Consider the following 57,671-nt stretch of genomic DNA (forward strand, 5'->3'; position numbering starts at 1 on the left):
GCGTGAAGGTGTTGACCGGCTCTTCGCCGTAGGCCGCAGGCGTGCCGTCCAGCTCCGGGGTGACGTTGATCGTCAGCTGGTTCGGCGTGCTCGATGCGCCGTCGCCGTCCGAGATGCGCAGGGCCAGCGTGCGGCTGGCGTTGGGGCTCGAGTCGGTGTTGGCGTAGCCCAGGTGCTGCACCAGCGCTTCGACGGCGTCCGGCGTGGCCGCCGTGCTGGTGAAGTCGATGCGCAGGGCGCTGCCGTTGGTACCACCGGTGAGCGTGCCGATGGCGTTGCCCGCGTAGCTCACCACGTTGCCCGCGACGCTGATCGGCCCTTCGCTGACGACGCCCAGTTGGTCTTCGCTGGCTCCGCCACTGGTGAAGTTCAGGTCGAGCCGGCCGCCGGCAAAGTTCGCCGAGTCGGTGTCGCTGAGGCTCACCGCGCCGTCGATGATCCGCAGGCCGGCGTTGACGGCGTTCTCGTTGAAGGTGACGGTGCCGCTGAAGTCGGAGAGGTCCGGCCGGGCTTGGCGCGGCAGTTCCGCGGTGTCGCCAAAGACCCGCTGGAAGATGCCGCTGCCGCTGCCGTCCGAATGATTGTCAGCCTGCCAGGCGACCACGAAGTTGCCGTTGCCCAGATCAGCAATGGCCGGGGCCGAGTCGCCCCGATAGACCCCGGCCGTGCCGCCGTTCACGCGCCGGTCGCCGTCCACCGGCTGGCCGCTGGCGTCGAATTCGCGCAGGTAGACGTCGCCCCAGTAGTCACCCGTGTCGTTGTAGAAGGCGACCACGAAGCCGCCCGTGGCGAGGCCGCTGACCTTGGCCTGGTATTGGGCGCCGTTGGTGTTTTCGTTCACCTGGAGCGCATCGCCCACCGCCGCGCCGTTCAGGTCGTAGCGCTGGGCGAAGGTGGCGTAGCTGGAGCCGTCGAGCCCGTTGTGGTCTTCCCAGACGACGACGAAGCCGCCATCGGCGAGGGTTGCCACGTCGGGGTTGTACTGCGTGCCGGTGGTGGTGGTGTTGACCTGGAAGGTGTCGCCAAAGCCGCCCGCTGCGCTGTAGGTGCGCCCGAAGACGCCCCAGCCGCTGCCGTCGTTGCCGTTGCTGTCGCGCCACACGATGACGAGATCGCCGTTGGCGTGGGCGGCGATGCGCGGCAGGTCCTGGCCCCCCGGCTGTGCGTCACTGGTGCCCGGCGTGACGCTGACCCGTTGCTGCGGGGTGCCTTGCACGTTGCCGGCGTTGTCGTAGCGGGTCAGGTAGATGTCGTGGCCGTTGCCGCCGGCCACGTAGCTATCGGACGACCAGGCCACCGCGAAACCGTCGGTGTAGCTGGCCACGACGCCGTGGAACTGGGTGCTTTCGGTGGTGGTGTTCACCACGATCGGGCTGCCCGCCGTCGAGCCGTCGGCGTTGTAGCGCTGGGCGAACACGCCCCAGCCCCAGCCGCTGCCTTCGTGGCTGCTGTCGTCCTGCCAGGTGATCACGTAGCCGCCGTTCGAGAGGCCCGCGACTTGCGGGTAGCTTTGCTCGCCGGCCGTAATCGTGTTGACGCGGAACTCAGGGCCCACCGCTTCGCCCGAGGCGGTGTAGCGCTGGGCGTAGGTGCCCCAGGTCGAGGTGTCCTGGAGGTAGGAGTTCCACGCGATCACGTAGCCGCCGTCCGTCAGCCGGCCGATCGCCGGGTTGCTCTGGTCGCTGGGCGTGAAGGTGTTGACCGGCTCTTCGCCGTAGGCCGCAGGCGTGCCGTCCAGCTCGCGTGTCACGTTGATCGTGACCAGCCCCGCCGCCGTGGAGGCGCCATGACCATCCTCGATCCGTACGCCCACCTGACGGCTGGCCTGCGGACTGAACGCGCTGTTGCCATAGGCGATGTTCTGGACCAGCGCCTCGATCGCATCGGTCGACGCCGCCGCGTTGAGCGTAACGGTCAGGTTTCCGCCGTTGCCGCCACCGGATACCGAGCCGATATCCACACCGCCATAGGAAACCGTGCTGCCCGCCACTCCGATCTGGCCAAAAGCACTGCCCTGGTTGCGGATCGACAACTGATCCTCCACACCGCCGCCACTGGCGAAGAAAACCGTGACCACGCCACCATCGAAACTGGCACCGTCCGCAGCAGTGAAGCTGACGAAGCTATCGAGAACCTGAGGGGTGGTATTGACGAGGTTTTCGCCGAAGGTCACGCTGCCGCCGAAATCGGCGAGGGTTGGCGCCGCCGGGCGTACCAGCTCGGCGGCGCTGCCGAAGAGTTGCTGGTAGACCCCGGAAGAAGATCCGTCCTGGTCATCCGAACGCCAGGCCACGATGAAGTTGTCACTGCCGATATGCGCCACCGTCGGCTCGTACTGGTAGTAGGCCGCACCGGGTGTATTGACGCGCACTTCGCCACCCGCGGGCGTGCCGTCCGCCTGGTATTCGCGCACGTAAACGTCGGCGTAAGTGCCGGCAGAGCCCCAGCTTTCGTTATACCAGCTGACCACAAAGCCGCCGTTGGCCAGGGCAGAAACCTCCGGCTGATACTGGTTGCCGCCAGTGCTCTCGTTGATCAGAAACTCGCCGCCAAGCTTCACGCCCGATGCGTCGAAGCGCTGGGCATAAACGCCGTTGGCGGAACCGTCGTGCCCGCTGTCGTCCGCCCACACAACGACAAAACCGCCGCCGGCGAGCGTAACCACATGGGGGTCGTACTGGCTGGACGTGGTTGTGGTGTTGACGGCAAACTCGCCGCCCGCCTTGTTGCCGCTGGCGTCGAAGCGCTGGCCGTACACCCCGGCACCGCTGCCATCCTGATAATCGGAGCGCCAGACGATGACGAAAGAGCCGTCGGTGAAGGTGGACACCCTGGGCTCGTACTGGTCATAGGTTGCCGACGTGTTGACCGGGAACTCGCTGCCCAGCGGGCTGCCGTCGTTGCTGTAACGCTGGGCATAGATGCCGGTGCCGCTGCCGTCCTGGTAACGGGAAAACCACGTGGCGACAAAGCCTCCGTCGAAGGCTGCGAGCGCGGGATGGTTCTGGTCGTAGTCGGTGTAGGTGTTGATCCGGAACTGGCTGCCCTGGGCAAGGCCGGAGGCGTCGAAGCGCTGGGCATAGACACCCGAGCTGCTGCCGTCGCCGTTCTGGTCGGTCCAGGCAATGGCAAAGCCGCCGTCGGACAAGCCGACAATGGCCGGATTGGTCTGGTCTCCTGATCTTTGGGTATTGACCCGGAACTCGGCACCGACCGCGCTCCCGGAGGCGTTGTAACGCTGCGCGTAAATTCCATCGACAGAACCATCCTGGCCTCTGGACACCCACGTCAATACATAACCGCCACCTGTAAGTCCAGCTGCCTGCGGGCTGTATTGGTAGTCATTCGTGTAGTAATTAACGCGCCCTTCACCGTAAACCGCAGCCATTTTTATCCCCTTACCGTTATGTGGCTCCAGGCAACGGCCCGCAAGCCTTATTCAGGGAGATTTCAGCAACTTCCATACCTGTTAAAAAAATAAATAAAAACAATTGGTTAAAAAACTTAAATCTTTATTTGTAAAAAAATCTGACAAACGACACGCCCAAAGCACTTTGCCTACGGCACTCGACCGTCACCCACCGGAGACGCTCCATGGACGGGACTGCCCGGAGCGAAGCTCATGAGGAAAGGCAAGGGCCATCCTTGCGCAAAACCGCTGTAACGCAGGGCACGTAAGTTCGGGGGCTTCCTCAACCTTACGGGCCTGCCCATGATCAAGAAGCCTTCTGCGCTCATCGCCCTGGCGATTGCCGCGCTCGCCCCCGCCGTATCCCACGCCGACCAGGCCTTCCCCGCCACGCTTGCCGGGCATGCCTTTTTGCCGGCCGCCACCTTCCTGGCGGCACCCAAGGACGCCCCGGCGAGCCTGGCCGTTTCGGGAAAATACACGGCCGCCGACGCCCGTCGGGTCGAGGCTGCGGGCAGCCTTCCGGGCCACTCCTATCTGTCGGACAAAGCCGCCCCGCGCCCGACCAATGTGTCCCTGCCCTTCAAGGGGCAGCCGGTGCAGGGCTTCTCGGGCATCAAGAGCGACGGCGCTGGCCGGTACTGGGTGCTGCAGGACAACGGCTACGGCGCACGCAACAACAGCGCCGACGCCATGCTGATGTTCCACCGCGTCAAACCGGACTGGCAGAAGGGTGGCGTCAAGCTGGAACAGACGTCTTTCCTTCACGACCCGGACCGCAAGCTTCCGTTTCTGATCGTCAATGAAGGCACCCGGAAGCGCTACCTCACCGGCGCCGATCTGGACATCGAATCCATCCAGCCCATCGGCGATGCGATCTGGCTGGGCGACGAGCTGGGCCCGTATCTGATCAAGACCGACCGCAAGGGCAAGGTTCTGGCGGTGTTCGAAACCCGGGTGGACGGCAAGGTGCTCAAGTCGCCGGACCACTTCAGTGTGACCACGCCGGCCACCTCCGGCCAGTTCAACACCGTGGCCCGCCGCTCCCGCGGCTACGAGGGCATGGCCGCGTCGAAGGATGGCCAGTTTCTCTACCCGATGCTCGAAGGCCCGCTGTGGAACGCGGAAGACAAGAAGTGGGAGCACAAGGACGGCCGGGAATACCTGCGCATCCTCGAATTCAGCGTGGCCAAGGGCGAATGGACCGGCCGCTCGTGGAAATACGCCCTCGAGCAGAACGGCAACAACATCGGCGACTTCAACATGATCGACGCCGACACCGGCCTGATCATCGAACGGGACAACGGCGAGGGCCTCCCCGAGCACGCCTGTAACGGCCCGGCCCGGCCGGACTGCCAGAACGTGCCGGCGAAGTTCAAGCGCGTCTACAAGATCAGCCTCAAGGACACCGACGCGGACGGCTTTGCGAAGAAGATCGGCTACATCGACCTGCTGGACATCCAGGACCCGCAGCACCTGGCCCGCCGCGGCGGCAAGGACGGCAAGTTCAGCTTTCCCTTCGTGACCATCGAGGACGTGGACGTGGTGGATGGCGAGCACATCATCGTCGCCAACGACAACAACCTGCCCTACTCCGCTGCCCGCCAGCCCAACCTGCAGGACGACAACGAGTTCATCCTGCTGCACGTGCCCGAGCTGCTCAAGGCTCGCTGATCAGGATTCGCCATGCCAACCATCAATCTCAAAAAGCTGGCCGGCGCGCTGGCGCTGGCCGCCGTGGCCGTCGTGGCCCACGCCGAAGAGGCCGTGCTGGACATCTACCTGGCCCGCCACGGCCAGACCGCCTGGAACCTGGAAAAACGCCTGCAGGGCGCAACCGACAACGTGCTCAACGAAACCGGCAAGGGCCAGGCGCGCCAGCTGGGCGACACGCTGAAGGGCGTCGGCTTTTCGGCGGTGTATGCCAGCAGCCTCGCCCGCGCCCGTGAAACAGCCACCCTCGCGGCGCCCGGGGTCACCCACACGCCGCTGCCGGCGCTGGCCGAGCGCAGCTTCGGCAAGTTCGAAGGCATGTTCGAGGATGGCCGCGATGCCAGCCTCGGCGCTGAGTTCAAGGCCCGCGCCAGCAACCCGGACGACACCCTGGACGGCGGGGAATCCCTCAACAGCCAGGCCCGCCGGGTAGCCCAGGCCGTCGAGCAGATCCGCAGCACCCATAAAAAGGGCAGCGTGCTGGTTGTCAGCCACGGGGGCGTGACGCCGCTGATCCTCGCCCACCTGCTCCAGCTGCCGGCCAGCGAAGCCGCCACGCGCGTCAAACAGGCCAACGACGAGGTGTACCTGGTCCGGATCCGCGGCCAGCAGCCCGTCCAGACCTGGAAGCTGATTGGCAAGGACGCGCTGGAGCAACTCTGACGCTGTTCATTACCGCGCGGGCGGGGGCATTCACACCCCGCCCGTGATAGACGCACCGCCGCTTCTCGCGTAGGATCGCGGCCGTCATTGGGGAGTAGCCGCCCTTCTTTCGAAGGGGCTTGCGTCAACATACTTGGCCAGTCCGGCCATGGCGCAGGCAGTTTCTGAACCTGGCAAGACCTTTGACCACCTCGCCTCCGGAGTGGCCGGAGAGGCGTCGTGGTCATTCGTCCATGTCCGGCCAGGAAATCAAAATGGAAGCCTTCCTCGTATCCACGGGCATCGTCGCCCTCGCTGAAATCGGCGACAAGACGCAACTTCTCGCTTTCATACTCGCCGCCAAGTTTCGCAAGCCGGTGCCGATCATCATCGGAATCCTGATTGCCACGCTGGCCAACCACGGCTTCGCCGGTGCGGTTGGCGCGTGGGTCACGACGCTCCTCGGCCCCGAAACCCTGCGCTGGGTGCTCGGCGTGTCCTTCATCGGCATGGCCATCTGGACGCTCGTCCCCGACAAGCTCGATGAAGACGACGCCAAGCTGGCCCAGCTCGGAGTGTTCGGCACCACGCTGGTCGCGTTCTTCCTGGCCGAGATGGGCGACAAGACCCAGATCGCCACCATCGCGCTGGCCGCCCAGTACCAGAGCCTGGCGATGGTCGTGGCCGGCACCACCCTGGGCATGATGCTGGCCAACGTGCCGGCGGTGATCCTGGGCGACCGCATTGCCAACCGGATTCCGGTGCGCCTGGTGCATGGCATCGCCGCGGCAATTTTTGCGGTTCTCGGCGTCGCCACGCTGCTCGGAGCCGGCGAGAGCCTGGGGTTCTGAGGCGCGCCCCACCCAAAACCCACTGCAAGCAAGGACAAACCCGATGAGTGACCTGAGAGAACTGGCCGAGCTGGACAGCGACGACGCCAGCCCGGAGCGAGAGGCCGCCACCAAGCGCAGCACCTGGATCAGCGTGATCGTGAACATCGTGCTGACCGTGACCCAGGTGGCTGCCGGTGTGCTGTCCGGCTCCCAGGGCCTGATCGCCGACGGTGTGCATTCGCTGTCCGATCTGATCGCCGACTTCGTGGTGCTGCTGGCCGTGCATCACAGCAAGAAGGCGCCGGACGAGGACCACCACTACGGCCACCAGCGCTACGAAAACGCCGCCTCCATGGTGCTGGGCGGCCTGCTGCTGGCGGTCGGAATCGGCATGGTGTGGTCGGCGGTTCACAAACTGCAGACGCCCGAGTCGATTCCCACCGTGCACCTGCTGGCCCTGTGGGTGGCCCTGGGCGCGCTGATCGCCAAGGAGTTGCTGTTCCGCTACATGCTGGCGGTGGCCGAGCGGGTGCGCTCCAGCATGCTGGTCGCCAACGCCTGGCACGCCCGCTCCGACGCCGCCTCGTCCCTGGTCGTGGGCATCGGCATCGCCGGCAACTTGCTGGGCTTTGCGCTGCTCGACCCGATCGCCGCGCTGATCGTCGGCTGCATGGTCAGCAAGATGGGCTGGAGTTTTCTGTGGGATGCCCTGCACGACCTCACCGACCGCGCCGCCAACGAAGAGCAGATCGCCGCGATCTCCGCCGAAATCCTCGCCACGCCGGGCGTGCTGGGCCTGCATGAACTGAAGACCCGCAAGACCGGCGACATGATCCTGGCGGACGTTCATCTCGAGATCGACGGCAGCCTCAGCGTTACCGAGGGGCACGACATTGCCGAGCTGGCCCGCATCAACGTGATGACCCGGCACCCGGTTCTGTATCTCCTGGTCCACGTGGACCCGGTTATTCCCCCGGTGCCCGACTGCCCGCGTGGGGCGTAAACAGCGCCCTCACATCGACCCGCGCCTTGAGCCGGGCCGCGAGCAGGTAAAGCCCGCCGAGCTTGCGGTGCAAAAACAGGGTATCGACCGGCGGGATGTGCCAGAAATCCCGGTCGAGGCCGAGCTTCATGCCCGCATCGCGCATGCGCAGCGACAGATCGGAACGACCGAAATCGAAGGGGCCGGCCTGGCGCAGGGGTTCGCAGGCCAGCGTGATCATCTCGAGCACGGCGTGGCGATGGCGCGCCTCGAGCGCCTCTGACACATAACCGATGTCGGCCGCCGCGGCGGCAAGGCCGGCCGGCTCGCCCCGCATCGCCGACGTGAGCAGGCGCCGGTAGGTTTCGGACACGGCTGCGTCAAAGGGGCGGGTGGCGCCAAAGTCGAGCAGGATCAACCGGCCCGTCGCCACCTCGTAAAGATAGTTTGCGAAGTTGGGATCGGTCTGGACGAGGCGGAATTCGAAGATCTCGCGAAACAGCAGCTCGAACAACAGGCCGACCAGCCGGTCCCGCTCGGGCTGCGGCGCATCCTGCAGCGACTCGATCGCCACGCCCTCCACGCGGGACATGGCGAGAATGCCCGGCGTGGTGAGTTCCGCCCGCATTTCGGGCAGCAAAAACGCCGGGCGGTCGGCCAAGAGCGCCCGGTAGCGCGTCAGGCGGGCGCCTTCCAGCAGGTAGTCGGCTTCCTCGTGGAGTTGCTGTTTGGCCGCTTCGAGCAGGCTTGATACGTCCAGGGTTTTGGGTAGCAGGCCGGAGATTCGCAGCAAGCCGGCAACGTTGTCGATGTCGCTGGCAATGCTCTGCCTGACGCCGGGGTACTGAACCTTGATGGCGAGCCGGCTGCCGTCGCTCGCCTCGGCAGCGTGCACCTGGCCGATCGACGCGGCCGCCATCGGGGTGAACGAGAAGCGCCTGAAATGGCGCTCCCAACCCGCCCCCCAGTTTTGCGCCAGCACCGGCACCAGCTGGCTCATGGGCATCGGGCGGGCATCCGAGCGCAAGCGCGACAGGATTTCACTCAGCTCGGGGGGCAACAAGTCTCCGCCATCCATCGACAGCAACTGGCCGACTTTCATCGCCGCGCCGCGCATCTGGGCCAGTTGCTCGGCCACGCGGCGGGCGTTGGCCGGCGTGAGCAGCAGCTCGCCGACGCGGGGCCGTCGCCCGCCGGCCAGTTGCCGCGCCCCTTCGGCCAGCATGCCGCCCGCCACCCCGGACGCCAGGCTCCCCAGGCGGGCAAGCCGCGACAGGCGCCCGGTGGGCACGGCAAAAGCGCTGCGTTCGGGCCTGGTCGCCATCAAGCCGGCACGAGGAATGCACCGCTCAGCAGGCTGGCACAGGCCACCACGGTGAGGCGCAGGCGCAGCGGCAGATACCAGCCCGGCAAGCGAGCCCGGGCGGCGAGGCGTCGATCCTGCCAGTAATGCACCAGAAAACCGGTCACCAGAAGCAGGCCGGCATCGATGGGCACCAGCAGCGTCGCCGGCCAGGCCATCAACGCCGGCACCGTGCTCCAGATGAAGCACGCCCGGCGACGTCCCGCATCGAGGCTGGGCAGGTTCATCGCAAACCCCCAGTGCAGCGCGCCGACAAAACTCAGGATCACCGCGCCATAGGCCATCAGCGCGTCGCTCCACAAATAGGCGTGATGGGGATCGACAACAATGGCCAGCACCGTACCCGCGAAGGGCAGCAGCCCGCCGTAGCCCAGCCAGGCCACGCTGCCGGGCAGGGTGTCAGTGTGCGCGTGGTTCATGGCGGATCACTTGACGAGGGGGCGTATCTGCGAAAAGCCGGCGTCCATCGACCACACCTGGCCGGTCACCCGCGCGGCCTGTTCGGACAGCAACCAGGCCATCAGGCGGGCGAGTTCCTGCGGCGAGCCGATGCCCGGCAGCGGGTATTGCCTGGCCGCCGCCTCGCGGGCCGTGGCACTGCCGATGATCCCGGCCGAAGCCGGTGTTTCCATGATGCCGGGCGCCACCGCGTTTACGCGGATGCCGGCCCCCGCATGGCTGGCCGCCGCCGCGCGCACGAGGCCCTCCACGCCCGCCTTGGCGGCGGCCACGGCCTCGTGGTTGGGCGTGCCGATCTGCGCGGCAGCCGACGAAACCAGTACCGCCGCGCCGGGGCGGCGCGCGCTGCGCAAGGCACCGACAAACCCGCCCAGGGTGTGAAACGCACTGATCAGGTTGGCCCGCAGGCAGTCGTCGAAATCCGCCTCGGCCATGCGGTGCACGCTACCCAGCCGGATGTTGCCGACGCAGTGGGCCAGGGCGTCCGGCACCAGCTGGTGTGCCGCCGCCACTTCAAACACCTTCTGCACGCCCGCCACGCTGCTGCAATCGGCTTCGATATGCAGATGCGCCGTGCCGAACGCCTCGGCCAGCCGCCCGGCGTCGCGACTCACCACGATCAGCCGCCAGCCCTCTGCCGCCAGTTCGCCTGCCAGGGCCCGGCCCAGTCCGCCGGCTGCGCCGGTAATCAATGCGATTTTTTCCACGACCACTCCCGGGTTTCCGGGCGCATCCAAAAAACCTTCTTTGAGCGCCTCGTCTCGCCTAGTATCATGAGATACCACTCTTTTTGTCTAGGACAAAAATGAATAAAAGTCCAAGAATCGCCGTTATTGGCGCTGGAATATCCGGTTTGTCCTGCTCAAAAAATCTCCACGACGGCGCTTTTGAGCTTTTTGTCTACGACAAAAGCCGGGGCCCGGCCGGGCGCATGAGCACCCGCCGCGGTGACGGCTGGCAGTGCGACCACGGCGCCCAGTACTTCACCGCCCGCGATCCGGGTTTTCGCGCCGAAGTGGCGCGCTGGCAGGCTGCCGGCGTGGCCGGCGTGTGGCCGGCGCGGCTGGCGGTTTTCAACGAGGCCGACGGCCAGCGCAGCGAAACGCGACTCGAACGCTTCGTCGGCGTGCCGCGCATGACCGCACCGGCCCGCTTTCTGGCCGACACCCTGCCGCTGACGGCGCAAACCACCATCACCCGGCTCGAGCGCACACCGGCGGGCTGGCAGATCACATCCGCCGAGCACGGCCAACTGCCGGGCCACTTCGACGCGGTGCTGCTGGCCGTGCCCGCCCCCCAGGCCGTGCCGCTGCTGGAAGCAGTGGCGCCGGATCTGGCCGCCATCGCCGCCGGCGCCGTGATGCGCGGAAGCTGGGCGCTGATGCTGCGCTACGACGCCCCCGTGGCCCTTTCCTTCGACGCCGCCTTCGTCAATTGCGGCCCGCTGCGCTGGATCGCCCGCGACAACAGCAAGCCCGGCCGCGGCGCGCAGGAAACCTGGCTGCTGCACGCCAGCGCCGAGTGGAGCGAAGCCCACATCGAAGAGACGCCCGAAGCGGTGGCCGCGGCGCTGCTGCAGGCCTTCGGCCAACTCGGCGGCCCCGCCCCGCAGGCCTGGTCAGCCCACCGCTGGCGCTACGCCGACACCGAACCGGCCCTCGACAAGGGCTGCGTCTGGGACGCCGGGCTGCGCATCGGCCTGTGCGGCGACTGGCTCAATGGCGGCAAGGTCGAAGGCGCATGGCTGAGCGGACAGGCGCTGGCGCGGCAGGTTGCGCAGTCTTTCGGCGCAGCCTGACATCGCCGGGCGCGCGTCATGGACTACAGCGTCGTCTGGTTCAAGCGTGATCTGCGTCTTCATGATCACGCCGCGCTGCACGCCGCCGCCGCGCGCGGGCCGCTGCTGTGCCTGTACGTGGTGGAGCCCGCCCTGTGGCAGGCGCCGGACACCGCCCGCCAGCATTACGAGTTCATCCTTGAGAGCCTGCGCGAGCTGTACCGGGCGCTACGCCAGCTGGGCGGACGGCTGCACCTGGTCACCGGCGACGTGGTCGAGGTGCTGGATCGCCTGCATGCCGCAGCGCCGTTTGGCGCGCTGTTTGCCCACGAAGAAACCGGCAACGGCCTCACCTTTCAGCGCGATCTCGCGGTGGGCCACTGGTGCCGATCCCACGGCGTGCACTGGCAGGAATTCCCCCAGTTCGGCGTGGTGCGGCGCCTCGCCAGCCGCGATGCCTGGCAGGCCCGCTGGGAAGCCCTGATGGCCCAGCCCTGCCTGCCCACGCCCCAGCACCTGCGCTTTGCGCCCCTGCCCTGGCCCGATACGCCGCCCCCCGCGGCGGCGGCCCTCGGACTCGCCGCGCACGATCCGCCCCACCGCCAGACCGGCGGGCGCAGCCACGGGCTGGACGTGCTGCACGATTTTCTCGGCGAGCGCAGCCAGCAATACCGCGGCGGCATCTCGTCGCCCCTGTCGGCGCCCACCGCCTGCTCGCGCCTGTCGCCCTACCTGGCCTTCGGCTGCCTGAGCCTGCGCGAAATCGTGCTCGCCGCGCGCTTCAAAAGCGCCACCCTGCCCGCCTCGGCCAGTCGTCACAAAGCCGGCATCAGCGCCTTCATCAGCCGCCTTTACTGGCACTGCCACTTCATCCAGAAGCTCGAAAGCGAGCCCGAACTCGAATTCCGCAACCTGCACCGGGGCTACGACGGCATGCGCGAAGCCGACTGGAACCCGCGCCATTTCGAGGCCCTGACCGCCGGGCGCACCGGCTGGCCGCTGGTCGATGCCTGCGTGGTGATGCTGCGCGAAACCGGCTGGATCAACTTTCGCATGCGCGCCATGCTCGTCTCGGTGGCCGCTTACCCCCTGTGGCTGCACTGGCGGCCGGTCGGGCTGTGGCTGGCGCGGCAGTTTCTCGACTACGAGCCGGGGATTCACTGGAGCCAGATGCAGATGCAATCCGGCACCACCGGCATCAACGTGCCGCGCATCTACAACCCCATCAAGCAGGCCCGCGACCACGACCCCCACGGCCATTTCGTGCGCCGCTGGCTGCCGGCCCTGCGCCGCGTGCCCGACAGCTGGCTGTTCGAACCCTGGCGCATGCCCGCCGACCTGCAGGCCCGCCACGGCCTGCAACCCGGCGACATCGCCGAGCCGCCGCTCGACCTGGAAGCCGCCACCCGCGCCGCCAAGGCCCGCCTATTTGCGCTGAAGGCCCAGCCGGACATCCGTGCCGCCAAAGCCGCTATCGTGCAAAAACACGGCTCGCGCAAACGCACGCCCACCACCCCATCCCGCGGCAAAAAAGCCGCCAGCAAGAATCAAATGGATCTGGATTTCTGAATGTCGATGCGCAAAAAATCCGACCTGCCCACCAAGCCCTGCCAACGCTGCGGCCGCCCTTTTGCCTGGCGCAAAAAATGGGCGCGGGTGTGGGACGACGTGAAGTACTGCTCCGAACGCTGCCGCCACCACAAGGCCCAAGCATGAGCACCGTCATCTACTGGTTCCGCAACGATCTGCGCCTCGCCGACAACCCGGCGCTGCGCCACGCCTGCCGAACCGCCAGCCGGCTCGTGCCGGTGTATTGCCACGCGCCGGAGCAAACCACCGAATGGGGCTTCGCGCGGGTCGGGCGCCATCGCCGGCAATTTCTCGCCGGGGGCCTCGCCGATCTGGCCACCCAACTCGGCGCGCGGGGCAGTGCGCTCGTCGAGCTGCACGGCGACCCGGTGGGCAGCCTGGCCGCGCTGGCACAGCAAACCGGCGCCCGTCAGATCGTCTGCGAAGCCATCGCCGCGCCCGAAGAGGCCGCCGAAATCGCCGCCCTGCATGCCACCGGCCTCGACGTGGACTGCCACTGGCAATCCACCCTGCTCGATCCGGACAGCCTGCCCTTCACCTCCGACCGCCTGCCCGACGTGTTCACCGCGTTCCGCCAGGCCGTCGAGAAAGCCGGCATCGCTCCGCGCCTGCCGCTGCCTGCGCCGGCGCTCATGCCGCCACTGCCGGCGGGTTCATGCCCGGCGCCCGTCGCCCCCAACACCCAGCCCTCCCCGACCACGGCCGACCCGCGCTCGGCCTTTCCATTTGCAGGCGGCGCAAGCGCCGCCGAGGCGCATCTATCCCAATACCTGCAGCGCAAACTGCCCCACACCTACAAGGCCACCCGCAACCGCCTCGCCGGCATCGACGATTCCAGCAAGTTCTCGCCCTGGCTCGCCTCCGGCGCCCTGTCGGCCCGGCAGATCATGGCCCGGCTCAAGGCCTTCGAAGCCGAACACGGCGCCAACGAAGGCAGCTACTGGCTGTGGTTCGAACTCTTGTGGCGCGACTACTTTCGCCTGCTGCACCGCAAATACGGCCGGCGCCTTTACTGCGCCAGCGGCCTCAACGGCCACCACACGCCGGCCCACGACCCCGACGCCTTTGCCCGCTGGCGCACGGGGCAAACCGGCGAAGCGCTGGTCGACGCCGGCATGCGCGAACTCGCCGCCACCGGCTACCTCTCCAACCGCATGCGGCAGATCGTCGCCAGCCACCTGATCCACGACTGCGCCTGCGACTGGCGGGCCGGCGCGGCGTGGTTCGAGGCGCAACTCATCGACTACGACGTGTGCAGCAACCACGCAAACTGGCTCTACATCGCCGGCCACGGCACCGACCCCCGCGGCGGGCGCCGCTTCAACCCCGACAAGCAAACCCGCGAATACGACGCCGACGGCCGTTACCGCGCCCTGTGGAGCCGCCCATGACCACCCTGCGCCTGATCCTCGGCGACCAGCTCAACCCGCTGCACAGCTGGTTCGACGAAACCCGCCCCGACGTAGTTTACGTTCTGATGGAAGTCCGCCAGGAAACCGATTACGTCCTCCATCACGCCCAGAAGATCCTGGCCATCTTCGCCGCCATGCGCGACTTCGCCCGGCGCCTCACCGAAGCCGGCCACCGCACGCACTACCTGGCCATCGACGACCCAGCCAACCGCCACAGCCTGCCCGCCAACCTCGACGCGCTGATCGATCAGCACGCCGCCACCCGCCTCGAATACCAAGCCCCGGACGAATACCGCCTCGACCGCCAGCTCGCCGATTACGCAGCGCAGCTGGCGATTCCGGCAAGCATGGTGGACAGCGAACATTTCTACACCGGCCGCGACGACGCCGCGAACCTGTTCGAGAGCCGCAAGCTGTGGCTGATGGAACACTTCTACCGCCACATGCGCACCCGCCACGACGTGCTGATGGCCGGCGGCAAACCCATGGGCGGGCAGTGGAACTTCGACCACGACAACCGCAAGCCCTGGCCCGGCCTGCCCCGCGAGCCCGCCGACTGGCGCACCCGGCACGACCACTCGGCCCTGTGGCAAAGCATTGTCGCGGCCGGCGTGAAAAGCTTCGGCGAACCCGACGCCGCCCGCCTCGCCTGGCCGCTGAACCGCGAAGAGGCGCTGCAGCACCTCGACGACTTCATCACCGAAGCCCTGCCCCATTTCGGCGACTTCCAGGACGCCCTCACCTACCGGGCGTGGCGGCTGTTTCATTCGCTGCTGTCCTTCGCCCTCAACACCAAAATGCTCAACCCCCGCGAAGTCGTCGCCAAGGTGGCGGCGGCCCATGCCGCAGGGCAGGTTCCGCTGGCGGCGGCCGAAGGCTTCATCCGGCAGATTCTCGGCTGGCGGGAATACGTGCGTGGCGTGTATTGGGCGCGCATGCCGGGCTACGCCGAACACAATGTCTTTGAACACCACCAGCCGCTACCCGAGTGGTTCTGGACCGGGCAAACCCACATGCGCTGCGTCGGGCACGCCATCGGCCAGTCGCTGGATCACGCCTACGCCCACCACATCCAGCGCCTGATGGTGATCGGCAATTTCGCGCTGCTCGCCGGGCTCGATCCGGCCGCCCTGCACCGCTGGTATCTGGGCATCTACATCGACGCCTTCGAGTGGGTCGAGCTGCCCAACACCGTGGGCATGAGCCAGTTTGCCGACGGCGGCCTGCTCGCCACCAAGCCCTATGTGTCGAGCGCCGCCTACATCGACCGCATGAGCGACTACTGCAAGGGCTGCGCCTACGACAAGAAGGCGCGGGTGGGTGAAAAAGCCTGCCCCTTCAACGCGCTGTACTGGGATTTTTTCGACCGCAACCGCACCAGGCTTGGCACCAACCACCGCCTCGGCATGGTCTTCAAACAGCTCGCCCGCTTCGATGAAAGCACGCTGGCCGGCATCCGCCAGCACGCCGAATCGCTCAGGAACAGGCTGGACACGCTATAGCCAAATCGGGCCGGAGCACCACCGGCCTCCCGATCCGGCTTGCCCCGCATCGTTTCGCCCCCCATAATTTTCTCGTGGGCAGCCGTTTCGCCTTGCCCCAGGACAAGGCAAAACCGCGAACCTCGCGGTACAAGAGCGCCTGTCCCGAACAGCCCCACGAGACGATGAACCAGAGAGTCATTCCCCTCGCCGACGAGCGCCAGCTCAGGCAACTGCCGCCCGTACCCGCCGAACTCGTAGCGCCCAGCGGCCTGCTGCTCGACAGCCGCGGCCGGCCCGTGAAGGATTTGCGCATTTCGGTCACCGACCGCTGCAACTTCCGCTGCGTTTACTGCATGCCCAAGGCCGTGTTCGACAAGGACTACGCCTTCCTCCCCCGCGAAGCGCTGCTCAGCTTCGAGGAAATCGCCCGCCTTGCGCGCATATTCGCCGCCCACGGCGTCAGCAAGATCCGCCTCACCGGCGGCGAGCCCCTGCTGCGCCGCAATCTCGAACGCCTGGTCGCCCAGCTGGTCGCCATTCCCGGCATGGAAGTCACGCTCACCACCAACGGCGTGCTGCTGCCCAAAAAGGCCCCCGCCCTCAAGGCCGCCGGACTCACGCGGCTCACCGTCAGTCTCGACTCGCTCGACGACACCACCTTTCGCGCCATGAACGACATGGACGTGCCGGTAGCCGACGTGCTGGCCGGCATCGACGCCGCCAGCGCCGCCGGGCTCGGGCCGGTCAAGATCAACATGGTCGTCAAGCGCGGCATGAACGACCACGAAATCGTGGCTATGGCCCGCCACTTCAAGGGCAGCGGCCACATCCTGCGCTTCATCGAATTCATGGACGTGGGCAGCTCCAACGGCTGGCGCATGGATGACGTGGTGCCCTCGGCGGAAGTCGTGCGGCGCATCGGCGAAGCCTTTGCGCTCGAGCCGGTCGACCCCAACTACAGCGGCGAAGTCGCCGAACGCTGGCGCTACGCCGACGGCAGCGGCGAAATCGGCGTGATCTCGTCGGTCACCCAGGCCTTTTGTTCCACCTGCACCCGCGCCCGCCTGTCCACCGAAGGCCGGCTCTACACCTGCCTGTTCGCCCAGAGCGGCCACGACCTGCGCGCGCTGATGCGTGGCCAGCGCAGCGACGCCGAACTCGCCACGGTGATCGGGCAGATCTGGCAGCAGCGCGGCGACCGCTACTCGGAAATCCGCACGGCCGAAACCGCCGCCCTGCGCAAGATCGAAATGTCCTACATCGGGGGCTGACATGAAACCGCCCACACCCGAAACCATCACCGGACTCGTCCTGGCCGGCGGCCTCGGGCGCCGCATGGGGCGCATCGACAAGGGCCTGGCCCTGCTGGACGGCCAGCCGATGGCCGGCCGCGTGCTCGAGCGCCTCCGCCCCCAGGTCGGCCCGCTGATCATCAACGCCAACCAGAACCTCGACGACTACGCCCGCTTCGGCCCGCCGGTGGTGTGCGATCGCCTGGAAGGCTTTGCCGGCCCGCTGGCCGGGCTCGAAGCCGGGCTCGCCGCCTGCACCACGCCCTACCTGGTCAGCGCCCCCTGCGATTCGCCCTTCCTGCCGCCCGACCTCGTCATCCGCCTGGCCGACACCCTCACCGCGGCCCGGGCCAGCATCGCCGTGGCCCGCACCGGCGACCAGCTCCACCCGGTCTTCAGCCTGATGCGCCGCGACGCGCTAGCCGACCTGCAGGCGTTTCTGCGCGCCGGCGGGCGCCGCATGGAACGCTGGCTGCAACGCCTGCGGTGGGCGCCCTGCCCCTTCGACGACGTGCCCGAGGCTTTTGCCAACATCAACACGCCGGAAGAACTCCGCGCACACGAAGCAGGAGAGACGCCCCGGTGACATCCCTCGCCCGCCAGTTCGGCCGCCACGACAGCTACACCCCCGACGCCCTCCACGTGGATCTGGGCCGCCAGCTCATCCTCGACACCGTCCGGCCGATCACCGGCAGCGAGCGCCTGCCCCTCTGCAGCGCCCTCGGCCGGGTGCTGGCCGAAACCATCCTGTCGCCCATCGACGTGCCCGCCCACGACAACTCGGCCATGGACGGCTACGGCCTTCGCGCCGACGATCTCGCAACCGACGGCGACACCACCCTCGAGATCGCCGGCACCGCCCTCGCCGGCCAGCCCTTTGAGCAGCGCCTCCAGCCCGGCCAGTGCGTGCGCATCATGACCGGCGCCCGCGTGCCGGCCGGCGTCGACACCGTGGTCATGCAGGAAGTCGCCCGCGCCGCCGCCGGGCAGGTCACGCTTCCGCCCGGCCAACGCAAGGGCCAGAACATCCGCCGCGCCGGTGAAGACCTGCGCGCAGGCACCCCCGCGCTCCCCGCCGGACGCCTGATCCGCCCCGCCGAACTGGGCCTGATCGCCTCCCTCGGCATCGGCAACGTTGCCGTGCGCCGGCGCCTCCGCGTGGCCTTCTTCTCCACCGGCGACGAGATCGTCTCCATCGGCAGCGCCGCCCGCGAAGGCCAGATCTACGACAGCAACCGCTACACCCTCTTCGGCATGCTCACCCGCCTCGGCTTCGATGTCATCGACATCGGCGTCGTGCGCGACGACCCGCACACCCTCGAAACCACCCTCCGCGACGCCGCCACCCGGGCCGACGCCATCATCACCAGCGGCGGCGTCTCGGTGGGCGAAGCCGACTTCACCCGCGACGTCATGGCCCGCCTGGGCGAAGTGCTGTTCTGGAAGATCGCCATGAAACCCGGCCGCCCGCTGGCCTTCGGGCGTATCGGCAAGCTTGACGGGGAAGGCGACGGCGGCGCCTGGCTGTTCGGCCTGCCCGGCAACCCGGTGGCCGCCATGGTCGCCTTCTACCAGTTCGCCCGGCCAGCCCTGCTGCGGCTCGCCGGAGTCGATCCGGTGGCCGAACCTCCGCTGCTGCAGGTTGGCTGCACCCAGGCCATCCGCAAGGCCCCCGGCCGCACCGAATTCCTGCGCGGCGTGCTGTTCCGGGACGGCACCGACTGGAAAGTCCGGACCACCGGCCCCCAGGGCTCCGGCCTGCTCAGCTCGATGGCCGACGCCAACTGCTTCATCGTCCTCGGGCAAATCCAGGGCAATGTGGCCGCCGGTGACCTCGTGCAGGTGCAGGTTCTCGACGGAATCGTCTGAACCGGGCCGTGCCAAAAGCCGCGAAATTGTTACGGATTTTCATCAACGGGCCAGTTATGGTGCAGAATTTCCAGCCTTGATTTAAACAATACCGCCGCAAGGCCAAGCCGCCCCCCCAAATCACCTCCAAGAGCGGACCATGGAAAACGACACCCCGGAAGGCACACGGAAAATCATCGACGGCCGTGAGCGGGTCTTCTACTCGGGCTACTGGCTCAAGACCTACTCCGTTCCCGAAGACACCCTGCAGGCCAAGCGGCAGCTGATCGGCGCCCTCACCCGGCGCCTTTTCAACCACGTCGAACACGGCCTCAACATCCCCGGCAGCCGCCTCAACGAAGCCCGCCAGAGCTACGAAGCCGAAACCGAAACCGAGCGTCGCCGGGTCAAGGGCGCCATGCTCGCCGGCGCCCTCTTCAACCGCGCCGCCGACATCTTCACCAAACTGGTCGAACTGCAAACCGTCGGCATCGAAATCCAGTCCGACAACGCGCTGATGCGCGAATGCGGCCGATGTCTGCAGGAGGCGCTCGGCCTCGGGCGACTCGTGCTGCACCGCTCCGGCGAAGAAGGCATTGACGAGCTGTGGGGCGAACCCTTCAAGGCCTTCTCGATCCCCCTCGAGGATTTCTACGAAAGCCGCTACATCAAGATCGCCCTCACGCTGCGCGACATCGACCGCATCGCCGGGGCCATCAACGCCAACTTCGAGCCCCTGCCCTGTTTCGCCGGCATCGCGCCCCATGTGCTCGCCTTCTCCAGGGCAGCCAAGATCAAGACCGAAACCCTGCGCACCGACCCCGACATCTTCGACGTCTGGACCAGCTTCGTCACCGCCGGCGAGCGCATGTCCGGCCACTTCAACGCAGCCGCCATGCCTGCCAACGTAGAAGCCCAGCACCTCGTCGAAGACGGACGCCAGCTCATCCAGCACGGGCGCGATCTGGTCAGCTACATCACGCGGGCCCGCACGCCCATGCCCAAAAGCACCGAGGAATACATCGAACGCTGCCGGACCTACGCCGAACGCCGCGCCCTTCGGGCCGGCTGAACCGGGGCTGCCCAAAAGGCAGCCATTGCGGCGGGCACCGGCAAGGCAGAAAATGTCGAAAGCACATTTTCCTGCTCGCCAGCGCCTTTCCTGTTCGCGATGACGAGCCGAACTCCCAATCTCGTTCGCTACAACAAGAAAGGTTGCCCATGAGCACGCAAGAAGACGCCGCCACCAAACCCGTCGCCGAATCCCTCGCCCCCGCCGGCCCGGCAGCAAAGCCGGCCGCCAAAGCCGCCCACCACGCACCGCGCCGCGTCTCTGCCGGCGACATCGCCCCCAAGGAAACGCCTGACGCCATCGAGCACTTCGTGGTCGACGAGGCCGTGGAAGCCGCCCGCGAGGCCAAGCTCACCGCCGTCAGCGACATCGTCGCCACGCTCGCCCGGCACGACGCCCACAGCATTGCCGAAACCCTGCAGGCCATCCTCGCCGGCGCCTCGCCCGACGATGCCGCCATCCTGCGCAGCGCGCTGCTGGCAGAAGACGAAGCCGTCTATAAAAAGCTGCCCTCCCACCCCGACGAAGAACTCGCCGACGGCTGGCGCGAAGGGGCTTACCCCTACAAGAACCTGATGTCCCGCAAGGCCTACGAAAAGCAGAAATACCGCCTCCAGGTAGAACTGCTCAAGCTCCAGGCCTGGGTCAAGGAAACCGGCCAGCGCGTGGTCGTCCTCTTCGAAGGCCGCGACGCAGCCGGCAAGGGCGGCACCATCAAGCGCTTCATGGAACACCTCAACCCCCGCGGCGCGCACGTGGTGGCCCTCGAAAAACCCACCGACACCGAACGCGGCCAGTGGTATTTCCAGCGCTACGTGCAGCACCTGCCCACCGCCGGTGAAATCGCCCTGTTCGACCGCTCCTGGTACAACCGCGCCGGCGTCGAACGCGTGATGGGGTTTTGCTCGCCCGACGAATACCTCGAATTCATGCGCCAGACGCCCGAATTCGAACGTCACCTGGTGCGCAGCGGCGTGCACATCATCAAGTTCTGGTTCTCGGTCAGCCGCGAAGAACAGCGCCGCCGCTTCAAGGAGCGCGAATCCCACCCGCTCAAGCAGTGGAAGCTCAGCCCCATCGACCTCGCCTCCCTCGACAAGTGGGACGACTACACCAAGGCCAAGGAGGCGATGTTCTTCCACACCGACACCGCCGACGCGCCCTGGACGGTGATCAAGTCCGATTGCAAGAAGCGGGCACGCCTCAACGCCCTGCGCTACATCCTGCACAAGCTGCCCTACACCAACAAGGATCTGGACCACATCGGCCCCCTCGACCCGCTGCTGGTCGGCCGTGCCCACGTGGTCTATGAGCGCGGTGAGCACTCCGGCGGCCCATTGCTCTGATGCACCCGCCGCGGCCCGAAAAGCGGGTCGCGGCAATCCGGATTTTCCCGCTACGCCCCGGGGCTGTGAGAAGGTAAACTCCACCGCGTGCCTGCCATACCCTCCTCCTCGCCCCCGGCTTCCGGGGCATTTGCCCTTTTCGACAACAACTTCGACGCCGCGGGGCAGGCCGGTGCCTGGCTGCTCACCGACCTTGTAGAAGAAGTCGTCTGCCACGCGCCCGCCGACTGGGCCGCCAGCCTCAACCGGCTCGAGGCGGCCGCGCGAAGCGGCGCCTGGGTCGCCCTCGCCGCCAGCTACGAACTCGGCTACGTCATCGAGCCGCGCCTCGCCCGGCACCTGCCGCCCGACGCGGGCCCGCTCCTCACCGGCTGGATCTTCCGGCACGCCGAATGGCTCTCCGACGCGGCCTGCGACGCCTGGCTCGCGGCCCGTGCCGGCAGCGACGCCGGCTGCACCGGGGCACTCCAGCCAAACATCGAAGAAGCAGATTATTTAAAGCAGATCGATCGAATCCGTCGCTACATCGCCGACGGCGACTGCTACCAGGTTAATTTCACCTTTCCGCTCACCGGGCAAGCCTTCGGCAACCCCGCGGCCCTCTACAGGGCTCTGCGGGCGGCCCAGCCGGTGCGTTACGGGGCCTTCATCGCCCACGCCGGCGGCGCCATCCTGTCCCGCTCGCCCGAGCTGTTCCTCGCCCGCACTGGCCGCCACCTCGCCTCCGAGCCGATGAAGGGCACCGCCTCGCGTAGCACCGATCCGGCCCGGCTCGCCGCCTCCGAAAAAGACCGGGCCGAGAACGTCATGATCGTTGACCTCATCCGCAACGACATGGGCCGCCTCGCCCCGCCCGGCGGCGTGCGGGTCGAAAACCTGTGCCGCATCGAAGCCTATCCCACCGTCTGGCAAATGACCTCCCGCGTCGTCGCCGAACCCGTGGATGCCGATCTGGCAACGCTGTTCGGCGCGCTCTTTCCCTGCGGCTCGATCACCGGCGCACCCAAGATCCGCGCCATGGAAATCATCCGCGAACTCGAGGACATGCCCCGTGGCCTCTACTGCGGCGCCCTCGGCTGGCTGCGCCCCGGCGGCGACTTCCGTTTCAGCGTACCGATCCGCACCCTGCTGCTCGATGCCGCCGGCAAGGCCCGGCTGAATGTCGGCAGCGGCGTGGTGCATGATTCACGCCCCGCGCCGGAATGGGCCGAATGCCACCTCAAGGCGAGCTTTCTCACCACCCTGCCCAAAAACCTTCGCCTCATCGAAACCCTGCGTTTCGATCCGGAGCACGGCTATCCCTACCTCGCCGAACACCTCGAACGCATCTCGGATTCAGCCCGCAGCTTCGGTTTTCCCTTCGACGCCGCGGCCTTCCGGCGCCTGCTGGCGGGCGTCGCGGCCGATCAGCCGCTGCGCGTGCGCGTCACCCTGGGCCAGGAGGGCGATCTCACGCTGGAACACACCCCGCTCACCGCCGGCGCCCCCGGGGTGACGCCGACGGTGGTGCTGTCGCCCCATCCGGTTGCAAGCACCGACCTGCTGCTGCGCCACAAAACAACCGCCCGCGCCCTCTACGACCGCGAACTCGCCCGCGTCATCGCCGCGGGCCACTTCGACGCCCTGTTCATCAACGAACAGGGCGAGCTGACCGAAGGCGCCCGCAGCAACCTGTTTGTCGAGAAGAACGGCATCCTGCTGACACCGCCCTGCGAGGCCGGCCTGCTCAACGGCGTCTTGCGGCGGCGCCTGCTCTGCGAAGGCAAGGCCCGGGAAGCCCGCCTCGACCCCGACGCGCTTCGCCATGCCGACGCGATCTTTGTCGGCAATGGCCTGCGCGGCCTGGTGCAAGTCCGGCTGGTGGAATCCAAAACCGGGATTCAATAAAAAACGGCAACAATGATCGACTCATTGTTGCCGTTTGGTACTACCGGGAAACCAGGCTTACTTGGCGCTCTTGCCCTTCGGCACCGCAACCAGGGCATCGACCAGGGTCAGGGTGCTGGCGGTGGATTCCTTCAGCAGCAGTTGCACGCCGGCCCGCAGCAGTTCGGACTTGGCGCAGATACGGCCGGCCTTGGCCAGCGTCTCGCGCAGGGCCTTGAGCTGGGCATGCTCGCTCTTGGGCATCGAGAAGGAATCGCGCACCACTTTTTCGCGAACCGGCTTGGCGGCCTTGGCTGCCTTGACCTTGGCCGGCTTCTCGACCTTCTCTGCCTTAACGGCCTTCGCCGGCTTGGCTGCCTTGGCGGGCTTCGCGGCCTTGACCGGCGCCTTCGGCTCGGCCACGTCCAGGGCAGCAACTGCCTTGGCGATCTTCGGCGCAGCCTTGGGTGCGGCTTTCGGAGCTGCCTTCGGCGCGGCCTTGGCGACGCGGGAAGCCGCCTTCACAGCGGGCGCCGCAACCGGCTCGACGGCCACGGCAGCGGCCACGACCACAGGCGCCTCAACCACAGGCGCCTCGACGACCACAGCCGCCGGCGCAGCCTCGACAGCGGCCGGAGCCTCGACGGGTGCCGCAGCAACCGTAACTTCAGGCTCGGGCAGACGGGCTTCGAGGGCCGCGCTTTCCTGCTGCAGCGCCGAGCGCAGAGCGGATTTGGTCTTGGTGTTCATGCTTTTTCTCCTGTCAGTTTCAATACTTCAGTAACCAGTTTGTCCACCTCCCGCACCGCTTCGGCGCCGGCCCGGCCCAGTTGATACACCGTGCCGCCGACCACCGCGCTTTGCGCGAAGGCATTACGCTGGGAAAGGGACGCGCCGAGCACCGGCAGCGTGAAATCACGCATCACCTCCAGCACGTCCCAGGCAAGATTGGTCCGCAGCACCCGGTTCGGCACGAGTGCCGCCTTCAAGCCCTTGCGAGCAGCCTGCACCTGCAGGATCAAGCGCTCGACACCCTTGGTGGACCACAGGTCGGTCGGGCTCGGCACCACCGGCACCAGCGCCACATCGGCCTCCTGCAGCGACGCCAGTGTGGCGGCGTGCTCGATCGACGGCGGGCAATCCAGCAGAATCACATCGGCCTGCCTGCCTGCGGTCTTGATCATCTGGTGCAGCGCCGCCGGGTCGGCACCGAGATGCACCACCGTGGCCGGAAAAGCCACCGCGCCGGATGCCGCATGGGCCCAGCGCATGGCCGTTTCCTGGGGATCGAGATCGATGATCGCCACACGCCGGCCGCTCCGGGCGAGCCCGCCAGCCAGCTGCATCGTGAGCGTTGATTTGCCTGAACCGCCCTTCTGGGACAGCACCGTTACAACCCTGGGTTTTGCCACGCCACCCCCTATTGCGTAATACCGTATTATTTTTACGCCAAACCCTGCCTGTTGGCAAGTCCGTCGTCACCTGTCGCCCCGCTGCCGCAGCCACCGGAACGGCGCACAATCGCCCTGCAGCGGGGCGATTGAACACAGCGCAAGTGTGCGGCAAAGCCGCGTCAAGAGGAGCACAGCATGAAGACGGAAAAACAGATCCGGGTCTGGGAGGGCGACATCACCACCCTGACTGTCGACGCCATCGTCAATGCGGCCAATTCGAGCCTTCTGGGCGGCGGTGGCGTGGACGGGGCAATTCACCGCGCGGCCGGGCCGGCGCTCACCGCCTGCTGCGCCACCCTGGGCGGCTGCCCGACCGGCGAGGCGCGCATCACGCCGGGTTTCAGGCTGCCGGCGAGACACGTGATCCATACCGTCGGGCCGGTGTGGCACGGCGGCCATCACGGCGAAGCCGAAGCCCTTGCCGCCTGCTACCGCAACAGCATCCGGCTGGCCGAGGCCAACGGTCTGCGCAGCATCGCCTTCCCGGCCATTTCCTGCGGGGTGTATGGCTACCCGCTGGCCGAGGCCGCCCGCATCGCGGTTGCCGCATGCCGAGCGGCGCTGGAGGATGAATCCGGCGGGCTCGAGGAAATCGTGCTGGTGGTCTTCGATCAGCGCCTGAATTCGGTGCTGAACGAAACCCTGCGCGGCGGCGACTGAATCACGATGCGCCGCGGACCATCGGCGCGCGGCGTGGCGGCCTTGCTGCCCTCGCAGGGGCTCAGCCCCCGCGTGCCGAGGCGCATGCACTGCACGCCCTCGCAATGGCAGCCTATCGGCAGGTCGGAGGGCGAACCGTCCTCCATGTGGTCGATGCGCAAAAGCTCAAGAAAGCGCAGCGCCGAATCGCGGCATCCGAAAACGGTCAGGCGACCGTCGTTGGCGCACAGCCAGCGCTCGTCCACGGTGATGCCAAGGCAACGCCCCTCACCGCCACTCAAGGCATGGATGCGCACCCGCGTTTGCCCCAGCCGCCACAGCGGCGCGACGGCGAGTTCGAGCCAGGTCGCCTTGCGTCCGTTCAGTTCCATTTTTTTCTCCTCCGTTATCCAAGATCGCTGCGGCTTGCCGAAGATCAGGACGAGCGTCGCGATTCTTTGCGTATTATCGTGAGCCCCAAACAGAAACGGCAGTCGGCAATACCCGGCGGGCCTTCCGGGAAAACCCGGACAGCCGCCCCCCAAAAAACGCATTCAACCCGGAGAAAAACACGATGAAACTCGAAACCCTCGCCGTGCATGGTGGCTACAGCCCGGACCCGACCACCAAGGCGGTGGCCGTGCCGATCTACCAGACCACCTCCTATGCTTTTGACGACACCCAGCACGGCGCCGATCTTTTTGACCTGAAGGTGGCGGGCAACATCTACACCCGCATCATGAACCCCACCCAGGCGGTGCTCGAAGCCCGCGTGGCGGCCATGGAAGGCGGCATTGCCGGCCTCGCCCTGGCCTCCGGCATGGCGGCCATCACCTACTCGATCCAGACCATTGCCGAAGCCGGAGACAACATAGTCTCGGCCTCCACGCTGTACGGCGGCACCTACAACCTGTTCGCCCACACGCTGCCGCAGATCGGCATCCAGGTCCGCTTTGCCGACTACCGCGACCCGGCCTCCTTTGCGCCGCTGATCGACGCGCGCACCAAGGCCATCTTCTGCGAATCCGTCGGCAACCCGCTGGGCAACATCACCGATTTCGAAGCACTGGCCGCCATCGCCCACGCCCACGGCATTCCGCTGATCGTGGACAACACCGTGCCCTCGCCCTACCTGTGCCGGCCGATAGAACACGGCGCCGACATCGTCGTGCATTCGCTCACCAAGTATCTCGGTGGCCACGGCACGTCCATCGGCGGCATCATCGTCGATAGCGGCAAGTTTCCGTGGGCCGAACACAAGGAGCGCTTCCGCCGCCTCAACGAGCCGGACGTGTCCTACCACGGCGTCGTTTACACCGAAGCCCTCGGCCCGGCCGCCTACATCGGCCGCGCCCGCGTCGTGCCGCTGCGCAACATGGGCGCCGCGATCAGCCCCTTCAACGCCTTCCTGATCCTGCAGGGCGTGGAAACCCTGGCCCTGCGCATGGACCGCATCTGCGAAAACACCCTCAAGGTGGCCGAGTTCCTCAAGGGCCACGCCAAGGTTGCGTGGGTGAATTACGCCGGCCTGCCCGACCACCCGGACAATGCGCTGGTGCACAAGTACATGGGCGGCCGCGCCTCGGGCATCCTCAACTTCGGCGTAAAGAGCGTGGATGGCGACGGCAAGGCAGCCGGCGGACGCTTCCAGGACGCCCTCAAGCTGGTCACCCGGCTGGTGAACATCGGCGACAGCAAGAGCCTCGCCTGCCATCCGGCGTCCACCACCCACCGCCAGCTGTCCCCCGAGGAAATGCTGAAGGCCGGCGTGTCCGAGGACATGGTTCGCCTCTCCATCGGCATCGAGCACATCGACGACATCCTGACTGATCTCGACCAGGCGCTGGCCGCCGTTTAAACGCGATTCAATGCAAAAAGGGCCGGGGAAACTTCCCGGCCCTTTTCATTTGCGCTGACAGGCGCAGGCCCGTCTTACGCCACGCAATCGGCGAAGACCGCCTCAACCGGCATCGCGCCATCGCCCTGACGCCCGGCGATGCGATTCACCGCGCTGACGATGGCCCGCACCGAGGCCGTCACGGTGTTGCGGTGCATGCCGGCGCCAAAGCAGCTGCCGGCCACGCCATCCATCGCCACTTCCACCATGCACACGGCCGCTGCGTCGGCGCCCTCGCCCATCGACCGCTCCTCGAAGCTCTGCACCCGCACCGGCACGCGAAGCGCCGCCACAGCCGCCTCGACGGGGCCGTTGCCCTCGCCGCTGAGCGTCACCGGGCGCCCATTCACTTCAGCCTCGATGCGGATGCCCTGGCGCTCGCCCGCCTCGAAGAGGTGATGCGCCACGTAACGCACCGGCGTATCGGCCTCGAAGTATTCCCGCCCGAAAAGCGTCCACAACTGGTGGGCATCCACTTCCTGGCCGGTTTCGTCGGTGAGACGCTGCACCGCGCCGCTGAACTCCACCTGCATGCGCCGCGGCATCACGAGGCCATAGGCCGACTGGAGCAAATGCGCCACGCCGCCCTTGCCCGACTGGCTATTCACGCGGATCACCGAATCGTAGGTGCGGCCGAGATCGAGCGGATCGACCGGCATGTAGGGCACTTCCCAGAGCGCGTCGGCGCGCTGCACGTCGAAGCCCTTCTTGATCGCATCCTGGTGTGAACCCGAGAACGCCGTGAAGACCAGATCGCCCACGTAAGGATGGCGCGGATGGATGGGCAACTGGGTGCATTCCTCGGACACGCGGGCCACCGAATTGATGTCCGAAAAATCGAGCTGCGGATCGATGCCCTGGGTGTAGAGGTTCAAGGCGAGGGTCACCACATCCACGTTACCGGTGCGCTCGCCATTCCCGAAGAGACAGCCCTCGACCCGGTCGGCACCGGCGAGCATCGCAAGCTCGGCCGCCGCCACCGCGGTGCCGCGGTCGTTGTGGGGATGAACGCTGAGCGTGATGGATTCGCGGTGCGCGAGATTGCGGTGCATCCACTCGACCTGGTCGGCGAACACATTGGGCGTGGCCACTTCAACCGTTGCCGGAAGGTTGAGAATCACCTTCTCGCCCGGCTTCGGCCCCCACGCAGCCACCACCGCATCGCACACTTCGAGCGCGAAATCGAGCTCGGTCGACGTGAAAAGCTCGGGGCTGTACTGAAGCACGAACTCAGTTTCGGGCTGCTCGGCGGCGAGTTGCTTGACGAGCTTGACGCTATCGACGGCAAGCGCCTTGACCTCGTCCTTTTCCATGCCGAACACCGTCTTGCGAAACACCGGCGCGGTGGCGTTGTAGATGTGCACAATCGCCCGACGGGCGCCGCGGAGCGATTCCATCGTGCGGCGGATGAGGTGCTCGCGGCTCTGGCTGAGCACTTCGATGGTCACGTCGGCAGGAATCTCATCCTGCTCGATGAGCTGGCGGACGAAGTCGAAATCGGTCTGGGATGCGGAGGGAAAGGCGACCTCGATTTCCTTGAAGCCGATCGCCACGAGCTTCCTGAACATCTGCAACTTGCGGGCGGCGTTCATCGGTTCGAAAAGCGCCTGGTTGCCGTCGCGAAGGTCGGTACTCATCCAGATCGGCGGATGGGTCACGGTGCGGGCGGGCCACTGGCGGTCGGCGAGGGCGACCGGGGGGAAGGCGGCGTATTTGGTGCTGGGATTCTTCAACATGATGATCTTGTCCTTTGCTTTCGTCGGGTACGGTGTTCGGATGCGGACGCAGGGCTGCCAGACTGCCGCGGGCTCGTGGCCTGGCAACCGGGGCGCAGTCGTAGGAACAGAAGGACAAGATTCAGGGTGTTCATGGCAGGACTCCGGTGAAGGGTCGGTGCTGGTGCGACGCGCACAAAAACGCCATTCGCCCGCTCAGGGCGACAGCTGGGACAACAGGAGGGGAAATAAGATGTGTGCCCGTCAGGGCAGCAGCAGACCCAGCCCCGAGAGGGCCGGCAGGAGGAATAGCGTCGTCTGTTGCTTTGAGGTCATGGAACGAAAATTAGCAGCTGGAAACGTCTTCGTCAAACAGCAGCCGATAATCCATTGGATAGCCGGCTGCTATCGCGAGCTCACAGGAGGGTGCACTCGACAATCTGGTAACCCGGCCCGCTCACCACCGCCCTGCCCGGCTGCAGCTTGACCATGCGGCCGCCAAGCTTGGCAAAGACCGGCCGCGTCGAGCGCATCGCGCCCGGTTCGCAGGCAATCCGGAGCCCGCGCCCGCGCACCACCGGATCGCACAGGATGCCGCTCCAGCTGCGGCTGCCATCGTCGAGCAGCACCGGCACCGGCTCGCTGGATATCGTTTGCAGGCCAACCGCGGCCCCGCCCTGCTCGCTGGAACGCACCCGCCGAACCAGCGCCAGCACCCAGCGCCCGACTTCCCCGAGGTGAGCCCCCACCAGCACGCCGACCCGGCAGATTTCCGGATCCATCACCGGCGATGCCACGCCAAAGCCGCTGCGACTCGCATCGCACAGCGTCCAGGCCGCTGCCGGGCGTATCTGCGCCTCGCCGGAAATCAGCGTACGGATAAACCCCAGCCCGGTAGCAAGGGCCAGCTCGCCCCGCACCGCATGGCGGCGGTACTGCCGCATCGGCGGCACCGGCCCCCACTGGCGCGACAGATGGCGTATCGCGCCGGTCACCGATGACGCGCCTATCCCCGCGAAAACCGGGCCCAGGTTCCCCTCGGCCAGCGTCTGGCGCAGTTCGCCCAGCATGGGCACGACATCCCCCGGCCGGAAATAGCGGGTCGAGGCCGACACGTCTTCCGGCACGGTGAGGCAGCGCTGCGGCGCTGCCAGGGTTTCGAGATCGATGGAAAACTGGCTGCCGTCACGCGGCTCGAGGGACAGCGCGAGGGAATGCTGCAGGTAGCGCACCAGTTTGTCGGCCGCCTCGATGCGATCGGGCGACAACTGGTCGAGGCTGGCGCACTGCATGGCCACCAGCCGGATGAATTCACGGTTGATCGTCGTGCGGGTTTCGCGGCCCTCGCGCACGTTCACCGGGCTGTTCAGCCCGCCGGCCAGGTGGGCGACGCGGTAGGCCGAAACGGCCCGTTGCCAGACCTCCGGCGAGAGCTCCTGGTAATCGAAGGCCACCCATTTCATTTCACCCGCCGCGGCCCGCACCGTGCGCAGCAGCACCTCGGTACGCAGCGTGTCGGAGGGTTCGACGGAAAAATCGACGGCCAGGCCGCCCAGCACGAGATCGTAGGCACGCCCGAGGCTGGCGTAGAAATCCCGCCCGAGCGCCTTGTAGCGCACGCTGCGCGAACCGAAGACATTGGAAAGATAGAGACCGGCCGCCTGGCGCAACTGGGGCTGGGCGGCTTCGTCGAGCGTGGCAACCAGGCGGGCCAGCTCGGGCAGCGGCAATTCACATTCGAAGTGAAAGGAGTCGAGCCAGCGGATCAGTTCGACAATGGCCGTCGGCGCGGCGTTGGTGGCGATATCGGTCAGGATACGGCCCAGCTTCTCCGGCTGCATGAGCGGATGCGGATTGCTTACGACCGTGCCTGCTCCCATGTTTGCCTCTTTGCCGCCACCGGAGGCGTGCTGAAACGTTTTGTGACGATTTTCAATGTTAGCACAAAGGTCATTTTTTCAGCTTTCCGGCGGCTGGCTGTGGCAAGCCCGGATATCCTGCGAAGCCACTCGCGGATAAACTGGTAGCCCTTTTATCTTGCCCCCCTTTTGCCCACCATGCGCCAGTACCTCGAACTCATGCGCCACGTGGCGGAACACGGCCACCGCAAGGACGACCGCACCGGCACCGGCACTCTCTCGGTCTTCGGCTGGCAGATGCGTTTCGATCTCGCCGAAGGCTTTCCGCTGCTCACCACCAAAAAGCTCCACACCCGCTCGATCATCCACGAGCTGCTGTGGTTCCTGCGTGGCGACACCAACATCAAGTACCTGAAAGACAACGGCGTATCGATCTGGGACGAGTGGGCGGACGAAAACGGCGAACTGGGCCCCGTCTACGGCAAGCAGTGGCGCAGTTGGGAAGCGCCCGACGGACGCAGCATTGATCAGATCAGCCAGTTGATCGAAGCCCTGAAGAAGAACCCGGATTCCCGTCGCCACATCGTGTCTGCATGGAACCCGTCGGAAGTGGACCGCATGGCGCTGCCGCCGTGCCACGCGCTGTTCCAGTTCTACGTGGCCGGCGGCAAGCTGTCGTGCCAGCTCTACCAGCGCAGCGCCGACATCTTTCTCGGCGTGCCCTTCAACATCGCCTCGTATGCGCTGTTCACGATGATGGTGGCCCAGGTGTGCGGCTACGAGCTCGGTGATTTCGTCTGGACCGGGGGCGATTGCCACCTCTACACCAATCACCTGGAGCAGACACAACTTCAGCTTTCCCGCGAGCTGCGGCCGCTGCCCAGGATGCGCATCAACCCCGAGGTGAAGGACATCTTCGCCTTCACGATCGACGACTTCACCCTCGAAGGCTACGATCCGCACCCGCACATTTCGGCGCCGGTGGCGGTATGAGCAAGCCGGTTCTCGCGCTGATCGCCGCCTGTGCCCGTGGCGGGGTGATCGGCATTGAAAACCGCCTACCCTGGCACCTGCCGGAAGACATGAAGTTTTTCCGCGAGACAACCCGCGGCAAGCCGGTGATCATGGGCCGCAAAACCTGGGAATCGCTGCCCGACGCCTTCCGGCCGCTGCCGGGACGGCTGAACATCGTGGTCAGCCGCAATCCGGACTTTCACGCCGCAGGCGGCACCGTGGTCGGCAGCCTCGCCGACGCGCTGACGGCGGCCGGCGACGCGGAAACCGCCTTCGTGATCGGCGGCGCCGAACTTTACCGCCAGGCCCTGCCCCTGGCCGACCGGTTGCTGCTCACCGAGATCGACCAGGACTACGCCGGCGATGCCTTCTTCCCGGCCTTCGACATCGCCGAATGGCATGAAACCAGCCGGGACGGGCAGATTGCCGAATCCGGCCTGCCCTTCGCCTTCGTCACTTACACGCGTCGCTGAAAACGTCAGGAGGACCGGCGCCCCGCGGCGACCGATCCTCCCCGTCTGCGCAGCGGGCCGCCGGCCCGCCTTGCCGCCCTACTTCTGACGCACTGCGTCGCGCAGGTCGTCCAGCGTCACGACCCGCGGCCCGTGCAGGGCCAGGATCTGCTTCACGTCCAGGCCAAGCGCCTGGATGTTGCCGAGCAGATTGACCGAATACGGATTGGCCGGCGCGGGAGGCGGCACATTGGCCGCCGTGGGCGTGTAGGCGTCGGCCTCGATCAGGATCTTCTCCTGGGGCAGCCAAATCTGCGCGAAGGCGTCGTTGTGGCCGCTGTCGCTGATCGGATGGACCTCGATCGAACGATTGCCGTCGGAAATCACATGGCGGCCGCCGAAGGTCTCGAACTTTGCCGGCTTGCCGCTCCGGGCCAGCGCATCGGGCTCCAGCTTGCGGGGCGCCGACCAGACCTTCTGGTAATAACCCTTGTTGCCTTCGTGGGTGACGATGATCGCCCCTTCGGCCGCAAAGGCGCGCAGGCCGCCGGAGTGGTCGAAGTGCGCGTGGGTGTTGATCAGGTAGCGGATCGGTTTACCCGGAAAGAGCTCCCTGGTCTTGGCGATCACCGCACGGGAACGCTCCTCGTTCAGCGGCGCCTCCACCACCACCACGTGATCACGCTGGCCGATGGCGACGCTGTGATGGGTGCCGCCGGTGAGGTAATACACACCCTCCGCCACCCTGTCGGCCTTCACCGTGACCGGCAGGACCGGCGCCTTCGCCACCGCTTCGGGCACGGCGATATCCACCGGCACATTGGCCTTTACCTCGGCCACCTGCAGATCGAGGATCGGATAACCACCGGCGTAGCGTTCGATGAGGCCGGGGAAGCGCACACCGCCAAAATTCTTGTAGCCGAAGAAGCGCGTCTCGACCAGGGTGTCGCCGAGCACCGGATTGCTGATCCAGGTCTTCACCGAAGTGAGATCGTTATTGGCATCGAGCCTGCCGACGTAGCGGTGCTTGCCGTTCACGGTGAAGCTCACCTCCAGCCCCTTCTTCACCGGTGTCAGCTTGGCGTGGTTGGCCAGCGCGGCACGCAGGAAGCCCTGGGGCGTGGCGAGAATCTCGGCCTGACGCTCTTCCACCGCGGCCGGCTGGGACGCCGGGCTGGCGTTGCTGCCAGCCGGAGGATTCACCGGCTGGCTCCATGCCGTCGTGCCGCGTACGTACTGGTCGACCCGCTGCTCGACCGGCACCGGGCGCTCCCGCGGCGGCTCCTTCACCTGGATACGGCTGATCTGCACGCGGGCGGCGCCGGTTTCGTAGTTCAGGTCGGCAACGTAGCGCTTCACCTCGAAGGGCGGCCACGGGGTATCGGGCGCCGGCGCCTGACCAAACTGGAACCAGCGGCCGGAGCCGGAGAACTCGAGCGTCCTCGCCTGGTCGGCACCGAGCGCGCGGACGGCGTCCTGCAATGACGGCGCCGCCAGCGTCGCGCCGGCAGAGCAGGTCAGCGCGACGACGAGCCCGACCGTCTTGAAACGGAATGATTTCATGGAATCCCCTTTGTCGATTGGATTTGGCTTGAGCAAGCAGCCCGCTCAATCGGCAAATTCCGTACCAGCGGCCGGCGCGGTAAGCACGGCTGGACATCTTCAAAGGGAACAAGGGCTTGGGTTCAGGCGATGGCCTGAGCCGTGGTTTCGCTCAACGGCCACCTGCTGCCCCGCCAGCAGAACAGCAACCGGAGGTGAACCGTAACAAGCAGCGCCCCGGGAAAAGCCATCGACAAAAAGGCCGCCGGGGTTTCCCCCGACGGCCTTTTTTTGTCGCAGCACCGGGCCGGTACTCTGGCTCTGGCTCAGCCCCGCACGCAATCCACGTAGTAGTGGATGCGGCCGTCCTTCAGCTCCTTCACGAGGCCATGCACATCGGTCTCAAAGCCCGGGAAGCGGTCGTTGAACTCCCGCGCGAAACTCAGGTACTGGACCACGGTCTTGTTGAAGCGCTCACCCGGGATCAGCAGCGGAATGCCCGGCGGATAGGGGGTCAGGAGCACGCTGGTGACGCGGCCTTCGAGTTCGTCGATGGAGACCCGGTCGATTTCCCGGTGGGCCATCTTGGCGAAGGCGTCGGCCGGCTTCATGGCCGGAACCATGTCGGAGAGGTACATCTCGGTGGTCAGGCGGGCCACGTCGCGGGCACGGTAAACCTCGTGGATTTCCTTACACAGGTCAAGCAGACCGACGCGCTCGTAGCGCGGGTTCTTCTGGACGAACTCGGGCAGGACTTTCCATAGCGGCTGGTTCTTGTCGTAGTCGTCCTTGAACTGCTGCAGTTCGGTCACCATGCTGTTCCAGCGGCCCTTGGTGATGCCGATGGTGAACATGATGAAGAAGCTGTAAAGACCGCACTTCTCGACGATAACGCCATGCTCGGCCAGGTACTTGGTGACGATCGCGGCGGGGATGCCCCGCTCGGCGAACTCGCCATCCACGTCGAGGCCCGGGGTGATGATCGTGGCCTTGATCGGATCGAGCATGTTGAAGCCTTCGGCCAGGTTGCCGAAGCCGTGCCAGCGCTCGCCGGGCTTGAGCATCCAGGCTTCGCGCTCCTCGATGCCTTCCTCGGAAAGGTCGTCCGGGCCCCATACCTTGAACCACCAGTCGGCGCCCCACTCCTCGTCCACCTTGCGCATGGCGCGGCGGAAGTCGAGGGCTTCGGCGATGGACTCTTCGACCAGCGCGGTGCCACCCGGCGCTTCCATCATGGCGGCCGCCACGTCGCAGGAGGCGATGATCGCGTACTGCGGGCTGGTGGAGGTGTGCATGAGGTAGGCCTCGTTGAACACGTCCCGGTCCAGATGGTTGTTCTCGGCGTCCTGCACGAGAATCTGGGATGCCTGCGAGAGGCCGGCCAGCAGCTTGTGGGTGGACTGGGTGGAGAAGATCATGGACTCCTTGCAGCGGGGCCGGTCGGCACCGATGGCATGGTAGTCACCATAGAAGTCGTGGAAGGCGGCGTGGGGCAGCCAGGCTTCGTCGAAGTGCAGGGTGTCGATCTTGCCGTCCAGCTCTTCCTTGATGGCCTCGACGTTGTAGAGGATGCCGTCGTAGGTGGACTGGGTGATGGTGAGCACCCGCGGCTTGGCGTTCTTGTCCGTCGCGAAGGGGTTGGCGGCAATCTTCTTCTGGATGTTTTCCCAGGCAAACTCGCTCTTCGGGATCGGGCCGATGATGCCGAAGTTGTTGCGCGTCGGCATCAGGAAGACCGGGATCGCGCCGGTCATCATGATGGCGTGCAGGACGGACTTGTGACAGTTGCGGTCAACCACCACGATGTCACCCGGCGCCACGGTGGAGTGCCAGACGATCTTGTTGGATGTGGAGGTGCCGTTGGTGACGAAGTACAGGTGATCGGCATTGAAGATGCGCGCCGCATTGCGCTCGGAAGCGGCCACGGGGCCGGTGTGGTCGAGCAGCTGACCGAGTTCTTCAACCGCATTGCAGACGTCGGCGCGCAGCATGTTTTCGCCGAAGAACTGGTGGAACATCTGGCCCACCGGGCTCTTGAGGAAGGCCACACCACCGGAGTGGCCGGGGCAGTGCCACGAATAGGAGCCGTCGGAGGCGTAGTGGGTCAGCGCACGGAAGAACGGCGGCGGCAGCGCTTCGAGGTAGGACTTGGCCTCGCGCACCACGTTGCGGGCGATGAATTCCGGGGTGTCTTCGTACATGTGGATGAAGCCGTGCAGTTCGCGCAGCACATCGTTGGGGATGTGGCGGGAGGTGCGGGTTTCACCGTGCAGGAAGATGGGGATGTCGGCGTTGCGCATCCGGATCTCGCTGACGAAGGCGCGCAGATCGGCGATGGCCTTCTCGGTCGCTTCCGGCGACGAGAACTCCTCGTCGTCGATGGACAGGATGAAGGTGGAGGCCCGGCTCTGCTGCTGGGCGAAGGACGCCATGTCACCGTAGCTGGTCACACCCAGCACTTGCAGGCCTTCCTTCTCGATAGCTTCCGCCAGGGCCCGGATGCCCAGGCCGGAGGTGTTTTCCGAACGGTAATCCTCGTCGATGACGATGACCGGAAAGTTGAAGCGCATGCTCGACTCCTAGATGCCCGTTTCGCGCGGGCGGATCAACAAAAAGCTTAGGGCGGACTTGCGTGCTTGCGCAGAGTCCGCCCGATGTTCGCCACTTTAGCTGGCTAGTATTTCAGATTTTTGGCAGGGTGACGCCGGTCTGACCCAGATATTTACCACCCCGGTCCTTGTAGGAAGTCTGACAGACTTCATCGGACTCGAAGAACAGCATTTGCGCGATGCCTTCGTTGGCGTAGATCTTGGCGGGCAGCGGCGTGGTGTTCGAGAACTCCAGCGTCACGTGGCCTTCCCACTCGGGCTCGAGGGGTGTCACGTTCACGATGATGCCGCAGCGGGCATACGTGGATTTGCCGAGGCAAACCGTGAGCACGCTGCGCGGAATGCGAAAGTATTCCACCGTGCGGGCCAGCGCAAACGAATTGGGCGGAATGATGCACACGTCACCGACAAAATCCACGAAGTTGCGCTCGTCGAAAGCCTTGGGATCGACGATGGTGGAGTTGATGTTGGTGAAGATCTTGAATTCGTTGGCGCAGCGCACGTCGTAGCCGTAGCTCGAGGTGCCGTACGAGACGATCTTGCCGCTGTCGTTCTGGCGCACCAGTTCAGGGGCAAACGGTTCGATCATCCGCCCATCGCCTTCCGACATGCGGCGAATCCAATTGTCTGACTTGATGCTCACGCTGGGCCCCTGCTCAAAAACGCGCATTCTACATGCACCAACGGAAAGGCGGCGCAAACCGCCGGCCCTGGGTTCATTCCTTTTTCGGTTCGGGAGTTTCGTCGTCCTTCACCACGTCGTAGATGCCTTTGCCGACCTTGAAGGGCACCTTCACGACTTCGACGCCCACGTCGACCGCCGCACCCACCACGGTTCCGACCACGCAGCCGGACAGGCTCACCGCGCAGGCCGCCAAGAGGCCCACGCGCATTGTTTTGCTGAAAACGCTCATGTGTTCTGAACCACGATGTTGGGGAATTTGTGGCTCATGTCCTTGGCCCGCTCGGCGATGGTGATCGCCACCTTGCGGGCGATGCCCTTGTAGAGCTCGGCCACGCGGCCGTCCGGATCGGCGACCACGGTGGGCACGCCGCGGTCCACTTCCTTGCGGATCTGGATGTCGAGGGGCAACGCACCCAGAAAAGGCACGCCGTAATCCTTGCACATGCTTTCACCGCCGCCGGTGCCGAAGATGTGTTCTTCGTGACCGCACTTGGAGCAGATGTGGATGCTCATGTTCTCGACGATGCCGATGATGGGCACGCCCACCTTCTCGAACATCTTGAGGCCCTTCCTGGCATCCAGCAGCGCGATGTCCTGGGGCGTGGTGACGATCACCGCGCCAGTCACCGGCACGCTTTGCGACAGCGTGAGCTGGATGTCACCGGTGCCCGGCGGCATGTCGATGACGAGATAGTCGAGATCGGTCCAGTTGGTGTCCTTGAGCAGCTGGTTGAGGGCCTGGGTGGCCATCGGGCCGCGCCACACCATCGGCGTTTCCACATCAACAAGGAAGCCGATGGACATCACTTGCAGACCGTGGGCCTTGAGCGGCTCCATCGTCTTGCCGTCGTGGCTTTCGGGGCGCTCGCCGCCGATGCCCAGCATTTGCGGCTGGGACGGGCCGTAGATGTCGGCGTCGAGAATGCCGACCGAGGCGCCTTCCGCGGCCAGGGCCAGGGCGAGGTTGACCGCAGTGGTGCTCTTGCCGACGCCGCCCTTGCCGGAGGCCACGGCAACGATGTTCTTGACGCCGGGCAGCAGCTTCACGCCCTGCTGCACCGCATGGGCGACGATCTTGCTGCCCACAGTTACGCTGACCTTGCCGACGCCGGCAACGGATTTGACCTGGGCGATCAGCGCCTGGCGAATCCCGTCCACCTGGGTTTTGGCCGGGTAGCCCAGTTCGATGTCGAAGGACACGTCGGCGCCGCTCACGCGCAGGTTCTTGACCGCGCGGGACGAGACGTAATCCTTGCCCGTGTTGGGGTCGGCAAACTGCCTGAGGCTGTCTAGGACGCTTTGTTCGGAGAGGCTCATGGTGTCGGTGGCCGGCGCGCGGCGAAAAAAGGAGAACATGCGAAGGAGCGCTAAACGCTGAAACCCGAGTAATTTAGTCCAGTTTACCCAAAACCTGGCCCGAGGTTAAGCATCCTTGCCCGGAGCCGGTGAAATCGTACAGCGGATCGCCCGGCCCGAGCCGGCCGCGATGGCCGAAGCGCTTTGCTAGAATGGCGGACTCAGAACAATCACGTCCCAGGCCCACCCATGACCTCCGCGCGCAAGATCCTCGTCACCAACGCCCTGCCCTACGCCAACGGCGACATTCACCTTGGCCACCTGGTCGGCTACATCCAGGCCGACATCTGGGTGCGCTACCAGCGCATGCGCGGCAACACGGTGCATTACGTGTGCGCGGACGACACCCACGGCACGCCGGTCATGCTGCGCGCCGAAAAGGAAGGCCTGACGCCCGAGGCGCTCATCAACCGCGTACACGGCGAGCACTCCCGCGATTTCCGCGATTTCGGCGTCGAGTTCGACAACTACCACTCCACCCACAGCGATGAAAACCGCTGGTACGCCGAAGACATCTACTGCCGCCTGCGCGACGGCGCCAAGCTCATCGACACCCGCTCCATTGAGCAGTTCTACGATCCGGTAAAGGAAATGTTCCTGCCGGACCGCTTCATCAAGGGCGAATGCCCCAAGTGTGGCGCCGCCGACCAGTACGGCGACAACTGCGAAGCCTGCGGTGCCGCCTACGCTCCCACCGAACTCAAGAACCCGTTCTCGGCCGTGTCCGGCGCCAAGCCGGTGCTCAAGACATCAGAGCACTACTTCTTCCGCCTGTCCGACGCCCGCGCCGTCGAATTCCTGCGCGAATGGACGCAAGGCACCACGCCCGACGGCTCGCGCCGCCTGCAGCTCGAAGCCGCCAACAAGATGAAGGAATGGCTCGGCGACGCCGGCGAGAACAAGCTCTCCGACTGGGACATTTCCCGCGACGCGCCCTATTTCGGCTTCGAGATCCCCGACGCGCCGGGCAAGTACTTCTACGTGTGGCTGGATGCGCCCATCGGCTACTTCGCCAGCTTCAAGAATCTCGCCGGCAAGCGCGGCGACATCGACGTCGCGGCCTTCACCGAAGCCGGCCCGGCGGCCGCGGCCGGCACCGAGCTGATCCACTTCATCGGCAAGGACATCCTGTACTTCCACGCGCTGTTCTGGCCCGCGATGCTGCACTTTGCCGGCTACCGCTCGCCCACCCAGCTGTGCGTCAACGGCTTTCTCACCGTCGACGGCGCCAAGATGAGCAAGAGCCGCGGCACCTTCATCACCGCCCGCAGCTACACCGAACAAAAGCTCAACCCCGAGTGGCTGCGCTACTACTTCGCCGGCAAGTCCAACGGCACCATGGAAGACGTGGACCTCAACCTCGACGACATGATCGCCAAGGTCAATTCCGATCTGGTCGGCAAGTTCGTGAACATCGCCAGCCGCTGCGCCGGCTTCATCGCCAAGCGCTTTGACGGCAAGCTCGGCGCCTTCGACGCGGCCTTGGAATTCAACTACAAGCTCGAGTGGCATGCGGCCTTCAAGACGATCGTGCTGGCCTACGAAAACCGCGACTACAGCCGTGCGCTGCGCGAAATCATGCGCCTCGCCGACTTCGCCAACCTGTACGTGAATGACAACAAGCCCTGGGAGCTGGCCAAGCAGGAAGGCCAGGAAGTCCGCCTCCACGAAGTCTGCAGCACGGCCCTGAGCATGTTCCGTGACCTCACCAGCTTCCTCAAGCCCGTCCTGCCAACTTTGGCCACGCAGGTCGAAGCCTTCCTCGCCGTCGAGCCGCTGCGCTGGTCCGCCGGTGGCTGGGAAGCCCTCCCCGCCGGCCACGCCATCAACACCTACAGCCACCTCATGACCCGCATCGAGCGCAAGCAGGTGGACGCCCTCCTCGAAGCCAACCGCGACTCCCTCGCCCCGGCCGCCGCCGACGCCAAACCGGCCAAGGCCGCCGCCAAGGAAGCCTCCTCCGAGCAGCGCCACGCCCAGCACCAGGCCCACACCGCCAAGACCGAAGCCGCCCAGGCCGACGAGTTCGAGCCCTTCATCTCCATCGACGACTTCACCAAGATCGACCTGCGCATCGCCAGGATCGTCTCCGCCGAGCACATCGAAGGCGCCGCCAAGCTCATCAAGCTGATGCTCGACATCGGCGAGACCGAAAACGGCCAGATGAAGCCCCGCCAGGTCTTCGCCGGCATCAAGAGCGCCTACGACCCCGCCACGCTGGTCGACCGTCTCACGGTGATGGTCGCCAACCTCGCCCCGCGCAAGATGAAGTTCGGCATGTCGGAAGGCATGGTGCTGGCCGGCTCCGACGACACCGGCGCCACTCCGGGCCTGTTCATCCTGTCGCCCGACGCCGGCGCCGTGCCGGGCATGCGCGTCAAGTAACAATCGCCCGCCGGCAAACATCCTGCGGGCCGGGTGCCAAACCCGTCCGCAGGCCGGCCAAAAAGCAAGCCTGATGTCAGTTTTATGTCAGCCATTCCTTCTAGCCTTCACAGCCACCATGCCCGCTGACCGATCCCCCCTTCCCCGCCTCACCCCGGCCTTCTGGGGCTGGGCCCTGCTCGACATGATCGGCGTGCTGATTCTTGCCGTCGGCGCCGCCTGGCTCATCGAAGGCCGTGCGTCCATCGTGTCGGGCTTTCCGGCCAACGCGGTGCATGCCTGGAGTTCGGTCTGCATCGGCATCGCCCTGGTCTTCGTGTCGGCGGTCAAGATGCTCGTGGAAGTGCTGCACGCAGCCTCCCGCGGCAACAAGGCCGCCAACGACAGCTCGTTTTCCTGAGCAGCCAGACCATATGCCCGACAGAAAACTCCAGGGCAGCGCCCGCGTTTTTCTGTCCATCCCGGTCGGCCGCATGACGGGTCGCGGCAGGCCCGGCGGCACGCTCACCGCCTGCAAGCGCTGGATCGTCCTGCAGCGCACCGGGCACGGCGCCATCCCTCCGCACACGGCGCCCTTTGGCGCCAAACCGTTTATTCCTCGACTGCGGAGGCGCCATGAAAATCTCGTTCCACCCCAAGATCCTCGACACCCTGCCCGGCTACGGCAAGGCCCAGCTATCCCATGACATCTCCGCCGGCCTGACCGTCGGCGTGCTCGCCCTGCCGCTGGCGATGGCCTTTGCGATCGCCAGCGGCATGAGCCCCACCGCCGGCATCTGGACTGCCATCGTCGCCGGTTTCCTGATTTCCGCCCTGGGCGGTTCGCGCGTCCAGATCGGCGGCCCGACCGGCGCCTTCATCCCCATCATCTACGGCATCGTCATCGAATATGGCGTGCAGAACCTCCTCGTCGCCACCATGCTGGCCGGGGCCATGCTCGTCGCGATGGGCGCCTTCCGGCTCGGCAACCTGATCCGCTTCATTCCCAAGACGGTGGTGATCGGCTTCACCAACGGCATCGCGGTGGTGATCTTCATTGCCCAGATCAAGGATTTTCTCGGCCTCCGCATCGACCATCTGCCGGGCGAATTCTTCGGCAAGATGGAGGCGCTCATCACCCACCTCAACACCGTGGACATACCCACCGTCGCGCTCTCGGTGGCCTCCATCGTCGTGCTGCTGTCCTGGAACCATGTGGCCCGACGTTTCAGCGCCCTGTCGCGCCTGCCCGGCCCGCTGGCCGTGCTGGTGCTCGCCACGGTGGCCAACGCCATCCTGCACCTTCCGGTCGAAACCATCGGCAGCCGCTTCAACGGCATTCCGCAACAACTGCCCGGTTTTGCGCTGCCCGAACTTTCGCTCGCCACCCTCGGCAAGCTGATCTCCCCGGCCCTCACCATCGCGCTGCTCGGCGCCATCGAATCGCTGCTCTCGGCGCGGGTAGCCGACGGCGCCATCGACGATCGCCACGACCCCAACCAGGAACTCATCGCCCAGGGCATCGCCAATCTCGTCGCGCCGCTCTTCGGCGGCTTTGCCGCCACCGGCGCCATTGCCCGCACCGCCACCAACGTGCGCACCGGCGGCCGCACGCCGGTGGCCGGCATGGTGCATGCGCTGGTGCTGCTGGCCATCGTGCTGGTGCTGGCGCCCTTCGCCAGTCACATTCCGCTCGCCACCCTGTCGGCCATCGTGGTAGTGGTGGCGGTCAACATGGGCGAATGGCACGAATTCCGCGAGATCCGGCGCTTTGGCATCGCCTACCGCACCACGCTGCTCAGCACGTTTTTCGTCACCGTTTTCTTCGATCTGTCGCTGGCCGTCGAGCTGGGCATGGTGCTGGCGAGCCTGTTCTTCATCTATCACATGTCCAACCTGACCCGCGTCGAGCGCCTGCCGCTGGCCGAACTGTCGATGCTGCCGGGCTTCCTCTACCCGGACGGCTCGCCACGGGTGGTGGCCTACTCCATCTATGGCACCCTGTTCTTTGGCGCAATCCACAAACTGGAAACCCTGCTCGACCCGGCCCAGGCACACCCTGAAGTGGTGATCCTCGAACTGCACCACCTGGTGAACCTGGACACCACCGCGCTGGAAGGCCTGGAAAACCTGTGCAAGAACCTCCACAAGCACGGCTGTGCGCTCATCCTGTGCAACCTCGACAAGCAGCCCGCCTCGCTGATCAGCCGCTCCGGCTTCGCCGAAGAGGTCGGCATCAACAACATCTGCGGCGACATCTACGGTGCCCTGGCCCGGGCCAAGGTGCTGCTCCCGCCGCTCTCCGATGACGGCCAGCGCTGAAACCGGCGCACGCCTCGTGCGCATCCGGGGCCACGTGCAGGGCGTGGGATACCGCAACGCGCTGCACGCCCGGGCCACCGCACTCGGCCTGTCCGGCTGGGTGCGCAACCGCAGCGATGGCAGCGTCGAAGCCCTCGTCGCCGGCGCGCCAGCCGCCATGGAGGCCATCCTTGAATGGGCCCGCCGCGGCCCGCCCGCCGCACGCGTCAGCCTTGTGGACTGGACGCCCGCCGAAGCGCCCGCCAAAACCGGCTTTCACCGCGAAGCCACCGTGTAGCGCCTGCAGGCAGGAGTATTTAGATTCACGAAGGAATTGCCGTTAATGTGCAATTCTTAACGGAAGCGATTCATTCCCGACATCCGCCGTGGCCTCAACGACCGACTCTACCGATCCCCGGAATCCAGCCCCGCAGGATTTCCCGCTCGCGCTGTTCGAGCGTTTTCCTGCCCTGATCTGGCGTGCCGACCAATACGCCAGCTGCACCTACTTCAACCGGACATGGCTCGAGTTCACCGGCCGTCCGCTTGAACAGGAGCTGGGTGACGGCTGGACCGCCGGCATCCATCCGGACGATTTCGACCGCTGCGTCAGCGCCTACCTTGGGCATTTTGCCGCCCAGACCCCGCTCGAGATGGAATACCGTCTGCGCCGCCACGACGGGGAATACCGCTGGGTCATCGACACCGGACGTCCGATCCACGATGAGTCCGGCGCCTTCGCCGGGTTCATCGGCTTCTGCCTGGACATCACCGACCGGCGCAACACCGAGGCCGAACTGCGCGAACGGGAAACCCGCATGAGAACCCTCCTCGCCTCGATGGGCGAAGGCGTCATCATGCGCGACGCCAATGGCATGCTTCAGCTGCACAACGCGGCGGCCTCGGAAATCCTCGGCCTCTCCGACGCCGAAATGAGCAAACTGCACCTGCTGGGCGACCTCGCCCTCTACCTCGACGAGCACGGCGAGCCGATCAAGCGCAGCCAGATTCCCGCCATACAGGCGCTCGAAACCGGCAAGCCGGCCTCCGGCATGCTCGGCGTGAATCGCCGGGACGGCACCCGACGCTGGGTATGGACCAACGCGGTTCCCCTCTTCGAGGACGAATCCAGCACCGTTCGCGGCGTGGTCACGACGATTGCCGACATCACCGTCAGGCGCAGCCACGAAGAGCAGCTGAAGCTGGCATGGACCGTTTTCAGCAACAGCGTCGAAGCCATCATCGTCACCGACGCCGACGAACGCATCCTGTCGGTCAACCGGGCCTTCACCGAGGTCACCGGCTACACCGAAGCAGAGGCCATCGGAAAGACGCCCCGCCTGCTCCGCTCCGGCACCCACGACCAGGATTTCTACGAGGCCATGTGGCGGGACATCGAGATCCTCGGCTTCTGGCAGGGCGAAGTGCGCGACCGGAGGAAGGACGGCACCTTCTACCCCTCTTCCCTGTCGATCAGCGCCGTGCGCGACAAGGGCGGACGCCTGACCCATTACGTGGCGGTTTTTTCCGATATCACCGAACGCAAGGCCTCCGAGGCGCGCATCGCCTTCCTGGCCCATCACGACCCGCTGACCGGCCTGCCCAACCGGGCGCTTCTCCACGACCGCCTGGAGCAAGCCCTCGCCAACGCCGCCCGCCAGGGCAACCGCATCGCGCTGCTGTTCCTCGACCTGGACCGCTTCAAGACAATCAACGACTCGCTCGGCCACCTGATGGGCGACCAGCTGCTGCAGGGCGTTGCGCTGCGGCTCTCGAACTGTATCCGCGACACCGACACGGTCAGCCGCCAGGGCGGCGATGAATTCCTGATCGTGCTCACCGGTGTGGACAGCCCCGACGACGCCGCGCGGGTGGCCGAAAAAATCCTCGTCCAGCTCGAACCGCCCTTCGAAATCGACAGCCAGCAGCTGGGCACGTCGTTCTCGATCGGCATCGCCCTCTACCCGGAAGACGGCAACAGCGTCGAGACGCTGATGAAAAACGCCGACACCGCCATGTACCACGCCAAGGAAAGCGGCCGAAACACCTACCGCTTCTTCGACGAAGTCATGAACGTGAACGCCCTCGAGCGCCTGCACCTGGAAAACGGCCTGCGCCGGGCCCTCGAACAACGGGAATTCACGCTCCACTACCAGCCGCAGGTCGACCTCTCGAGCGGCCGCATCATCGGCATGGAAGCCCTGCTGCGCTGGTTCAGCGGCGTGATGGGCGGAATTTCGCCAGCCCGTTTCATCCCGCTGGCCGAAGAATGCGGGCTCATCGTGCCGATCGGCGAATGGGTGCTGCAAACGGCCTGCCGGCAGGCCCGCAGCTGGCAGGACCAGGGCCTGCCCCCGGTGCCGGTGGCGGTCAATCTGTCGGCGATGCAGTTTCGCCGCACCGACATCGTCGCCACCGTCGCCCGCGCCCTCGCCGACAGCGGGCTGGACGGCACCTGGCTCGAGCTGGAACTGACCGAATCCCTGCTGATGCAGTCCGGCCCCGACGTGGAAGCCATCCTCGGGCGTCTGAAAGCCCTGGGGGTGCGCCTGTCGATCGACGATTTCGGCACCGGCTATTCAAGCCTCGCCTACCTCAAGCGCTTTCCGGTCGATCGCCTCAAGATCGACCAGAGCTTCGTGCGCGACATCACCGACGATCCGGACGACGCCGCCATCGTGCGCGCCGTCATCCAGCTGGGCCACAGCCTGCGCCTCGAAGTGATCGCCGAAGGCACTGAAACCCCGGAACAAATGGCGTTCTTGCGCGACGAAGGCTGCTCGGCGGCCCAGGGCTACCTGTTCAGCCCCCCGCTACCCGCCGACGCCGTCACCGAACTCCTGCGTGTTGGCACCCTGCCCGCCGCGCCCATCGTCCCCGGCTGACACCAATCCCGCTGCGCGGCCTGGCGGCCCTCAGCCCGCCAGCCTGTTCCGCAAAAGCGCCAGATACGCCGGCACGCCGGCCTCCCCTTCCGCCGGCGCCCAGCCGCCCCATTCGGCCTCGAGCGGCACCGCGTAAGGCCCGGCCTTCGCCTCGACGAACACCGTGCCACTCTCCAGCGCCACGATGCTGTGAAACACACCGGGCGGCACGTCATAACCAAACACGTCCGCACCGGGCGCCATCACCCGGGCGTCCAGCACCTGCCCGGCGGCATCGAAAATCAGGGTGCCGAGCCGGCCGCGCAGCACGATGATGGTTTCCGCCTTGGCCGGATCGAGGTGACAGTGGGGGCGCACGTAGGAATCCGGCTCCATCGCCACCAGCATGCGGTGGGCCGGCGCCGCGGGGTCGGTGTGCAGGTTGTGATGACTGCGCCGCCGCGGCGCCGCGCGGGCCTTGTCGATCAAGGATTCGATCAGGGCCGCGTGGAGAAAGAAACCGCTCATGGGTAAATCACCTCGACCGCATCCGGTGCCAGCCAGTCGCGCAGGCTTTCCAGGAGGCTGTCGTCGGGGCGCACGCGCCAGCTGGAGCCGAGGGGGAAATCGGCTTCGGCTTCGGCGTTGCGGTAGCGCACGCGAACCGGGCAATCACCCTGGCGGAAGGGTTCGAGCACCGACTGCAGGCGTTCGGCCGCCGCCGCAGCGCCGCCGGTCTGGCCGACTTCACCGTTGAGCTTGACCTGCAGCGCGCGGGCAAAACGGCCGCGGGCTTCGCCGAGGGTCATCAGCTTGTCGGCAACGATGCGGAAACCACCCGAAAAATCATCGTTGCTCACCTTGGCTTCGACGATCAAAACCTCGTCCACCACGATGCGGTGCCGGTTGTTGTCGAAGTTTTCCGAGAAAACCGAGACTTCCCGCGGGGTCGTGCCGTCGTCGAGCAGCACGAAGGCGATCTTGCCCCGGGCCGTCATCTTGGCGCGCACTTCCATGACCACGCCGGCCATGGTGATCAGATCCTTGCTCGGCTCCACGTGGGCCAGCGTGCGCCGCACGAAACGCCGCACTTCGGACTTGAACGCGTTGAACGGGTGGCCGGACAGGAAGAAACCGATCGCGAGCTTTTCTTCCTTGAGCCGCTCACGCTCGCCCCACGGACGCACTTTGACGTAATCCGCCATCGGCGGCGCGGCTTCGCCGGGAATGTCGAACAGCCCGCTCTGCATGGCATTGGCCGCGATCTGCTCGGCCGCTTCGATGGCGATGCCGACCGAGGCCATCAGCTTGGCCCGCTCGGCCGGCTGATCGGGGGCGATGGTGTCGAAGCCGCCGGCGCGGATCAGCGCCTCGATCACCCGGCGGTTGGCCATGCGCTTGTCCACGCGGCAGGCAAAATCGAACAGATCCTTGAACGGCCCGCCGGCTTCGCGCGCAGCAAGAATCGCCCGCACCGCCGGCTCGCCCACGCCCTTCACGGCGCCAAGGCCGTAGCGGATGGTCTTGGCGTCGGTGGGCACGAAGCGGTAGTCGGATTCGTTCACGTCCGGCGGCAGCACCTTGATGCCGTTGGCAACCGTGTCTTCGTAAAAGATCTTGATGGTGTCGGTGTTGTCCAGGTCGGACGACATCGTCGCGGCCATGAAGGCCGAGCAGTGGTAGGCCTTGAGCCAGGCGGTGTGATACGTCACCACCGCATAGGCCGCCGTGTGCGACTTGTTGAAGCCGTACTCGGCAAACTTGGTCATCAGGTCGAAGAGCTGCTCGGCCAGCGCCGGGTCGTAGCCCTTCTGGCGCGCGCCGTCGGCAATGGTCTCCCGGTGCAGGGCCATTTCCTCGGCCTTCTTCTTGCCCATCGCCCGGCGCAGCATGTCGGCGCCGCCCAGGGTGTAGCCCCCGATGATCTGGGAGATCTGCATCACCTGTTCCTGGTACACGATCACCCCGTAGGTGGGCGACAGGCAGGCGGTGAGATCGGGGTGGAAATAGTCGATGGCCTGCTGGCCCTTTTTACGCAGGATGAAGTCGTCCACCATGCCGGAGCCCAGCGGGCCCGGCCGGTACAGCGCCAGCACGGCGATGATGTCTTCGAAGCGGTCGGGGGCGAGCTTCTTGAGAAGCTTCTTCATGCCTTCCGATTCAACCTGGAAGATGGCCGTGGTGTTGGCTTCACGCAGGATCTGGTAGGCCGCCTGGTCTTCGAAACCCAGGCTCATCAGGTCGGGCCGGCTGCCGGTGAGGCGCTTCACGTATTCGAGCGCCAGCTCGATGATCGTGAGGTTGCGAAGGCCCAGGAAGTCGAACTTCACCAGGCCCACGGCCTCCACGTCGTCCTTGTCGAACTGGGAAACCGGCGTGGCATCCTCGCCGTCGGCGATGTAGAGCGGGCAGAAATCGGTGAGCTTGCCCGGCGCGATCAGCACGCCGCCGGCATGCATGCCGACGCCGCGGGTCAGGCCCTCGAGCGGCTCGGCGAGGCTCCACAGCTCCTGGATCGATTCGCCATCGTTGCCGTCGGCCATCAGCTCGTTGATCTGCGGCTCCTGCTCGCGGGCATCGGCCAGCGACAGGGGCTTGTTCTGCACCACCGGAATCAGTTTGGAGAGCCGGTCGCACAGGCCGTAGGGCAGATCCAGCACCCGACCCACGTCGCGCACCACGGCCTTGGAGGCCATGGTGCCGAAGGTGGCGATCTGGCTCACCGCGTCGGCGCCGTAGTGGGCGCGCACGTATTCGATGACCTTGTAGCGGTTGTCCTGGCAGAAGTCGATGTCGAAGTCGGGCATCGATACCCGCTCGGGGTTGAGGAAGCGCTCGAACAGCAGCGCGTAGGCCAGCGGGTCGATGTCGGTGATGCGCAGGCTGTAGGCCACCAGCGAACCGGCACCCGAACCCCGCCCCGGGCCCACCGGCACGCCGTTGTGCTTGGCCCAGTTGATGAAGTCCGCCACGATCAGGAAGTAGCCGGGGAAACCCATCTGGATGATGGTGTCGGTCTCGAACTTGAGGCGCGACTCGTACTCCTCGCGCCGCGACTCGCGCACCTCTTCCTTGGGGAAAAGCTCGGCGAGGCGCACTTCGAGGCCGGCCTTGGCCTCGGCGACGAGGAAGTCGTCCAGGGTCATGCCTTCCGGGGTCGGGAACTGGGGCAGGAAGTTCTTGCCCAGCTGCACCGTGAGCGAGCAGCGACGGGCAATCTCGACGCTGTTCTGCAGCGCTTCCGGAATGTCGGCAAACAGCGCCGCCATCTCGTCCTGGCTCTTGAAATATTGCTGGTCGGTGAAATCCTTGGGCCGGCGCTTGTCGGCCAGCACGTAGCCCTGGGAGATGCACACCCGCGCCTCGTGGGCCTTGAAATCCTCGGGCCGGGTGAACTGGATGGGGTGGGTGGCAACCACCGGCAGGTTCAGGCGCGCGGCGATCTGCACTGCCTCGCGGATATAGGTTTCGGTGCCTGGGTGGCCCGCGCGCTGCAGCTCGATGTAGAAGGCGTCGGGAAAGCGCCGGGCCCAGTCGGCGGCGAGGGCTTCGGCGGTAGCATGGTTACCGTTGGCGAGCGCGTGGCCGATGTCGCCATCCCGCGCGCCCGACAGGCACAGCAGGTCGGATGCGGTATCGGCGTCGAGCCAGTCGCGGTTGATCTCGGCCCGCCCGCGGTGCTTGTTCTCCATGAACGCACGGGTGAGCAGTTCGCACAGCTGGCCGTAGCCCTTGCGGTTCCGGCAGATCAGCAGCACACGGAAAGGCTTGTCGCGCTCGACGCTGTTGGTGATCCAGCAGTCGGCGCCGATGACGGGCTTGATACCCTTGCCGCGGGCGCCCTTGTAGAACTTGACCATCCCGAACAGGTTGGCCAGATCGGAAATGCCCAGCGCCGGCATGCCGTCGGCGGCCGCGCGGGCGATGGCGGAATCCACCTGCACGATCCCGTCGGAGATCGAGTATTCGGTGTGCAGGCGCAGGTGGATGAAACGGGGGGAGTGGGATTCGGACATCCCGCAATTTTACCTGCCGCCCGGCTGCGGTTTCACGTCTCGGCGGAGATTTCTCCGTCCGGATCGAGCCGGCTCACCAGCAACTGATCGATGCGATGGTTATCCACGTCCATCACCTCGAAACGGTAGCCGCCGAACTCCACCCGGTCGGTGCGCCGGGGAATCTTGCGCAGGTGATACATCATGAAGCCGGCGATGGTCTCGTAGTTCTCGCTGCCCTCGCCGTCGCCGATCTCGAGCACGCGCATCACGTCGGCCGCCGTCGTGGCGCCATCGACCAGCCAGCTGCGCTCGTCACGGCGGACGATCTGCTCCTCCTGGGCCTGTTCCACGTCAGAGCCGACCAGCGCCCGGAAGATGTCGTTGAGGGTGATCACCCCGACCACCAGCGCGTATTCGTTGATGATCACCGCGAAATCCTCGCGCGCCTCGCGAAAGCGCTCCAGCACCTCGGCGAGGGTCAGCGTATCGGGCAGCGCCAGCAGCGGGTTGATCGGCGCGTCGGTCTTCATCGACAGGGACTGCCCCGCCAGCACCCGATTGAGCAGATCCTTGGCGTCGACATAGCCCACCACGGTGTCGATCGAGCCATCGCACACCGGAAAGCGGTTGAACGGGCGGGATGCGATCTTCTGGCGAATGCTCTCCTCGCTCTCCTGCAGGGTAAAGAACACCACGCTGTCGCGGTTGGTCATCGCCGAAGGGGCGCTGCGAAAATCCAGGTCGAAGACGTTTTCGATCAGCGCATGCTCCTGCTGGGCGAGCACGCCCGCATCCGCGCCGGCCTGCACCACCGCGATGATCTCGTCCGGCGTCATGGTGTCGTTGCGCACCGTGGGCAGGCCGAACAGACGAAAGAGCCCGTTGGCCGCCTCGTTGTAGACCCACAGGATGGGCCGCAGCCAGCGGATCAGGAAACTCATCGGCGCGGCCACGGCCATGGCCAGTTTTTCCGGCGCCGCCATGCCGAGGCGCTTGGGCATCAGGTCGGCAAACAGGATGAACAGCGAAGTGACCAGCGTGAAGGACAGCGCAAACGCCAGCGTATCGAGATGCTCCGCGGGCACCAGCGGCCGCAGCAGCGTTGCCAGCCAGGGCGAGAAAGCCTCGTCACCGACGATGCCGCCCATGATCGCCACGGCATTGAGCCCGATCTGCACCAGCGTGAAGAAAGGCCCCGGCTGCGCCTGCAGCGCCAGCACCCGCACCGCGGCCGGATGGCCTTCATCCGCCAGCACCGACAGGCGCGCCTTGCGCGACGCGGCAATCGAGATCTCCGACAGCGAAAAAAAGGCGCTGATCCCGACGAGAAGAAGCATGAGCAGGATCTGCTGAACGATGCCCATCACAGACTCCGGTGGCAGGCCAGGCGGCTAGGGCCTGGCCGTCTCCATCGACTTGCGCAGGCGCATCTGCAGCAGGATGTTGTCGGCCTGCACCTGCAGCACCCGCGAACGCTCGATCCACACCGTCTGACGCGTTTCGAACGCCTGGGCGAGCGCCTTCAGCGCGTCGCGGCGGGTCGTGGCGTAATGCACCAGTTCGTCCCGCTGCCATTCTTGCCCGCCAGGGGCCTGACGCCACGAAAGCTGGGTGATCGCCCGATCCCAGCGCGGAATGAAATCGTGTTCCAGCTTGTCGAGGGCCGCCGCTTCGGTGATACGCCGCAGGCGCAGGGCCTCCATCAGCGCCGCCTGTTCACGAACCAGCTCCTGCTCCTCGAGGGCAAAGCGCTGCACGGTTTGCTGGTAGGCCGAATCGATCTCGAACTTGCGCACCACCTGGGGCGCCGTCTGCCACAGCCCGGCGCCCAGCAGGGCCGCGGCGAGCAGGCCGGCCAGCGCCCGCGGCGCCAGCCAGCGCACCGGCCGGGGCGCGATGATCGGCTCGGCAAACGCCGCCCCCAGCACCAGCCCGCCCACCAGGCCACCCAGGTGGGCCGCATTGTCGATGCCGGGAATCGTGAAACCTGCAAACAGCGAGTAGCCGATGAAACCGAGCGTGCCCGAACGCATCTCGCGAAAAATCTCGCCTGGAACCGAGCCGCGCTGCAGCAGCAGGTAAGACAACAGCGCGCCATACACACCGAAGATCGCCCCCGACGCGCCGACGCTCACCGGCCCCGGCTTCCACCACAGGCTGGCCAGGTTGCCGAGCAGGCCCGCCACGATGTAGATCACCGCAAAGCCCCAGCGCCCGAAGAGGCGCTCGACGACCTGCCCCGCCTGATGCAGCGCAAACATGTTGAGGGCCACGTGAAGCAGCCCGCCGTGCAGGAAAAGCGCCGTGAACAAGCGCCACTCCTCGCCCTTCTGGATCAGCGGAGCGAAGTTGCCGCCCACCCGGATCAGCAAGTCGGCCGGAATCTGCATCGGGCTCATCGACACAGCGGCCAGGAGCACGAACACGAGCGCATTCACAATGATCAGCGCACGGGTCACGGTGGCCCGCTCGACGCGGGAAAACAGGATGTTGACGAAGGTATCGTGGTTCAAGAAAGGGGGCGCAATCAACTCAGGCAGGGTCCTTGATTATACGCAGGGTCGGCGGCCGGCATTTCGGTGCAACACCCGCCGACCCGCCACGCAAGGCAGCGCAGAAAGTGAAATTCGTGAGCTATTTCCGGCATCGCGTGCGAACGGGGAGCGAAAGCAAAAGCGATCATATAAAATGCAATGTTGCCCAGAATTGCCCCGGACACCCATGATCCACGTCCTCAAACATGTCGAGTCCATCACCCAGCACCGTGACCGAACCCTGCTGGAGCTTGGCGTCGCGTCGGCGCTTTTCGAGCTGGTCAAGGCGCGCGAGGTCAATATCTACCGGGTGAGCAGCGATCACCAGGCGCAGTATCTCGAACGCATCACCCATGTGGGGGCGGATGGCGTGCGTTACTCATCGGAATTCGACGACGTCGACGCCGTCGTACCGCTCGCCTCGCGGCCGGAAATGGTCGCCTGCGTCGAACACAGCCAGATCGTTCGCCGCCATAACGAAAACGTCGGCACCTACGTGCATTGCTTTCCGATCAGCGTGGATAGGGGCGTGCTGGGCGTGCTCGAAGTCAGCTGCGACAAGCCCCTGGCCGACGACGACCTTGGCACCGCGGAAGGCTTCCTGGGCCTTTACCGCAACTATCTGAGCCTGCTGGACTACAGCGAACGGGACACCCTGACCGGGATGCTCAACCGCAAGACCTTCGACGAAAACCTCAGCAAGATCCTGGCCGGAATGGCCAGCCAGACGGAAAACGAAGCCCCCGGCCGGCGCCGCCGCCAGCAGGACGACGGCAGCTACTGGCTGGCGGTGGTCGACGTGGATCACTTCAAGCGCGTCAACGACCAGTTTGGCCACCTGTACGGCGACGAAGTTCTGCTGCTGCTCGCGCGCATCATGCGTGAAAGTTTCCGCCACCAGGACAAGCTGTTCCGCTTTGGCGGCGAGGAGTTCGTGGTGGTGATCAGGGCCGGCTCGGAAAACGAGGTCGAAACCGCCCTCGAACGCTTCCGCACCGCCACCGCCAGCTATGCCTTTCCCCAGGTTGGCACGGTGACGGCCAGCATCGGCTACACCCGCATCCACCCCCAGGACACGATTCCGGACATCGTCGGCCGGGCGGACGAAGCGCTCTACTTCGCCAAGGAAAACGGCCGCAACCAGCTCGCCAGCCACGAAGTGCTGTGCGCCGCCGGAAAGATCACTCCCCGCGAGAAGCCCGAAAGCGATATCGAGCTGTTTTGACGCCCGGAGGGGCAGCAAAGCGCGCCGGGCGCTCACTGCCCCCCCCTCTTCAATCTTCTACTTGGCCGCAGCCTGAGCCGGCAGATCCTTCAGGGCCTGCTTGCGCTCGCCGTCCGCGGCATAGATCAGCGCCTGCTGCTCGTCGGTCAGCGGAGCGTTCAGATCCCGCTCCAGAAAACTGTAGATGCGCGCCAGGCGGTCGGTCAGCCGGCCCTTGGCCGGAATCGCCCTCACCACCTGGGCGTGGGTGGCGCCGGTAATGCTCATCACCTTCTGGATGAAGTTTTCCTCGATGCGCCGGGCCTCGGCCTGCATGAAGGCAGCCTGCCCCGGCGTGAGCACTGCCGGCACGGGGGCTGCCTGTGGCGCAGCCTGCAGCGACGGAGCCACGACAAGGGAAACGGACAGCAGCAGGGCGCGCAGGCCCGGATGGATTTTTGCAGCGTTCATCTTTACGGAATCAGTATGGTCGAACCGGTCGTGCGCCGCGCTTCCAGCTCACGGTGGGCGATGGCGGCATCCTGGAGCGGATAGCGCTGGTTGATCGAAAGGCGGACCTGCCCAGACGCCACAACGGCGAAGAGTTCGTCGGCCATGACCAACAGATCCTCGCGCCGGGCGGTGTAGTGGAACAGCGTCGGGCGGGTCAGGAACAGGGAACCCATCTTGCTCAGGATGGCCGGCTCAAAGGCCGGCACCGGGCCGGACGCATTGCCGAAGGTCACCATCATGCCCAGCGGCCGCAGACAGGCCAGGGAGTCCATGAAGGTATCCTTGCCGATGGAATCGTAGACCACCGGCACGCCTGCGCCGCCGGTGATCTCGCGGACCCGGGCGGAAACGCTCTCGCGCGTGTAAACAATGGTGTGGTCGCAGCCATGCTGGCGCGCCAGTTCGGCCTTGGCGTCGGAACTCACGCTGCCGATCACCGTGGCACCGAGCGCCTTGGCCCACTGGCAAACGATCAAACCCACCCCGCCGGCAGCGGCGTGGATCAGGATCGTGTCGCCGGGCTGAACCCGGTAGGTGCGGCGCAGCAGATACTGGGCCGTGAGCCCCTGCATCATCATCGCCGCGCCCTGCTCGAAGGAAAGGCTGTCGGGCAGCTTGACCAGCAGATCGGCGGAAAGGTTACGGACTTCCGAATAGGCGCCAAGCGCGCCGCCCACGTAGGCAACGCGGTCGCCGGGGGCAAAACCGCTCACCCCGTCGCCGAGCGCCTCGACCACGCCGGCCGCCTCCTGGCCAAGCCCGGACGGCAGCGGCACCGGATAAAGCCCGGAGCGGTGGTAGGTATCGATGAAATTGACACCCACGGCCTCATGACGGATGCGCACCTCGCCGGAGAGCGGCGGCGGCACCTCGGCCTCGACCCACTGCAGGACTTCGGGGCCACCGGTGCGTTCAAAGCGGATGAGTCGGGACATGCATCACCTCACGGAACATCGTCGAAACGCGATTGTACCGGAGGCGTCGAGCAAGGCGTCAGACTGAACTCCGCCCCACGGGGAGAAGCTGGATTCCGTGGGGCGGAGTTCAGTCAGGCAAAGCCGTCAATCAGACCGGCGAGGCCTCGCGCTGCTCGAGGGCATCGACCACCGCCAGCGCGGTGATGTTGACCAGCCGGCGCACGGATGCGGACGGGGTCAGGATGTGCACCGCACGGGCCGCACCCAGCAGGATCGGGCCGACCGAAACGCCGTCGCCGCTGGCAACCTTGAGCAGGTTGAAGGCGATGTTGGCGGCGTCGAGGTTGGGCATGACCAGCACGTTCGCTTCACCGTGGAGGGTCGAGTCCGGGTGCAGGCGATCGCGGATTTCAGTCGACAGGGCCGAATCGCCGTGCATTTCGCCATCGCACTGCAGATCGGGCGCCTTGACCCGCAGGATGTCGCGCGCTTCACGCATCTTGAGGGACGAGCTGCTGCGGGCGCTGCCGAAGTTGGAATGGGACAGCAGCGCAACCTTCGGCTCGATGCCGAAACGCTTCATTTCCTCGGCCGCCATCTCGGCGATTTCGGCGATTTCGGCGCCGTTGGGCAGCTCATTGACGTAGGTGTCGGCGATGGCCAGCACACGCTGCGGCAGCAGCAGCACGTTCATCGCGGCAAACAGCTTGGCGCCGCGCTTGAGGCCGATGAGGCTTTCCACGTGACGGAAGTGCTCGTCGTACGAACCGGTGGTGCCGCAGATCAGCGCTTCCGCGTCGCCGCGACGCAGCAGCATGCAGCCGATCAGGGTCGAGTCGCGACGCAGGGCCTCGCGGGCGGAATCCGGCGTGACGCCATCGCGGCCCATCAGGCGGTAGTACTCCTGCCACAGCTCGCGGTAGCGGCTGTCGGATTCGACGTTCACGACATCGAAATCACGTCCGGCCTTGAGGTTGAGGCCGCACTTCTCGATGCGCATGTCGATCACCGCCGGACGGCCGATGAGCACCGGACGGGCGAGGTTTTCATCGACCACGGCACGCACCGCGCGCAGCACGCGCTCGCTCTCGCCTTCGGCGTAAAGCACGCGCTTTTGCTCGAGGGGCACGCGCTTGGCCATCGTGAACACCGGCTTCATGATGATGCCGGACTGATAGACGAACTCGTTGAGGCTCTGGACGTAGGCGTCCATGTCGATCGGGCGGGTCGCCACGCCGGAATCGATGGCCGCCTGGGCCACCGCGGGGGCGATCTTGACGATCAGGCGGGGATCGAAGGGCTTCGGAATCAGGTAGTTCGGGCCGAAGTTGAGGTCGGCGCCGCCGTAGGCCTGGGCCACCACGTCGGACTGCTCGGCTTCGGCCAGTTCGGCGATGGCCTTCACGCAGGCCAGCTTCATCTCTTCGTTGATCTTGGTGGCGCCCACGTCGAGCGCGCCACGGAAGATGAACGGGAAGCACAGCACGTTGTTCACCTGGTTCGGATAGTCCGAACGGCCGGTGGCGATGATGGCGTCGGGGCGCACTTCCTTGGCCAGCTCCGGCATGATTTCCGGGGTCGGGTTGGCCAGCGCGAAGATCAGCGGCTTGTCGGCCATGGTCTTGACCATGTCCTGTTTGAGCACGCCGGCAGCCGACAGGCCGAGGAACACGTCGGCACCGACCATGGCGTCGGCCAGGGTACGGCACTCGGTTTTCTGGGCGTAGCGGGCCTTGGTGGGCTCCATGTTTTCGTCACGGCCGACGTAGATCACGCCCTTGGAATCGCACACGAAAACGTTTTCGCGGCGAATGCCGAGGCCGCACCACAGCTCGAGGCAGGCGATGGCCGCCGCACCGGCGCCCGACACCACAACCTTGACCTTGGCGATATCCTTGCCGACCACCTTGAGACCATTGAGCATGGCCGCGGCAGAGATGATGGCGGTGCCGTGCTGGTCGTCGTGGAAGACGGGAATGTTCATCCGCTCGCGCAGCTTCTGCTCGATGTAGAAGCACTCGGGCGCCTTGATGTCTTCGAGGTTGACGCCGCCGAGGGTCGGCTCGAGGGCGGCGATCATGTCGATCAGCTTGTCCGGATCGTTCTCGGCCAGCTCGATATCGAAGACGTCGATGTTGGCGAATTTCTTGAACAGGCAGCCCTTGCCTTCCATAACAGGCTTGGCGGCCAGCGGGCCGATGTTGCCGAGGCCGAGCACCGCGGTGCCGTTGGTGATCACCGCCACCAGGTTGCCGCGGGAGGTGTACTCCTGCGCGTCGGCCGGATTGGCAACGATTGCATCGCAGGCCGCAGCCACGCCGGGAGAATACGCCAGCGCCAGATCACGCTGGTTGGTCAGACCCTTGGTCGGCACCACCGAAATCTTGCCGCGAGTCGGGCTGCGGTGGTAATCGAGGGCGGCGGCAATAAAATCCTTGTCCATAGTTTGTCTCTGCTCACAGTGTGATTCGATCGCGACCCACCGGTGAACGGCCAAGGCCAGCGGCAGGTTGCGCGAGCTGGCGGCGGACCGAAAATCGGGAATCGTTACGGATGCCCCGAAACGGGCATTTGAATTGTCTGACGGAATTGCGCGGGGCACACCTCACGCAGAACCGGGTTTCCGCCGCCGAAGGAGGGGGCGACGAAGACTGCACTTTAGTTAT

46 protein-coding genes and 1 riboswitch are annotated in these 57,671 nt (G+C 65.9%); of the genes, 25 read left to right on the top strand and 21 right to left on the bottom strand.

Annotated elements, in window-relative coordinates; all coding sequences use genetic code 11:
• A partial coding sequence (locus Q1W26_RS02310) for a hypothetical protein (protein WP_300435325.1) occupies positions 1-3,388 on the bottom strand: 3,388 nt, incomplete at its 3' end.
• Between the two features lie 324 nt (positions 3,389-3,712).
• On the opposite strand from Q1W26_RS02310, the gene Q1W26_RS02315 reads away from it, so the two are divergent.
• From Q1W26_RS02315 to Q1W26_RS02330, 4 genes are all read left to right on the top strand, one after another.
• A complete protein-coding gene (locus Q1W26_RS02315; protein ID WP_300435328.1) occupies positions 3,713-5,083 on the top strand; it encodes an esterase-like activity of phytase family protein in 1,371 nt (456 codons plus the stop codon).
• 12 nt (positions 5,084-5,095) lie between these two features.
• Positions 5,096-5,785: a histidine phosphatase family protein gene (locus tag Q1W26_RS02320; protein ID WP_300435331.1), complete on the top strand. Its 690-nt coding sequence runs from the start codon at positions 5,096-5,098 to the stop codon at positions 5,783-5,785.
• 77 nt (positions 5,786-5,862) lie between these two features.
• Positions 5,863-6,035: riboswitch (yybP-ykoY riboswitch) on the top strand.
• Between the two features lie 4 nt (positions 6,036-6,039).
• Positions 6,040-6,615 carry a TMEM165/GDT1 family protein gene (locus Q1W26_RS02325; protein WP_300435334.1) on the top strand — a complete coding sequence of 192 codons (576 nt, stop codon included), beginning with the start codon at positions 6,040-6,042 and terminating at the stop codon, positions 6,613-6,615.
• A 43-nt stretch (positions 6,616-6,658) separates the two neighbouring features.
• Entirely contained in the window at positions 6,659-7,600 is a 942-nt protein-coding gene (locus Q1W26_RS02330; RefSeq protein WP_300435337.1) for a cation diffusion facilitator family transporter, read from the top strand.
• On the opposite strand, the gene Q1W26_RS02335 is transcribed toward Q1W26_RS02330, so the two are convergent.
• From Q1W26_RS02335 to Q1W26_RS02345, 3 genes are read right to left on the bottom strand one after another with little or no spacing between them, the layout of a single operon-like run.
• Positions 7,563-8,903, bottom strand: coding sequence for an AarF/ABC1/UbiB kinase family protein (locus tag Q1W26_RS02335; RefSeq protein ID WP_300435339.1), 1,341 nt, complete (start codon positions 8,901-8,903; stop codon positions 7,563-7,565). The two genes, Q1W26_RS02330 and Q1W26_RS02335, sit on opposite strands and share 38 nt — an antisense overlap.
• On the bottom strand, positions 8,903-9,361 hold the full coding sequence (locus Q1W26_RS02340) for a DUF3429 domain-containing protein (protein ID WP_300435341.1): 459 nt from the start codon (positions 9,359-9,361) through the stop codon (positions 8,903-8,905). Before Q1W26_RS02340 ends, Q1W26_RS02335 begins: the two co-directional genes overlap by 1 nt.
• Before the next feature lie 6 nt (positions 9,362-9,367).
• Positions 9,368-10,108 (bottom strand): SDR family oxidoreductase, encoded by a 741-nt coding sequence (locus Q1W26_RS02345; protein WP_300435344.1) that lies wholly within the window; start codon positions 10,106-10,108, stop codon positions 9,368-9,370.
• A gap of 98 nt (positions 10,109-10,206) precedes the next feature.
• On the opposite strand from Q1W26_RS02345, the gene Q1W26_RS02350 reads away from it, so the two are divergent.
• From Q1W26_RS02350 to pabB, 11 genes are all read left to right on the top strand, one after another.
• The gene (locus Q1W26_RS02350) at positions 10,207-11,199 is read left to right on the top strand and encodes an NAD(P)-binding protein (protein ID WP_300435346.1); all 993 of its coding nucleotides are present in this window, start codon (positions 10,207-10,209) and stop codon (positions 11,197-11,199) included.
• 18 nt (positions 11,200-11,217) lie between these two features.
• The gene (locus Q1W26_RS02355; protein WP_300435349.1) at positions 11,218-12,747 is read left to right on the top strand and encodes an FAD-binding domain-containing protein; all 1,530 of its coding nucleotides are present in this window, start codon (positions 11,218-11,220) and stop codon (positions 12,745-12,747) included.
• A complete protein-coding gene (locus tag Q1W26_RS02360) occupies positions 12,748-12,894 on the top strand; it encodes a DUF2256 domain-containing protein (protein WP_300435352.1) in 147 nt (48 codons plus the stop codon).
• Positions 12,891-14,159 carry a DASH family cryptochrome gene (locus tag Q1W26_RS02365; RefSeq protein WP_300435354.1) on the top strand — a complete coding sequence of 423 codons (1,269 nt, stop codon included), beginning with the start codon at positions 12,891-12,893 and terminating at the stop codon, positions 14,157-14,159. The genes Q1W26_RS02360 and Q1W26_RS02365 overlap by 4 nt, the downstream gene beginning before the upstream one ends.
• The gene (locus Q1W26_RS02370) at positions 14,156-15,682 is read left to right on the top strand and encodes a cryptochrome/photolyase family protein (RefSeq protein ID WP_300435356.1); all 1,527 of its coding nucleotides are present in this window, start codon (positions 14,156-14,158) and stop codon (positions 15,680-15,682) included. Before Q1W26_RS02365 ends, Q1W26_RS02370 begins: the two co-directional genes overlap by 4 nt.
• A 164-nt stretch (positions 15,683-15,846) precedes the next feature.
• Positions 15,847-16,935 (top strand): GTP 3',8-cyclase MoaA, encoded by a 1,089-nt coding sequence (moaA, locus tag Q1W26_RS02375; protein WP_300435358.1) that lies wholly within the window; start codon positions 15,847-15,849, stop codon positions 16,933-16,935.
• Position 16,936: 1 nt separating this feature from the next.
• Positions 16,937-17,542, top strand: coding sequence for a molybdenum cofactor guanylyltransferase MobA (mobA, locus tag Q1W26_RS02380; RefSeq protein ID WP_300435360.1), 606 nt, complete (start codon positions 16,937-16,939; stop codon positions 17,540-17,542).
• Positions 17,539-18,825, top strand: a complete 1,287-nt coding sequence (gene glp / locus Q1W26_RS02385) for a gephyrin-like molybdotransferase Glp (protein ID WP_366143626.1) — start codon at positions 17,539-17,541, stop codon at positions 18,823-18,825. The genes mobA and glp overlap by 4 nt, the downstream gene beginning before the upstream one ends.
• Before the next feature lie 139 nt (positions 18,826-18,964).
• Entirely contained in the window at positions 18,965-19,876 is a 912-nt protein-coding gene (locus tag Q1W26_RS02390; protein ID WP_300435363.1) for a hypothetical protein, read from the top strand.
• Positions 19,877-20,025: 149 nt separating this feature from the next.
• On the top strand, positions 20,026-21,222 hold the full coding sequence (gene ppk2, locus Q1W26_RS02395; protein WP_300435366.1) for a polyphosphate kinase 2: 1,197 nt from the start codon (positions 20,026-20,028) through the stop codon (positions 21,220-21,222).
• Positions 21,223-21,309: 87 nt separating this feature from the next.
• Positions 21,310-23,109 (top strand): aminodeoxychorismate synthase component I, encoded by a 1,800-nt coding sequence (gene pabB / locus Q1W26_RS02400; protein WP_300435368.1) that lies wholly within the window; start codon positions 21,310-21,312, stop codon positions 23,107-23,109.
• Positions 23,110-23,166: 57 nt separating this feature from the next.
• Here the strand turns inward: pabB and Q1W26_RS02405 are convergent, their stop codons facing one another.
• Together Q1W26_RS02405 and parA are read right to left on the bottom strand one after the other, a co-directional pair.
• The gene (locus tag Q1W26_RS02405; RefSeq protein ID WP_300435371.1) at positions 23,167-23,838 is read right to left on the bottom strand and encodes a hypothetical protein; all 672 of its coding nucleotides are present in this window, start codon (positions 23,836-23,838) and stop codon (positions 23,167-23,169) included.
• Positions 23,835-24,500: a ParA family partition ATPase gene (parA, locus tag Q1W26_RS02410; protein WP_300435374.1), complete on the bottom strand. Its 666-nt coding sequence runs from the start codon at positions 24,498-24,500 to the stop codon at positions 23,835-23,837. Before parA ends, Q1W26_RS02405 begins: the two co-directional genes overlap by 4 nt.
• Before the next feature lie 177 nt (positions 24,501-24,677).
• On the opposite strand from parA, the gene Q1W26_RS02415 reads away from it, so the two are divergent.
• Positions 24,678-25,202, top strand: coding sequence for an O-acetyl-ADP-ribose deacetylase (locus tag Q1W26_RS02415; RefSeq protein ID WP_300435377.1), 525 nt, complete (start codon positions 24,678-24,680; stop codon positions 25,200-25,202).
• Here the strand turns inward: Q1W26_RS02415 and Q1W26_RS02420 are convergent.
• Complete coding sequence (locus Q1W26_RS02420) at positions 25,154-25,573, bottom strand: hypothetical protein (protein WP_300435382.1); 420 nt, start codon at positions 25,571-25,573, stop codon at positions 25,154-25,156. The genes Q1W26_RS02415 and Q1W26_RS02420 overlap by 49 nt on opposite strands.
• Before the next feature lie 182 nt (positions 25,574-25,755).
• Here Q1W26_RS02420 and Q1W26_RS02425 point away from each other — a divergent pair, with 182 nt between their 5' ends.
• Positions 25,756-27,039 (top strand): aminotransferase class I/II-fold pyridoxal phosphate-dependent enzyme, encoded by a 1,284-nt coding sequence (locus Q1W26_RS02425; protein WP_300435384.1) that lies wholly within the window; start codon positions 25,756-25,758, stop codon positions 27,037-27,039.
• 74 nt (positions 27,040-27,113) lie between these two features.
• Here the strand turns inward: Q1W26_RS02425 and leuA are convergent, their stop codons facing one another.
• A complete protein-coding gene (gene leuA, locus Q1W26_RS02430) occupies positions 27,114-28,817 on the bottom strand; it encodes a 2-isopropylmalate synthase (RefSeq protein ID WP_366143627.1) in 1,704 nt (567 codons plus the stop codon).
• 392 nt (positions 28,818-29,209) lie between these two features.
• Positions 29,210-30,673, bottom strand: coding sequence for a hypothetical protein (locus tag Q1W26_RS02435; protein ID WP_300435390.1), 1,464 nt, complete (start codon positions 30,671-30,673; stop codon positions 29,210-29,212).
• Between the two features lie 177 nt (positions 30,674-30,850).
• Here Q1W26_RS02435 and Q1W26_RS02440 point away from each other — a divergent pair, with 177 nt between their 5' ends.
• Positions 30,851-31,645, top strand: coding sequence for a thymidylate synthase (locus Q1W26_RS02440; RefSeq protein ID WP_300435392.1), 795 nt, complete (start codon positions 30,851-30,853; stop codon positions 31,643-31,645).
• The gene (locus Q1W26_RS02445) at positions 31,642-32,139 is read left to right on the top strand and encodes a dihydrofolate reductase (RefSeq protein WP_300435395.1); all 498 of its coding nucleotides are present in this window, start codon (positions 31,642-31,644) and stop codon (positions 32,137-32,139) included. The genes Q1W26_RS02440 and Q1W26_RS02445 overlap by 4 nt, the downstream gene beginning before the upstream one ends.
• 78 nt (positions 32,140-32,217) lie before the next feature.
• On the opposite strand, the gene Q1W26_RS02450 is transcribed toward Q1W26_RS02445, so the two are convergent.
• The 5 genes from Q1W26_RS02450 to apbC all read right to left on the bottom strand — a co-directional run bounded on the left by Q1W26_RS02450 (position 32,218) and on the right by apbC (position 38,271).
• On the bottom strand, positions 32,218-33,681 hold the full coding sequence (locus tag Q1W26_RS02450) for an MBL fold metallo-hydrolase (protein ID WP_300435397.1): 1,464 nt from the start codon (positions 33,679-33,681) through the stop codon (positions 32,218-32,220).
• A 305-nt stretch (positions 33,682-33,986) separates the two neighbouring features.
• Positions 33,987-36,230, bottom strand: coding sequence for an arginine/lysine/ornithine decarboxylase (locus Q1W26_RS02455; protein WP_300435400.1), 2,244 nt, complete (start codon positions 36,228-36,230; stop codon positions 33,987-33,989).
• A 112-nt stretch (positions 36,231-36,342) separates the two neighbouring features.
• The gene (gene dcd / locus Q1W26_RS02460; protein WP_300435403.1) at positions 36,343-36,912 is read right to left on the bottom strand and encodes a dCTP deaminase; all 570 of its coding nucleotides are present in this window, start codon (positions 36,910-36,912) and stop codon (positions 36,343-36,345) included.
• Between the two features lie 73 nt (positions 36,913-36,985).
• Positions 36,986-37,183, bottom strand: a complete 198-nt coding sequence (locus Q1W26_RS02465; protein ID WP_300435406.1) for an NF038104 family lipoprotein — start codon at positions 37,181-37,183, stop codon at positions 36,986-36,988.
• The gene (apbC, locus tag Q1W26_RS02470) at positions 37,180-38,271 is read right to left on the bottom strand and encodes an iron-sulfur cluster carrier protein ApbC (RefSeq protein WP_300435462.1); all 1,092 of its coding nucleotides are present in this window, start codon (positions 38,269-38,271) and stop codon (positions 37,180-37,182) included. The genes Q1W26_RS02465 and apbC overlap by 4 nt, the downstream gene beginning before the upstream one ends.
• A 228-nt stretch (positions 38,272-38,499) precedes the next feature.
• On the opposite strand from apbC, the gene metG reads away from it, so the two are divergent.
• The 5 genes from metG (at position 38,500) to Q1W26_RS02495 (ending at position 45,860) form a co-directional block, all read left to right on the top strand.
• On the top strand, positions 38,500-40,695 hold the full coding sequence (gene metG, locus Q1W26_RS02475; RefSeq protein ID WP_300435409.1) for a methionine--tRNA ligase: 2,196 nt from the start codon (positions 38,500-38,502) through the stop codon (positions 40,693-40,695).
• Between the two features lie 118 nt (positions 40,696-40,813).
• Positions 40,814-41,095, top strand: a complete 282-nt coding sequence (locus Q1W26_RS02480; RefSeq protein ID WP_300435412.1) for a hypothetical protein — start codon at positions 40,814-40,816, stop codon at positions 41,093-41,095.
• A gap of 215 nt (positions 41,096-41,310) precedes the next feature.
• Positions 41,311-42,996 (top strand): SulP family inorganic anion transporter, encoded by a 1,686-nt coding sequence (locus Q1W26_RS02485; protein ID WP_300435415.1) that lies wholly within the window; start codon positions 41,311-41,313, stop codon positions 42,994-42,996.
• Positions 42,980-43,273 (top strand): acylphosphatase, encoded by a 294-nt coding sequence (locus Q1W26_RS02490; RefSeq protein ID WP_300435418.1) that lies wholly within the window; start codon positions 42,980-42,982, stop codon positions 43,271-43,273. Before Q1W26_RS02485 ends, Q1W26_RS02490 begins: the two co-directional genes overlap by 17 nt.
• Positions 43,274-43,361: 88 nt before the next feature.
• Positions 43,362-45,860, top strand: coding sequence for a bifunctional diguanylate cyclase/phosphodiesterase (locus Q1W26_RS02495; protein ID WP_300435421.1), 2,499 nt, complete (start codon positions 43,362-43,364; stop codon positions 45,858-45,860).
• A gap of 30 nt (positions 45,861-45,890) precedes the next feature.
• Here Q1W26_RS02495 and Q1W26_RS02500 read toward each other — a convergent pair whose 3' ends face one another.
• Genes Q1W26_RS02500 through Q1W26_RS02515 form a run of 4 tightly spaced genes read right to left on the bottom strand, consistent with a single transcriptional unit; the run spans position 45,891 to position 52,350 of the window.
• The gene (locus Q1W26_RS02500) at positions 45,891-46,367 is read right to left on the bottom strand and encodes a WbuC family cupin fold metalloprotein (RefSeq protein WP_300435424.1); all 477 of its coding nucleotides are present in this window, start codon (positions 46,365-46,367) and stop codon (positions 45,891-45,893) included.
• A complete protein-coding gene (gene dnaE / locus Q1W26_RS02505) occupies positions 46,364-49,855 on the bottom strand; it encodes a DNA polymerase III subunit alpha (protein WP_300435426.1) in 3,492 nt (1,163 codons plus the stop codon). Before dnaE ends, Q1W26_RS02500 begins: the two co-directional genes overlap by 4 nt.
• Positions 49,856-49,887: 32 nt before the next feature.
• Positions 49,888-51,201, bottom strand: coding sequence for a hemolysin family protein (locus tag Q1W26_RS02510; protein WP_300435428.1), 1,314 nt, complete (start codon positions 51,199-51,201; stop codon positions 49,888-49,890).
• A gap of 27 nt (positions 51,202-51,228) precedes the next feature.
• The gene (locus Q1W26_RS02515; RefSeq protein ID WP_300435430.1) at positions 51,229-52,350 is read right to left on the bottom strand and encodes a rhomboid family intramembrane serine protease; all 1,122 of its coding nucleotides are present in this window, start codon (positions 52,348-52,350) and stop codon (positions 51,229-51,231) included.
• A 208-nt stretch (positions 52,351-52,558) separates the two neighbouring features.
• Here Q1W26_RS02515 and Q1W26_RS02520 point away from each other — a divergent pair, with 208 nt between their 5' ends.
• Complete coding sequence (locus tag Q1W26_RS02520) at positions 52,559-53,596, top strand: GGDEF domain-containing protein (RefSeq protein ID WP_300435433.1); 1,038 nt, start codon at positions 52,559-52,561, stop codon at positions 53,594-53,596.
• 57 nt (positions 53,597-53,653) lie between these two features.
• On the opposite strand, the gene Q1W26_RS02525 is transcribed toward Q1W26_RS02520, so the two are convergent.
• The 3 genes from Q1W26_RS02525 to Q1W26_RS02535 form a co-directional block, all read right to left on the bottom strand.
• Positions 53,654-54,046, bottom strand: coding sequence for a hypothetical protein (locus Q1W26_RS02525; RefSeq protein WP_300435435.1), 393 nt, complete (start codon positions 54,044-54,046; stop codon positions 53,654-53,656).
• 2 nt (positions 54,047-54,048) lie between these two features.
• Entirely contained in the window at positions 54,049-55,023 is a 975-nt protein-coding gene (locus Q1W26_RS02530) for a quinone oxidoreductase (RefSeq protein ID WP_300435438.1), read from the bottom strand.
• A gap of 130 nt (positions 55,024-55,153) precedes the next feature.
• Positions 55,154-57,448 carry an NADP-dependent malic enzyme gene (locus Q1W26_RS02535; protein WP_300435441.1) on the bottom strand — a complete coding sequence of 765 codons (2,295 nt, stop codon included), beginning with the start codon at positions 57,446-57,448 and terminating at the stop codon, positions 55,154-55,156.
• Between the last annotated feature and the right edge of the window lie 223 nt (positions 57,449-57,671).

The organism is Zoogloea sp. (assembly GCF_030157465.1).
GTDB lineage: Bacteria > Pseudomonadota > Gammaproteobacteria > Burkholderiales > Rhodocyclaceae > Zoogloea.

What these genes read in the sequence shown, in the direction of transcription:
- Q1W26_RS02315 (WP_300435328.1), top strand. Translation starts at nt 3,713, where the DNA reads ATGATCAAGAAGCCTTCTGCGCTCATCGCCCTGGCGATTGCCGCGCTC.
- Q1W26_RS02320 (WP_300435331.1), top strand. Translation starts at nt 5,096, where the DNA reads ATGCCAACCATCAATCTCAAAAAGCTGGCCGGCGCGCTGGCGCTGGCC.
- Q1W26_RS02325 (WP_300435334.1), top strand. Translation starts at nt 6,040, where the DNA reads ATGGAAGCCTTCCTCGTATCCACGGGCATCGTCGCCCTCGCTGAAATC.
- Q1W26_RS02330 (WP_300435337.1), top strand. Translation starts at nt 6,659, where the DNA reads ATGAGTGACCTGAGAGAACTGGCCGAGCTGGACAGCGACGACGCCAGC.
- Q1W26_RS02335 (WP_300435339.1), bottom strand. Translation starts at nt 8,903, where the DNA reads ATGGCGACCAGGCCCGAACGCAGCGCTTTTGCCGTGCCCACCGGGCGC.
- Q1W26_RS02340 (WP_300435341.1), bottom strand. Translation starts at nt 9,361, where the DNA reads ATGAACCACGCGCACACTGACACCCTGCCCGGCAGCGTGGCCTGGCTG.
- Q1W26_RS02350 (WP_300435346.1), top strand. Translation starts at nt 10,207, where the DNA reads ATGAATAAAAGTCCAAGAATCGCCGTTATTGGCGCTGGAATATCCGGT.
- Q1W26_RS02355 (WP_300435349.1), top strand. Translation starts at nt 11,218, where the DNA reads ATGGACTACAGCGTCGTCTGGTTCAAGCGTGATCTGCGTCTTCATGAT.
- Q1W26_RS02360 (WP_300435352.1), top strand. Translation starts at nt 12,748, where the DNA reads ATGTCGATGCGCAAAAAATCCGACCTGCCCACCAAGCCCTGCCAACGC.
- Q1W26_RS02365 (WP_300435354.1), top strand. Translation starts at nt 12,891, where the DNA reads ATGAGCACCGTCATCTACTGGTTCCGCAACGATCTGCGCCTCGCCGAC.
- Q1W26_RS02370 (WP_300435356.1), top strand. Translation starts at nt 14,156, where the DNA reads ATGACCACCCTGCGCCTGATCCTCGGCGACCAGCTCAACCCGCTGCAC.
- moaA (WP_300435358.1), top strand. Translation starts at nt 15,847, where the DNA reads ATGAACCAGAGAGTCATTCCCCTCGCCGACGAGCGCCAGCTCAGGCAA.
- mobA (WP_300435360.1), top strand. Translation starts at nt 16,937, where the DNA reads ATGAAACCGCCCACACCCGAAACCATCACCGGACTCGTCCTGGCCGGC.
- Q1W26_RS02390 (WP_300435363.1), top strand. Translation starts at nt 18,965, where the DNA reads ATGGAAAACGACACCCCGGAAGGCACACGGAAAATCATCGACGGCCGT.
- ppk2 (WP_300435366.1), top strand. Translation starts at nt 20,026, where the DNA reads ATGAGCACGCAAGAAGACGCCGCCACCAAACCCGTCGCCGAATCCCTC.
- Q1W26_RS02405 (WP_300435371.1), bottom strand. Translation starts at nt 23,838, where the DNA reads ATGAACACCAAGACCAAATCCGCTCTGCGCTCGGCGCTGCAGCAGGAA.
- Q1W26_RS02415 (WP_300435377.1), top strand. Translation starts at nt 24,678, where the DNA reads ATGAAGACGGAAAAACAGATCCGGGTCTGGGAGGGCGACATCACCACC.
- Q1W26_RS02420 (WP_300435382.1), bottom strand. Translation starts at nt 25,573, where the DNA reads ATGGAACTGAACGGACGCAAGGCGACCTGGCTCGAACTCGCCGTCGCG.
- Q1W26_RS02425 (WP_300435384.1), top strand. Translation starts at nt 25,756, where the DNA reads ATGAAACTCGAAACCCTCGCCGTGCATGGTGGCTACAGCCCGGACCCG.
- Q1W26_RS02435 (WP_300435390.1), bottom strand. Translation starts at nt 30,673, where the DNA reads ATGGGAGCAGGCACGGTCGTAAGCAATCCGCATCCGCTCATGCAGCCG.
- Q1W26_RS02440 (WP_300435392.1), top strand. Translation starts at nt 30,851, where the DNA reads ATGCGCCAGTACCTCGAACTCATGCGCCACGTGGCGGAACACGGCCAC.
- Q1W26_RS02445 (WP_300435395.1), top strand. Translation starts at nt 31,642, where the DNA reads ATGAGCAAGCCGGTTCTCGCGCTGATCGCCGCCTGTGCCCGTGGCGGG.
- Q1W26_RS02450 (WP_300435397.1), bottom strand. Translation starts at nt 33,681, where the DNA reads ATGAAATCATTCCGTTTCAAGACGGTCGGGCTCGTCGTCGCGCTGACC.
- Q1W26_RS02455 (WP_300435400.1), bottom strand. Translation starts at nt 36,230, where the DNA reads ATGCGCTTCAACTTTCCGGTCATCGTCATCGACGAGGATTACCGTTCG.
- Q1W26_RS02465 (WP_300435406.1), bottom strand. Translation starts at nt 37,183, where the DNA reads ATGAGCGTTTTCAGCAAAACAATGCGCGTGGGCCTCTTGGCGGCCTGC.
- apbC (WP_300435462.1), bottom strand. Translation starts at nt 38,271, where the DNA reads ATGAGCCTCTCCGAACAAAGCGTCCTAGACAGCCTCAGGCAGTTTGCC.
- metG (WP_300435409.1), top strand. Translation starts at nt 38,500, where the DNA reads ATGACCTCCGCGCGCAAGATCCTCGTCACCAACGCCCTGCCCTACGCC.
- Q1W26_RS02480 (WP_300435412.1), top strand. Translation starts at nt 40,814, where the DNA reads ATGCCCGCTGACCGATCCCCCCTTCCCCGCCTCACCCCGGCCTTCTGG.
- Q1W26_RS02485 (WP_300435415.1), top strand. Translation starts at nt 41,311, where the DNA reads ATGAAAATCTCGTTCCACCCCAAGATCCTCGACACCCTGCCCGGCTAC.
- Q1W26_RS02490 (WP_300435418.1), top strand. Translation starts at nt 42,980, where the DNA reads ATGACGGCCAGCGCTGAAACCGGCGCACGCCTCGTGCGCATCCGGGGC.
- Q1W26_RS02500 (WP_300435424.1), bottom strand. Translation starts at nt 46,367, where the DNA reads ATGAGCGGTTTCTTTCTCCACGCGGCCCTGATCGAATCCTTGATCGAC.
- dnaE (WP_300435426.1), bottom strand. Translation starts at nt 49,855, where the DNA reads ATGTCCGAATCCCACTCCCCCCGTTTCATCCACCTGCGCCTGCACACC.
- Q1W26_RS02510 (WP_300435428.1), bottom strand. Translation starts at nt 51,201, where the DNA reads ATGGGCATCGTTCAGCAGATCCTGCTCATGCTTCTTCTCGTCGGGATC.
- Q1W26_RS02520 (WP_300435433.1), top strand. Translation starts at nt 52,559, where the DNA reads ATGATCCACGTCCTCAAACATGTCGAGTCCATCACCCAGCACCGTGAC.
- Q1W26_RS02525 (WP_300435435.1), bottom strand. Translation starts at nt 54,046, where the DNA reads ATGAACGCTGCAAAAATCCATCCGGGCCTGCGCGCCCTGCTGCTGTCC.
- Q1W26_RS02530 (WP_300435438.1), bottom strand. Translation starts at nt 55,023, where the DNA reads ATGTCCCGACTCATCCGCTTTGAACGCACCGGTGGCCCCGAAGTCCTG.
- Q1W26_RS02535 (WP_300435441.1), bottom strand. Translation starts at nt 57,448, where the DNA reads ATGGACAAGGATTTTATTGCCGCCGCCCTCGATTACCACCGCAGCCCG.